Raw genomic sequence first — 55,340 nt, 5'->3', positions numbered from 1 at the left:
TCCGCCGCCAGCGTAGCCGCCGCGAACGTCAGCCCAGGCCGATCAGTCGTGGTCGGCTTCGACGCCGGTACGGCGCTGAATCCGTTGCCTGCAACAACTCTCGGAGCGAGACCACGGTCACCAGCATGCAGTCCGAACACCCGGAGTCCGCCGCCGTTCGAGGCCACGCGGACCGTGATCGTCGACTTCCCCTGGACCGCAGCAGCAGGCAGCGGGACCGCGACCGGATAGCCATAGTGGTTCCCCGTGCCAGCGCCGTACACCCCGAAGCTCCGCGAAGCGACGCCGAGCGAATCCGACGGATCGTCCGGCAAGACGACGCTGTACGGCGCCGCCCCCTCGACCGTGACCGTCATCGTGGTCGGGAGCTTGCGCGCATTCGTTGCCGTGTCCACCTCGGCCCACGGCGTGGACGACATCGGCCGCCGCGACTCCGCCGACGACGCCTCGAACTCCAGCGCGCCACCGTTCTGCGCCTCGGCCGGTACGGCGACCTGGTACTCGAAATAGCCTGCCCCGTAACCGATCAACTCCTGGGGCCCGCAGGCCAACTGCCCCTCGGTCCCGCCACTCCACTGACTCGCGCTCGGCGACATCGGGTCCAACGCACCGGCCCGGACCGTCGTGTCCACGAAGGTGACGTAGCTTTCGGCGACCGTCTTTCCACCCGCCTCCAGCCACACCCAGATCTGCCCGCTCCGCAGTGTCTCGGGCACCGTCACCTCGACCGGCGCAGCCTCGACGACGTCGTACCGCGTCGTGGTCGCCGGCCTGGTCCCGCCGACGTTCGGGTCGAGCGGACGCCCGTCCGCGCCGGTCCCGGCGACCTTCCACCGGAGCTGGGCATTGGACAGATCTTCGTCGCTGAAGTGACTGATGCTGATCGGCAACGAGACCTGGGCTCCGGGCTTGATCGCCACCGTGCTGTCCCGATTGATCGAGATCGCGTCGTCGCGATGAACGAGATCGACATCCCGCAACGCCCCGGTGTGATCGCGGAACAACGGTCCGCGGCGCTGCCGGTCGTACGTGAGCGGTGTTCCCTGCTCGAGCTCGATCGCGCTCAGCTCGACACCGATGTACCCGGCCAGCTTGGGATAGCGGCGCATCAGGCTCATCTGCTCGAGCTGCTGACCGAAGCTGAACGACATCTCACTCATCAACCAGGGCTGGCCGTTCTGCGCTCCCTCGTCGAAGTTGCGCGTCGAGCCGGGCCGCAGATCGTTGTTGAAGACATCCAGATGCGGCTTCCATTCGTCGTACCCGGCGTAGCCCTGGTGGAGGTCGTTGAGGTCCGTGCCACTGGTGTGTCCGTTCTCGCAGCAGGCCGAGTTGTCATCGACCAGCGCGTTACCGGCCTCTGTTCGCACATACGGGACCATGCGCTGCAGATAGGAGATCGTCAGCGGATGCAGCTTGCCGTTGGGGTTCGTGTAAACGGCTCCCCAGCCTTCGTTGAACAGACCCCAGATCGCTATCGACGGATGGTTGCGATGCAACCGCAACGACGCCTTCGTGAGCCGCTCGTGCAGAGCGAGCGACGCCGTACTGAGTGAGTTCCCGCGGCCGGAGCTCGGGATCTCGAGCCAGGTCAGCAGACCGAGCTTGTCGGCCCAGTGGTAGTACGCCGGTTCGAACACCTTGACGTGGGCCCGGACGAGGTTGAACCCGTTGTCCCGTGCGGCCTTGAGGTCGTAGGCAATGGAACCCCGCCCGGGATCGGCCGCCGTACCGGTGCTGAAGTCGGCGCCGGTGACCTCGCCGGTCGGGGTCTGATGACCCCACGGGTTGAAGCCTTGGTCGAGGGTGCCACGGACGTAGATCGGGCGATTGTTCAGCCAGATGTACTCGTAGTAGTTGGCTCCAGTGGTTGCCTGCGGCGCCTTCTTCCGCTCGACCTTGCGCAGACCGAACGTGGCCCGGACACCGTCCTGATCGCCGTCCAGGGTGACGTCCGCCGTGTACAGGTTCGGCTTGCCGATGTCCCAGAGCATCGGACCCGGAACCTGGATCCGGACCTGGCCTGCGCCGTTGCTCAAAGCAACATTGCCACTGGCAACCTCCACACCGGCCGGATTCCGGAGTGCGACCTTCGCGGTGCTCGCGGGGCCGATGGCACGAACGGCCACAGTCGCGTACGCCGAGGTCGGGGTGCGCCCGTTGAACGTGAGCTCGGAGGTGATCCGCGGCTGATCGAGCGTTGCCGCCTTGACCGGTTCCAACCAGACCGACTGCCAGATCCCGCCGGTCGGACCGAACACATCACGCCGGCCGATCGGGTACTTCGAATCCAGCACCGGCGCCGGCGCAACGCTCCGAATCGCCAACGTATGCGTCGATCCCGCCGGAAGTGCACCAAGATCCACCGTCAGCTCGGTATCGCCGTCATCGGGCGCGTCGAACACCTGGTTGCCATCCAGCCAGACTCTCGCGCCCCAGTTTGCCGCCCCGATCCGCAGCCGGGTCCGCTGACCGGCGAAACCCTGCGGCACGGTGAACGACCTGCGGTACCAGACAGCACCGGCGTACCCGTCGAACGGCCCACGATAAAGGTCGTCCGTCGCAAACTGCTGCTCGCCGAAGGCCGCCAGCGACTGATAGGGGAACGGCACCTGAATCGCCTTCCCATACTGCCGATCCGCCCGGAACCACCCCTGCCCGACCCCCTCGTCTTTCTGATCGAAGTCGAAGGACCAGGCCCCGTTCAACGACAGCCAGGCGTTGTTGGTGAACGGCCGCCGATCAGCATCCGGCCGCGGATACTCGTTCCGCGGTACGACGGGCTCGGCGGCGAGGCGGATATCAGCGGTCGGGCTGTCCGTGAGAGTCGTCGAGGCGAACCCCAACCCCTCCTTCCCCGCCACCACCGCAGCCACCCCGCTAGGCACACCCGTCAGCGTGTAACCCCCGTCCGCCGCCGTCACGACGTACCGATCCGTCCGCGCCGCGTGCACACTCACCCCACCAACACCCCGCCCCGCACTGTCAATCACCCGCCCACTGACAGTCCGTCCCACCCCAGCCGGCGGCGGCGCGGCCTGAGCCACCCCCTCCCCTGCCACCATCGCCACCACAACCGCCAGAACCCCAAGCTTGCGCACCGCGACCTCCGACCCCCAGTCGAATGAGACCCCAGCAGTACAACCGCAAGCCGTCCCCCCAACAACCTTTTCCACCCCTCGTTCAACCTTCCCGACGGTGGAATTCGCCCTCCGCCCCCCACACCTTCGGCACCCCCTTCCTCAACGCCGCCCTCTTCACCACCACCAGCCGGGGCTATACGTAGACACCTACCTCCTGTCGTTAACGTCGGTTCGACGCCGCGGTAGACCGTTGCCCGGTCGATTCCAACGTTGTACTGTCTTCTGGAACCCGCCTTCTCATGCTTTCGGGAGCCCTCTATGACACAGCCTCGTGCCGAGTACCCGCGTCCGCAGTTCGTGCGGGCGGAGTGGGTGAATCTGAACGGCGAGTGGCAGTTCGAGATCGATCGGTCGGACAGTGGGCTGGAGCGGGGGGTGCGGGAGCGGGAGCTGGAAGGCCGGATCACCGTGCCGTTCGCGCCGGAGTCGCAGTTGTCCGGGGTTGAGGATGTCGACTTCATGGAGGCGGTTTGGTACCGGACGACGGTGACCATCCCGCAGGAGTGGGCGGGTAAGGAGGCGGTGCTGCACTTCCAGGCCGTCGACCATGACGCGACCGTGTGGGTGAACGGGACCGAGGTCGTCCGGCATCGGGGTGGGTTCACGCCGTTCAGTGCGAACCTCAGCAAGGTCGCCAAGCCCGGCGAAGAGGCGACGATCGTTGTCCGCGCCCGGGACACCCACAAGGGCCCGCAGGCGCGCGGCAAGCAGAGCCAGTTGTACTTCAACCACGCCTGCCTCTACACGCGCACGACCGGCATCTGGCAGACCGTCTGGCTCGAGGCGGTGCCCACGGTGCACCTGAAGCGGCCGCGGATCACTCCGGATGTGGCCGGCTCCAGCTTCCACCTCGCCGTACCGGTGTCGGCCAACAAGCCGGGCCACAAGATTCGCGCCACCCTCAAGGACGCGGACGGTGTCGTGACGACGGCCGAGGTGCGCGCCGATCTCGACCTCGCACCTCGGTTGACCCTGCCTGTGCCAACGGACCGCGCAAGGCTGTGGGACACCACCGACCCCCACCTGTACGACGTCCTCCTCGAACTGATCGATGCCGATGGCAACGTGATCGACACGGCCGACAGCTACGCCGGACTGCGGTCGGTATCGGTCAACGGCCAGGCGATCCTGATCAACGGCAAGCATGTGTTCCAGCGGCTCGTGCTGGACCAGGGGTACTGGCCGGAGAGCCTGATGACGGCACCGACCGAGGAAGCCCTCGTCAAGGACATCGAGCTGAGTATCGCGGCCGGATTCAACGGCGCACGCCTGCACCAGAAGGTGTTCGAGGAGCGGTTCCTGTACCACGCGGACCGACTCGGCTACCTAGTCTGGGGCGAGTTCGGCGACTGGGGTTCGGGGGTCGGACACACCGGCGACGACAACCAGCAGCCGACAGCCTCGTACGTCGCGCAGTGGCTGGAGGCGGTCGAGCGCGACTACAGCCACCCCAGCATCATCGGTTGGTGCCCGCTGAACGAGACGCACCAGCTCCTGCACGACCGGATCACCCAGCTGGACGACGTCACCCGGGCGATGTTCCTGGCGACCAAGGCGGCCGACTCGACCCGCCCGGTCCTCGACTCCTCGGGATACTCGCACCGCGTCCCCGAGACCGACGTGTGGGACTCGCACAACTACGAGCAGGACCCAGCCGAGTTCGCCCAGCAGATGGCCGGTCTCAAGGAAAACCAGCCGTACGGGAACCTCGGCGGGCCTGAAGGCCGACCCATCTCCCAGCCCTACAACGGTCAGCCGTACTTCTGCAGTGAGTTCGGCGGCATCTGGTGGAACGCGGAGAAGGCGGCCGCGGGCAAGACCGGCAACTCGGAGGACTCGTGGGGCTACGGCCAGCGGGTCGCCGACGAGGAGGACTTCTACGTCCGCTTCACCGGTCTGGTCGACGCGCTGCTCGACGACCCGTTGATGTTCGGCTACTGCTACACGCAGCTCACCGATGTCTTCCAGGAAGAGAACGGGATCTACAACTTCGACCGCAGCAGCAAGCTCGACGTACCGCGGATCCAGGCGGCGCAGACCCGCCCGGCCGCCTACGAGAAGAAGGACTGAAGCACAAGCGAACCGACCGCGACCAGGATCCAGAGAATCGCTCCGAGCAGGAGCGGTCTGGGTCCTGCGTCGCGCAGCTCGCGCGGTCGCAGTGACAGGCCGATCGCGGTCAGTGCGGCGGTGATCAGGCAGGTCCCGATCAGGCTCAGCGCCGGCAGCGCTGCATCCGGCACGACACCCGCAGTCCGCAGCCCGGCCGCGGCGATGAAGCCGATCAGGAAGAGCGGAACCAGCTTCTTCCACGGCAGCGGACCGCGAGTCGATGCGGTAGCGCCGTCATACGAAGCGCCCTGTACGTCGGCCGCCCGGGCCGCGTCGAGCGCCCGGGCCGCGCGGTTCTCCCGGCGAACCTTCAAGGCGACCAGCGTCAGCACGATCGGGATCAACGTGAGTGAGCGCGTCAGCTTCACGACGATCGCCTGATCACCGGCGCTCTGGCTGTAGGCATACCCGGCCGCGACCACGGACGACGTGTCGTTGATCGCCGTCCCGGCCCACAACCCGAAGGCCTCCGGGCTCATCCCGAGCAGATGCCCGAGCGGCGGAAACGTCAGCACCGCAACGACATTGAAGGTGAAAATCGTCGCCATCGCATAAGCGACCGACGACCGCCGCGCCCCGATCGCCGCGGTCGCGGCCGCGATCGCCGATCCACCGCAGATCGCCGTACCGACACCGATCAGGATCTGCGTGTCGTCCCGAACATCGAGCAATCGCCCGAACAGCCAGGCACCACCCAGCGCGAGCGCGAGCGTGCCCAGCATCACGGGCAGCGAGGACAGGCCAACGTGAGCCACCTGCTGCAGGGACAACCCGGTCCCCAGCACGACGATGGACAGCTGCAGGAGGTTCTTCGACGCGAAGTCGATCCCCGGTCGCAGGCCGTCGGAGCGCAGCGCGGGGATGAACAAGCCCGCCAGCACGCCGAGCACGATGCCGAACACCGGGCCGCCGACGACGGGCACCAACCTGCCGAGGGGGACGGCGATCGCCACCAACCCCGCAACCACCACCAAGCCCCGCAACCGCCACAAGGCAGAGGCGAAGCGACCGAAGGCGGGGGGAGGCGATGCGGGTGCGGTAGAGCGGGCGTCAGGTGACCTAATCTCGACCTGCACCATCAGCCCCGGCCCCTCTCGCGAAAGATGTACGTACATTTAAGCTAAGAGATGACCGGACATTTGGCAAACCGGAGGACCCGAAGGATGACCGTGCTGGACCGCTCCGGCGGCGAGCCGTTGTGGAAGCAACTACAGGCTGACCTGATCAGGCGCCTGCAGTCCGGCGCGTTCGACGCCGCCTTCCCCGGTGAGCTGGCGCTGGTCGAGCAGTACGCGGTCAGCCGCCACACCGTCCGCCAGGCGCTCGGCCAGTTGCGGGCAGACGGCCTGATCGTGGCGGAACGCGGCCGTCAGCCCCGGGTCGCGACAGTCCCCGAGATCAGGCAGCCGATGGGAGCCCTCTACAGCCTGTTCTCCTCCGTTGAGGCCTCAGGCCTCGACCAGCACAGCGTGGTCCGCGCCCTCGACGTCCGCGCCGACGGCGTCATCGCCGCCCGCCTCGAGCTCGAGGCGTCCATCCCCCTGCTCTACCTGGAACGCCTCCGGTACGCCGGAGACGAGCCACTGGCGCTCGACCGAGTCTGGCTGCCCGCAGCGCTGGCGGAGCCGCTGTTGGACGCCGACTTCACTCACACCAGCCTGTACAACGAGCTCTCCGAGCGCACCGGCCTCCGCCTGGACCACGGTCGCGAGGACATCCGCGCAGTGATGCCGTCCGCAGCAGAGCGCGCACTGCTCCACTGCCCGGCCGAGGCCGCGGTCTTCTCGATCATCAGACAGGGCACCGCTCAGAACCGCCCAGTCGAGTGGCGTCACACCATCGTCCGCGGCGACCGCTTCGCCCTGTCAGCCGAGTTCTCCGAGAACACCGGCTACCGACTGACACCAGCCACCGCCCAGGCTCACGGCTGGTAGGTCAAAGCCCCCGGCCGGAACGGATCGTCGCCCGGCAGCCAGTACGGCGCGGGCCCGAGCTCGACCACGACGTCCCGCGTGAACGCCTCCACCGCCGCGAGTACGGCGGGATCCGTTTCGTCCGCGCGCGACACCAGCGCCCACGTCCACAGTGGAACCGGATCAACCACCGCCCGCCGGCTGAACCCACTGGGCAGCGGCGTCGCATCCCGCTTCGGCGAACTCAGCACCGGCCGCCCCAACCGCCGTACATGGTCGAAGAACGCTGACCCGGTGATCCCGTGGTCGTCGATCCGCTCAACCGATGCACCGACCGAGCGGGCGAACTCGATCGCGTAGATGTTCCACGAGGCCCAGGTCGCCGTATCGGCGTCGACGAGCACGACCGTGTCCCGAGCCGCCACCGGAGACTCGTCGCCGATCGAGACGGCGTACAGCCGATCGACACCAAGCAACTGACCGGTTAGTTGCTGCTCGGCGAGGTCCGTCGCCCGCACCCAGGTGATCGCCAGGTCCAGACTCCCGTCGGCGACCCGCGCCGCCTGCGTGTGCGACGGCATCACCCACGCGTCGACCCGCAGCCGCGCAACTCCGGAGACCCGCTCCTCGAGATCCGCCGGCCGCCAACTCACATACCCCACTCGCACCGGCTCACTCGCCGCGAACCCACGCGCCGTACGGCGGAGGTCGTCGGCCTGCTCGAGGAGCGCCCGCGTCCGCGGCAGCAAGGTCTCACCGTGCGCGGTCAGCGTGACCGTCCGCCGATCGCGCTCGAACAGCCGGACCCCGAGGTCCCGCTCGAGCGACTTGATCTGCTGCGACAGCGACGGCCCGGCGATGTGCAGCCGCGCCGCGGCCCGCCCGAAGTTCAGCTCCTCGGCGACCGCCACGAAGTACCGCAACTGCCGAAGCTCCACCCTCCGAAGAGTAGTAGGCGCAGCCTCCCAGCTGGGAGAAGACCGGTCGTGGAAAAGCCCACGTGGTTCGACAACGATCGAAGTACAACACCTCGAGAAAGCAGGAGAGATGAACACCCAGAAAGTCGCCGTGATCACCGGGGCCTCCCAGGGCATCGGGGCCGGCCTGGTCACGGCGTACCGCAAGCTCGGGTACGCCGTCGTCGCGAACTCGCGGTCGATCACCCGCTCGGACGACCCGCTCGTGCTGGCGGTCCCCGGCGACATCGGGCAGCGCGGCGTCGGCACCGACGTGATCGAGAAGGGCCTGGAGACGTTCGGTCGGATCGACACCCTGGTCAACAACGCAGGTGTCTTCATCGCCAAACCCTTCACCGAATACACCGACGACGAGTACGACCAGGTCGCCGGCCTCAACCTGCGCGGTTTCTTCGACACCACTCGCCGGGCCATCGCTGCGATGCTCGACCACGAGGACGGCGGGCACGTCGTCAACATCACCACCACCTTTGCCGAGCACGCACTGAGCTCGGTTCCGGCTGCGCTGGCCGCACTGACCAAGGGCGGCCTCAACTCGGTCACCCGCTCGCTCGCCATCGAGTACGCCGCGCGCAACGTCCGCTTCAACGCGGTCTCCCCCGGGGTGATCCGGACGCCGATGCACCCCGAGGAGACGCACGAGTTCCTCGCGGCCCTGCACCCGGTCGGCCGGCTCGGCGAGATCGAGGAGATCGTCGACGCGGTCACCTACCTGGAGAGCGCGAAGTTCGTCACCGGCGAGATCCTGCACGTCGACGGCGGCCAGCAGGCAGGTCACTGAGATGAACGAAACGCTTGACCGGTGGGCCGCCGGCATCGCCGCCCACGACCCGAAGGCAGTCGCCGCCCTCTTCACCGAGGATGCGATCTTCCAAGGCCTCCACCCGTACGGCGTCGGCCGGGACGCCGTCGCCGCGTACTACGACTCGCAACCACCAGGCCTGACCGCGAAGTACGACGTACTGGAGACCCGCCGACTGGCCGACGATTTGCTGCTCATGTATCTGAGCGTCGACTTCAGCTTCACCGATCGGCCGACGATCACCGTCAATCTCAGCGTGTTGCTGAACAAAGGACTGATCGCGCACTACCAGGTGTCCCGGCTGTAGATACTGACTGCATGGGAGTCAAAGAGCTGCGGTTGGTGGTCACGGCGGACGACTACGACGAGGCGGTGACGTTCTACCGCGATGTGCTCGGTCTGGCCGAGCGCGCGTCGTACTCGTCGGAGGACGGGCGGGTGACGATTCTCGAGGTCGAGCGCGCGACTCTCGAGATCGCCGATCCGGGTCAGGCCGACTTCATCGACGAGGTCGAGGTCGGCCGCCGGGTCGCCGGCAAGTACCGGGTCGCGTTCGAGGTGGACGACGCGACGGCGATGACGCGAACGCTTGCCGAGGCCGGCGCGACCGTGATCGCCGAGCCGACCCGGACCCCGTGGAACTCGTTGAACGCTCGCCTGGAGACCCCCGGCGGCATCCAGCTCACCTTGTTCACCGAGCTTGACTTCAAGTGACCTTTAAGTGCTGAGGTGATCCTCATGTGGAACATCGAGGCCCTCGATCTGCCCGCCTATCTCGAGCGGATCCGGCATCCGCACGTCGCCCCGTCCGCCGAGAGTCTGTCGAGCCTGCACCGCGCGCACGTGCTGGCGATCCCGTTCGAGAACATCGACGTGGTCCTCGGCACCCATCCCGGCATCGAGCTGGAAGCCATTCAGAACAAGCTGGTACGGCGGCAGCGCGGCGGCTACTGCTACGAGCACACAGTGCTGTTCGGCGCAGCGCTTGAGCGCCTCGGCTTCGAGGTCAGCCGACGAGTGGCCAGAGTCCAGCCACACAAGTCGGGACCACGAACCCATGCCCTGCTCAAGGTCGGGGTCGACGGCCAGGAGTTCCTTGCGGACGTGGGATTCGGCGCCGGCCAGCTGTATCCGACACCGCTCAAGGACGGCATCGTCATCGACCAGGCCGGTTGGGATCATCGACTGACTCGCGACGGCGACGTGTGGACGCTGGCGAAACAAACCACTGATGATTGGGTTCCACAGCACGCGTCGAACGACGAGCCGGTCCGGCCGATCGACTACGAGGTCTACCACCACTACGTTTCCACGCATCCCAACTCACCCTTCACCGGTCGCCCGGTGGTGATGCGGGTCGCGGACGGCGTCGTACGGCGGCTGGTCGGTTCCGAGCTCACCACCGAGTACGCCGATGGCCGGTCGACGACGCGCGCCGTACCGGCTGACGACCTGCCGGATGTCCTTGCTGGATTGGATGTTGTGCTCAGTGACGAAGAGGTCGACCGGCTGAAACTTGTCTGAGAAGGGTGTGAGAAGACACGCTTCGGGAGGCGGGACCGGCGAAAAGCGCTTATTCTACGGCCATGAGTGAGTTCGAACCCGGCGCCGACCTGGTATCCCGTCTCCCTCTGCCAGGTCATGTGGTCGTCCTTGCGGACGGCCAGTGGCGCCGCGGCTGGTTGATCGGCCGCGAGCATGAGGAGTCGGGATGGACCGGTCTGGTGCAGTACGAGGACGACGAGGGTCTGGAGCGGACGGAACGCCTGGCGGCGGACCGGATCGCGCTGACCGCGCCGCCCGCGCCGAACAAGCAGGCCTCGTAGAAAGTATTGCCTGGTTAGGCAGGCCGTAGAACATGAGAAGGCCCCCGGGATGCGAGTCAACCGGGGGCCTTCTGCTGTAACGCCGGGCCGGGGCGCCTCATCGACGGACGAGAACCCCGTCCCAGGCCCTTCGGGCGGTTGACCTGGGACGGGATCCTCAGTGGCGTTACACACCGTGTATCGCTGGTGACGGCCGAAGTGTTACAGGAATCAGGGAAATTTCTTCCGGGGCCCGATCGGATCAGGGCAGGGGGCGGCCCCGGTGCACTCATCCCTGAACACCGGGGCCTGGGTCGTCGGCCTCGCGCGCGACCGGCGGCTCGTGACCCTCAGGTGCCCCAGCGTTGCGGCGTTATGCACCGCCGCACTCAGAAAAACAACAGCGCGATCAAAAATGCACAGCGAGCAGGATGCGACCGCTCTCCGAACTGCGGATGTCCAGCGCGCTGATCTCGTTCCGCTTCAGCTTCGTGGTCGCGGCCGGCTTCACCGTCGTCCCGGGCGCGGCCGTCCAGGTCGCCAGCAACTGCGCCTTCCCCGACGCGTCGGTGAGGTACAGCTCATACCCGCGGGCGCGCTCACTCGGCGTCGCCAGCTCGTCGTACCGGCAGCTGATCTCGATGGTCGTCCCCCAGCGCTCCGGCACCAGCCGGGCGTCTGCGGACAGCTTGCTCTCCACGGTCTGCGCGAGTACGACGTAGTCGCCCTGCGGCTCGTCCTGAACCAGCGGAACTGCGAGCACCGCGCCGATCCCGATCGACACGGCCGAGACGGCGGCCACCAGCCCACCCACCCGGAACCGTCGGCGCCTGCGATCCTCGTCGACCTTGCGAGCCAGGCCCGGCAACAGGTTCGGCGTACTGATCGAGACCGACATCATCGCCTGGTCGCTCGGCAGCGCGGCCAAGGCAGCCGGTACGGCGGTCAGCGACGCCACCGCCGCCGAACACTCGGCGCAGGTCGTCAGATGCTCCTCGTACTCCCGGCGCTCGGACGCCGCCAGCGCACCCAGCAGGTACGCCGCGTCCCACTCCCGGTACTTGTCACTCACTGGCTTGTCACCCCCTTCTCCTGCAGCGCGAGCTTCATCGCCCGCAACCCGTAGTGCAGCCGCGACTTCACGGTGCCCGACGGGATGTCCAGCTCCTCGGCGATGTCGGTGACCGTCCGGCGCCCGTAGTAGGCCCGGACGATCACCTGCCGATGCTCCTCCGACAACTGGGCCAGCGACTCGGCCACGAGCCACGCGTCCAGTACGGCGTTCGCGTGGTCGGTGCTGGGTTTCTCCGGCAGGTCGCCGCTGGCCACCTCACGGTTGACCCGGGCACTGCGCCGGTCGTCGATGACGAGATTGCGCGCCACCGTGAACAGCCAGGCCCGGGCTCCCGCTTCGTCCTCGGTCAGGATCTGCGGCCTTCGCCATGCCCGGAGCAGGGTCTCCTGGACGACATCCTCGGCCAGTCGGTCGTCGCCGGTCAGCCGCACCACGAACCGCCACAGTGCGGGAGCGTGCACATCATGCAGCTCGCGCAGCATCGCGGCCCGGTCGTCGGCCATCGGGGCTCCTGCTCTGTCGGGCATGGGCTCACGTCACTTGGGCACGGATGCCGGCTGCCGCTGCGTGGCCGCCGTCCCCCGCTCCAGCGCCCAGGCGCCGTTGCCGAGAAATGCGATCAGCAGAAAGGCGAAGCAGAACAGCGCCGCTTTCTCGCCACCATTCTGCACGGGCAGCAAAGCATCCACCTGGTGAACGGTGAAATAGGCGTACGCCATCGACCCGGAGCAGAGCAGAGCGGCGTACCGGGTACCGAACCCGATCGCCACCAACGCTCCGCCGACCATCTGGATCAGCGCGGCCCACCACGACGGCCAGGCGAACGCCTCGGCCTGCTTGGACCCGAGAACACCGAACAACGACGCAGCACCATGACACGAGAACAGGAATCCGACCACGATCCGGAAAACAGCGACGACCTGTGACTGGTAGCGCTCCAGTACCTGCATGAGCCTCACTCCTCAAGGGGCGGTTTGGGGACTTGCCCATGCGAACGGATCCCTTGCCCCTTTGGTTCAACCGAAAGTGACCTTTAAGTCACACGCCGAATCGGTTGCACTGAACCGCTCTACTGCTGTAAAGCCCGCAACGACCGCAAAAAAGCGGTCCGATCGGCGGCCGGCAGCGCGCCGAGCAGCTCGTCCTCGTAGGCCCGGATGCTCTTGCGGACCGCACGCCGCACCCGGCGCCCCTTGGCCGTGATGGAGAGCAGCCGGACGCGGCGGTCATCGGGATCCGGCGTCCGCTCGATCAGCCCGGCCGACTGCAGTTCGTCGAGTGTCCCAATGATCCGCGACTTGTCCGCACCGATCGCCTCGGCCAGCGCCGCCTGGGTGCGGACCGGTGTCTCGTCGAGTGCGGTCAGCACCGAGTAGCCCCACATCGAGACGTCATGGGTGGCGAGGATCGGCGTCTCGGCGGCGATCAGCACCCGCACCAGCGGATACAGCAGCGCGGCCAGATCGGGGCGCTCTTCCATGCCCGGACGATAACACTGGCGCAATCATATGCAGGCGCTTATGATCTACACATGCCTACTATCGATTTCGTCCCACTCGACCGCCTGGCCGTCAACGCCAGCATCGAGGTGGCCGCCGGCGTCACCGACGCCGACCTCGCCCGACCGACACCCTGCCGAGCCTGGACCGTCTACGGCCTGCTCGCCCACATGGCCACGCAGCACTACGGCTTCGCGGCCGCCTCCCGCGGCGATGCCAACCCCGAGATCTGGAAGCTGCGCGAGCTCGGCGACGATCCCGTGCAGACCTACATCGAGTCCGCCGAGCACGTCCTGGAGGCGTTCGCCGAGGAGGGGGTGACGGAGCGGATCTTCCCGCTGCCGGAGTTCGGTCCGGATGTGAAGGCGCCCGGTCACCAGGCAGTCAGCTTCCACTTCGTCGACTACGTCGTCCACAGCTGGGATCTGGCCAAGGCGCTCGGGACCACCGTCGACTTCACCCAGGATGTCCTCGACGCGGCCTGGACGGTGGCACAGATCGTCCCGCTGGGCGAGGCCAGGCTTGCCCCCGGCGCCGCCTTCGGCCCGAACGTCGCCTGGTCCGGAGCCGGTCAGCTCGACCGCACCGTCGCACTACTCGGGCGCAACCCGTTATGGCCGGCGTCCTAGCCTCACTTCCCGATCGAAGTTAGGGTTACCTAACTTCGACTCAGGGGAGGACCATGAGCACCGCTGCGCCAGGATCCCAACTACGACAGCTGATTTTCGGCTTCATGCCCGCGTATGTCGTGCGGGCGACGGCCCAGCTCGGGGTTGTCGACGCGTTCGGCGGCGTACCGCGGCCGACCGAGGAGGTCGCGGCCGAGCTCGGGCTCCCGGTCGACAGCACCCGTCGACTGCTCCGCGCCCTGACCGCGCTCGGGCTGTTCGCCGAACACGAGGACGACCATTTCGAAGTCCTGCCGGAGGCCGACCTGCTGGGCCGTGATCATCCGGCCTCGGTCCAGGCGATCGTCGCGATGTTCACCGACCCGCTGATGACCCGCGGCTGGGAGGAGCTGGCGACCGCCGTACGGAACGGGCGGACGACGTTCGACGACATCTTCGGGCAGCCGTTCTTCGATCAGCTGGCCGAGGAGCCGGTGAAATCCGCGCTGTTCAACGCGTCGATGAGTGCGGCGACCCGGGGCGTCGCGGCAGCCGCGCCATCGGCGTACGACTTCGGCCGGTTCACCTCGGTGCTCGACATCGGCGGCGGCGACGGCACCCTGCTGACCGCGATCCTGCAGGCACACCCGGACCTGCGCGGAGCCGTCCTCGACTCGGCCGAGGGCGCCGCCCAGGCACCGGCCCGGTACGCCGACGCGGGACTGACCGACCGCGCCTCGGTCGTCGTCGGCGACTTCTTCAGCGCGATCCCGGACGGGTACGACCTGCACCTGGTGAAGAGCATCATCCACGACTGGTCCGACGACCGCTGCGAGGAGATTCTGCGGCACAGCCGCGCCAGCATCCCCGCAGACGGCCGTCTGCTGATCGTCGAACCGATCCTCCCCGACCGTGCCCAACCGGGACTCACTCCCGGCCTCTACCTCAGTGACCTCAACATGCTCGTCAATGTCGGCGGCCGCGAACGCACCCGCGCCGACTTCGAGTCCCTGCTCAAGCGCGCGGGTTACGAGCTGACCGCCGTACACGCTCTCCCGCCCGAAACCGGCTTCTGGCTGATCGAGGGCACCCCCGCCTGACGCGCCAGCCGGCCAGGGCCTCGACGGTCTTCTCTGCGGTCAGCTGAGCGGACTGCGGGTTCTGGCCGGTGACCAGGCGACCGTCGGCGACGGTCTGTACGGCGAAGTTGTCGGCCGGGTGGTGGATCGCACCGCGCTTGGTGAGCTCGTCCGCGAGGAGGAAGGGGACGACGTCGGTCAGACCCACGGCCGCCTCCTCGGCGTTGGTGAAGCCGGCCACGTTCTTGCCGTCGACGAGATACTTGCCGTCGGCAAGCTTGAGGTTCACCAGCGCCGACGGTCCATGGCAGACCGCCGCAACCACACCGCCACGGTCGTAGATCTGGGCGGCCAGCTTCAGCAGGTCGTCGGCCCCGGGGAAGTCCCACATCGTCCCGTGCCCACCCGCGAAGAAGATCGCGTCGTACGCCGTGGCATCCAGCTCGGCGGCCACCGGAGTGTGATCGAGATCGACGGCAGCGAGGAACTTCTGCTGCACCGGGTCGTTCTCGTCGAGACCGTCGATCGGCGGCCGGCCCCCGGCAACGGAGACCAGGCCGACCTCGTACCCGGCTTCGGTGAAGACGGCCCACGGCTCGGCCGCCTCGGAGACATAGAAGCCGGTCTTCCGCCCGGTGTCACCGAGCTCGGAGTGGCTGGTCAAAGCAATCAGTACGCGTGTCATGCCCCCATCATGCGTGCGTGACACCATAGAAAACCAATAGGGCACCCCTGGGTCGAGGCATAAGATTCCTGATATGTCCCTCGACCTGCTCCGGACCTTCCTCGCCGTCCACCGGGCCGGATCGATCACGGGCGGAGCCCAGGTCCTCGGCCTGTCCCAGCCGACCGTCACCGCGCAGCTGAAGACACTCGAGCGCAACCTCGGCCGACCGCTCTTCGACCGCCTCCCCCGCGGCGTCCGCCCGACCAGCGCGGGCAACGAGCTGGCCCGTCGCATCGCAGACCCGGTCGACACCCTTCAGGCCCTGCTGAGCACCGAACTCGACGACCCAACCCCGGCCACCCTGCACCTCGGCGGCCCGTCAGACTTCCTGTGCCACCAGGTCCTCCCGGCACTGGCCACGCGCATCGCCACCGGCCTCCAGGTCCGGACAACCTTCGGCCTCCCCGACGACCTCCTCGACCGCTTGCAGGACCGCAGCCTCGACCTCGTCATCAGTTCGACCCGCCCCCGCCGCGCCGGCCTGCGCGCAACCCCCTGCTACGACGAGACCTTCACCCTCGTCGCCGCTCCCCACTGGGCCCCCGCCGCTCCAGTCACCACCCCGGACCAACTCCGCGCGATCCCGCTGATCGCGTACGCCGAAGAGGCCCCGATCCTCCGCCGCTACTGGCGAACCGTCTTCAACACCCGCCTCTCCCGAACCCCCGACCTGGTCGTCCCCGACCTCCGCGGCGCCCTCGCCACCACCCTCGCCGGAGCAGGCCTGACAGTCCTCCCCACCTACCTCTGCCACCCCCACCTGACCAACGGCACGCTCATCCCGCTGGCCACCCCAGAGGTCCCACCGCTCAACACCCTCTACCTCACAACGCGCACCGACGGCGGTCCCACGACAACCGCCGTACAAGAGCACTTGCTCGCCGTACTGCAGAGCTAGGGGACGGTTTCGTGGATTACCGGGCTGGGGGCGCCGCGACGGAAGGGGCGGGGGATGTAGGTAGCCGGCTTGTCCGACGGGAGGAGGGGGAGGTTGAAGGACGTGCTGTTGGCGTCCAGGTAGGCGGCGACCTCGGCGGGTTGGGCGGTACGGCGTCGTTCGAGGAGGTAGCCGTCTTCGTCCGTACCCGTGTCGGTCCAGCTGAGCTGGAGCTCCTTGGGCTGGGGGCGCGCGGTGGCGGGCCGGCCCTCCGGCGCGGTGAGGGGCGTGACGCGGTAGTAGAAGGTTGTCGCCGGCATCAGATCGGGATGATGGAACTCATGCCGATCCGGTGGCAGGAAGCTGAGGATCGTGTATTCGCCGTTCTCCTCGGTTGCGTACTCGACCATCAGGTACGCCGCGTCGATGGGCGCGCCCGACCAGCGAAGCGTCACGTCATCCGTGACGAGGTCCGCGGTCAGCTGGAACCCCTGAGGCTGGTCGGCGGGGGCGCAGCCGACCAGCATCAGGAGAGCGCATAAGGCGGGGAGCTTCATTCACTTACGCCAGAACTGCACGCCGCTCCACTGGACCTGGATCGGGCCGCGCCCGCTGTCCGTCCGGTACGAACCGAACTTGTCGTAGAAGCTGCCACCCGGGCTGGACATGCTGTGCTTCAGCGAGCCGTTGATGTACGTCCGGTGCGCACTGCCGACCTGGTGCACGGTGTTGACCCGGACCGTGGTCCCGACGGTCGCACCACCGGCGAGGGTGTCGCCGCCGACCCGGTACAGGCGACCGCCGTTCTCGACCGCCAGCATGAAGAACGGCCCGGAGCCGCTCTCGTTGAAGGTCTGTTTGAGACTGATCCGGCTACCGGTCATCGACGTGATCCGGAACGACCCTTCGAACTGCCGGGTCCCACTCGAGTACGTCGCATACCGCCGTTCGGCACGCTGATCACCACTGGCGGTGGAACAGGTGAGCCGGAAGTTCAGCCCGTCGATCACGCCGCAACCGCGCTCCTGTTCGGAGAACGACGGCGAATAGGAGGTCCAGCCACCAGGCTCGACCTGGGCGTGTGCAGCGGCCGGAGCGAGCAGGCCGAACACCGCGGCGGTGCAGAGAGTGCGCAGGATTTTCATCGCATTACCTCATCGGAAAGTCGGGGCGGTAACTGTCCGCGTACGCGAGCTCACCGTAGGGCAAACGCTTACCCAACAGCTAGTGGCTGGCATGGGATTTTTCGGAACCAAGTTCCATACCAGCTGCCCGCTGGCCTTACCTTCGCGGCGCCGACCCGGGCCACGCCTAACCTCGCACCATGCCTGCCGAACTCTCCGAAGCCGCCCGCGCCCTGCTCGACGACACGAACGTCGGCGTCCTCACCACCCTCAGCTCGACCGGCGCCCCGCGGAACACCGTCGTCTGGATCGGCCGCGACGGCAACGACGTACTGATCTCGTCCGACGCCGCCTACTACAAGACCCGCAACCTCGTCGCCGACCCCCGCACCAGCCTCCTGGTCATCGACCGCACCAACCCGATGCGGTACGTCGAGATCGTTGCCAAGGCAGTCGTCACCCCCGACGAGAACCGCGCCCTCGCCCAGTCCCTGGCCATCAAGTACGCCGGCAGCGACGCAGCCGACGAGTACGCCGCCCTCCCGCCCGAGGTCCAGCGCGTAGTCATCCGCCTCAGCCCCGACCGGCTCAACGATCACACCTGAGGCAGCACGAGGGTGAGGCGCGCGCCGCCGCCGGGGGCTCCGGATGCGGTCAGTTTGCCGTGGTGGCGGAGCGCGATCTCCCGCGCGATCGCCAACCCGAGGCCCGCGCCACCGGCGTCGCGGCTCCGCGCTTCATCCAGCCGGGCGAACCGCTCGAACACCCGCTCCCGTTCCGGCTCCGGAATCCCGGCGCCGTCGTCATCGATCCGCAGTACGACGTCGCCGCTGCGCTGTTCGATGCCGACGGCAACTGTCGTCCGGGTGTGCCGGATCGCGTTGTCGACCAGGTTGCGGACCAGCCGCTGCAGTTGCGCCGCATCACCAGCGACCAGCACGGACTCCGGCGCATCGAACGTGAGCTCGGGCCCCTCATCCACCCGCCCGGCCAACTGCCGCCGTACCAACTCGGCCAGGTCGACGGGCTGATGCGCGGTACTCGGCTCGGCATCAAGCCTTGCCACCAGCAACAAATCGTCGGCCAACTGTTGCAAGCGCTTCGTCTCCTCGATCGCGGTACCACTCACCCGCGCCCAGTCCGCCCGCTCCGGATGCTCGTTGGCCACCTCGAGAATCGCCCGCAGACTGGCAATCGGACTCCGCAACTCATGCGCCGCATCAGCCACGAACCCCCGCTGCTGCGCGGCCGCCAGCTGCAACCGCCCCAACGTCTCGTTCAACGTCGTTGCCAGCCGCGCCACCACATCCCCGGTCCTCGGCACCGGCACCCGCTCATGCAGATTTCGCTGACTGATCGCCGCCGCCTGCGCCCGCATCCGCTCGACCGGCCGCAGCGCCGTCCGCGTCGCGACGTACGCACCCAGCATGATCAGCAGGACAGCCAACGGCAGCGCCGGTTTGAGCACCCGGCCCACATCCGCCACCGCATCCTCAGCCTCGAACGGCAGAACGAACACGGTCACAGCCAGGGCGCCCTGCTGCCGGCCAGGGCTGTCGTACTGCCAATTCGACGGGTAGTCCGCCGGCCGGACTGTGCGATAGGCCGCAAGCCGCCGTCCGGAGAGTCTGTTGAGGGTGGCGCAGACCGAGTACGGCGGGAGGATCTTCGGATCGCAGGCCTCCTCCTTCAGCCCTGGGTCGGGCACTCCGACAGCGATGTACTGATCGCCGTTCCACTCCGACTTCTCTTTCGGGTCCGGCCTGGGCTGCACCGGTCGCCCCTTGGCCTGCAAGGCCTCCAGCGCCGTGGAAGCCTCGGCGATCCGGCCCGCGCTGTCGACGATCTCGTACAACTCGTCCGTCCGGGGAAAGCTGAGATGTGGCCGGTCTCCGGGGTCACCCTCGAGTATCCGCAGGTTGTTGACGATCAGGTCCCGCGCCGTATGCGCGCGCTCGCGCTCGACGTCGTACCGAGAGGTATAGACCTCGTGGCGGATCCAGTAGGCGAACCCGCCCGCCAGCAGCGCGCTGAGCAGCCCGGCGACCACGGTCACCCGGGCGGCGGTTGAGAACCTAGGCACGGGCGCTGCCGGTCAGGCGGTAGCCCATGCCGCGGACGGTCTCCAGGGTCTTCCGGCCGAAGGGGTGGTCGATCTTGCGGCGGAGTGCACTCACGTGGACCTCGACCACGTTGACGTCACCTTCGTAGTGCGCATCCCACACCTGGTCGAGGATCTCGCGTTTCGTCACGACCACGTCGGGCCGCCGTACCAGGCACTCGAGGATCGCGAACTCGCGCGCGGTCAGCTCGATCGCTGCCGCGCCCCGCCGGCAGGTCCGTGCCGCCGGGTCGATCACCAGGTCGCCGACCTCCAGCGCCGCCCGGACCGAACCGCTGCGCCGCAACAGCGCGCGGATCCGCGCCACCAGAACGACGTACGAGAAGGGCTTTGTCAGGTAGTCGTCGGCGCCGGTGTCCAAACCTTCGGCCTGGTCGTACTCGCCGTCCTTGGCCGTCAGCATCATGATCGGAGTGGTGACACCGGTACGGCGGAGGCTCTCGCAGACCCGGTATCCGTTCAGTCCGGGCAGCATCACGTCGAGGACGATCGCGGCGTACTCGTTCTCCTCCGCGGCCCACAACGCCTCCGGACCGGTGTGAACGACGTCCACCGTGAATCCGTGGGACTCCAGGCCCCACTTCACCGCTGCCGCGAGTCGCTGCTCGTCCTCCACCACCAGTAGCCGCACGGATCCAGGTTCGCACGCCCTGCGGATCATCCTGAAGAACGCTTCAGCTTGCTTCAGGTTCTCTTGGGCAGGCCGTTTCCATACTTCCCGCCATGATCACGCTGTGGACAGACCGGTTCACCCGCGCCGCCGTACCGATCGCGGAACACCGCGCCCGGGCCTGGCCGTCCGCCGTACTGGCGGGGGTGTTCGCCGTCGTCACCACCTGGTTCGTGCTGATGCAGCATTGGTCCTTCCGCACCGGTGCCTTCGATCTCGGCATCTTCGACCAGGCGGTGCACAGCTACGCCCAGGGTCACCTTCCGGTGTCGACGATCCGCGACCCGAACCTGATTCTGCTCGGCGACCACTTCCACCCGATCCTGATCCTGCTGGCGCCGTTCCACCGCGTCTTCCCGATGGCCGAGACCCTGCTGGTCGCGCAGGCCTTGTTCTTCGCGGTCTCGGTCTTCCCGATCGCACGCCTGGCCTGTACGACGTTCGGCAGCCGGATCGGCCTCGTGATCGGGACCTGTTACGGCCTGTCCTGGGGACTGCTGAACGCGATCACCTTCGACTTCCACGAGATCGCGTTCGCCGTTCCCCTGCTGGCGTTCGGCCTGGCCGAGTACCTGCACGGACATCCCGGCCGCGCGGTCGCGATCGCAGCTCCCCTGGTTCTCGTCAAGGAGGATCTAGGAATGACGCTCGCCGTACTGGGTGTGCTGATCGCGCTCCGCCCCGGGACCCGCCGGCTGGGCATCCTCACCGCGGTCGGCGGGGCGTCCGCGTCACTACTCAGTGTCTTCGTGATCATCCCGGCATTCAGTGCCTACGGCAACTATCGCTATCTCGGCAAGGGCGGTCTCAAGGCTCCGGAAGCAGCCCTGTCCGGCGATCTGTTCACCTCGGACAAGCTCTGGCTGGTCGCGCTGATCCTGCTGCCAACGCTTTTCCTGGCCCTCAGATCACCGCTGGTTCTCCTGCTGCTGCCGACCCTCGGCTGGCGGCTGGGCAGCACGTACATCCTGTACTGGATCCCCACCTTCCACTACGACGCCGTACTGATGCCGATCGTCTTCTGCGCGTTGATCCACGGTCTCGCACTCCTCCGCCCGCACCTGGTCGGCCGCCGGCGACGGCTGTTCTTGCCGCTCATCGCCACCGGACTCTCGATCACCTGCCTCAGCTTCTTCCTCCAGTCCGCGGCCTCGGAAGGACCGGGGCGTCCCGCGGAGTTCGCTGCCGCCGCCAACCGGCTGATCGACCGCATCCCGGCCAACAGCACGGTCAGCACCACCAGCACGATCGCTCCGCACCTGACCTCCAAGGCCGACGTCTACCTGCTCAAGTCCAACCGCCCGACCGAATGGACACTCGCGCCGTACGACGATCCGCAGCTCACCTACCGCCACGCCGACCTCGTCATCCGGGACCACGATCTGCTGCTCATGCACCATCCCGCGCCGACCCTGCCCCCGCTGCGCGAGCGCTGACCGTTGCGGAGGTGGGCAACTACGTGCGGTCGGTCTAGGGTCGCGGTAGCTGCCTGCCGGACCGCCCCCTGGAGGATGCAATGCGTCGTCGTACCGTGCTGGGCTCGATCGTCGCTGCTCCGCTGAGCGCCGCCGTACTGGGACAGACCTCGCCCGCAGCCGCCGTCGCGTCGACCATCGATCCGCGGAGCGACTGGGGTGCTTGGGAGGGTTGGGGGACCTCGTTGTGCTGGTGGGGGAAGGCGCACGGCAACCGCGACGACCTGGCCGACATCTTCTTCACGCGGAACACGGTTGATTATCAAGGTACGGCGCTGCCCGGGCTCGGGCTGACGATCGCGCGCTACAACGCCGGCGCGTGCTCGACGAAACCGATCAACGGTGAGTCGATGGTCCGCTCGCCGAGGATCGGCGATCCCCGGCAGATGGACGGGTACTGGCTCGACTGGTTCAGTTCCGACCCCTCATCGGCCAGCTGGAACTGGTACGTCGACAGTGCGCAGCGCAACCTGATGTGGAAGGCGCGCGACCGTGGTGTGAACCAGATCGAGCTCTTCTCGAACTCGCCGATGTGGTGGATGTGCCAGAACCACAACCCGTCCGGTTCCGCGAGCGGTGGCGACAACCTGCAGACCTGGAACCACCGGCAGCATGCCGTCTACCTCGCCACGGTCGCCCGCTACGCCCACGACCACTGGGGTGTCGACTTCACCTCGGTCGAACCCTTCAACGAACCCGACGGCAGCTGGTGGAAGGCCGACGGCACCCAGGAGGGCTGCCACTTCGAACCGGCCACCCAGCGCCCGGTCATCAACGCCCTTCGCGCCGAACTCAACGCCCGCGACCTCGGCTGGATGCCGATCGCCGCCTCCGACTGCTGGGGCTACGACGCCGCCCTGTCCACCTGGAACAGCTTCGACTCCACCACCCGTGGCAACGTCGCCCGCATCAACGTCCACGGCTACCAGGGTGGTGGCGGCCGCCGGGACCTCCTGTACGCCGCCGCCAAGTCCGCCGGCCGCAAGGTCTGGAACTCCGAGTACGGCGAGGGTGACGCCAGCGGACTGTCGTTGGCCAGCAACCTCAACCTCGACCTGCGCTGGCTGCACCCCAGCGCCTGGGTCTACTGGCAGGTGGTCGACGGAGGTGGCTGGGGCCTCATCCAGGACCTCGGCAACAACACCACCGGCCCGATCAACCCCAAGTACTACGTCCTCGCCCAGTACACGCGCCACATCCGCCCCGGCATGCGCATCCTCGACGGCGGCAACGGCAACACCATCGCGGCGTACGACGCAGCGGCGCGGAAGCTCATCATCGTCGCCATCAACCACGGCGCCGCGGGCTACCTGGACTTCGACCTCTCCCGCTTCACCAAACCCTCCACCGAGGGTGCCCCCATCCCCCGCTGGTCGACCACCCCCGGCACCACGCAGTACCAGCACGCCCAGGACACCACCATGCACGGCACCCGCTTCTGGTCCTGGTTCGACACCAACACCATCCAAACCTTCGAAGTACCCGACGTCACCCTCTAGGTTTGGTGGATGCGACACCTGCAGAAGTTCCTCGACTCCCAGGTTGCTTCCGGTTCGGCTGGTGCTCTCATGCACTACCAGGACGCTGATGGGCCCTGGGTGGGCGCTAGCGGAGTCGCAGAAGTCGGTACGGCGGTTCCGGTCGACCCGGCCGGATCGTTTCGGATCGGCAGTGTCACCAAGACGTTCACCGCGACCGTCGTACTGCAACTGGTCGGTGAGGGCGTCCTGGCGCTCGACGACAGCGTCGGTCGTTGGCTGCCTGGTGTGATTCCGGCCGGCGACTCGATCAACCTTCGCCAGCTGCTCAACCACACGAGCGGTCTCTACAACTACACCAGCGATCTCCCTGATACGGCCGGAATCATCCGGGATCGCTTCGTGCACTGGGATCCTCGGGCCACGATCGACAGCATCGCCGTCCAGCCGCTGCTGTTCGAGCCCGGCGCGACCTGCTCGTACTCCAACACGAACTACCTCCTGCTGGGCCTGATCATCGAGGCCGCCACCGGCAAGTCGTTCGCCACCGAGATCGAGAGCCGGATCCTTGAACCGCTGGACCTGCAGGAAACGCTCATCCCGGGAGATGCTACGACGCTCCCGGAGCCGCACGCCCACGGGTACCTGACCCTCGACGATCAGCTGGTCGACATCAGCGACTTCAACGCATCACAGGCTTGGTCCGCCGGTGAGTTCGTATCCACAGCAAGCGATCTGAACCGCTTCTACGCGGCGCTCCTCACCGGCAAGCTCCTCCGTCCGGCCGAGCTCGAGGCCATGCAGACGACGATCCCCACCGATGAGGCCTTCCATCACTTCGGCCTGGGCCTCAGCCGCATCACCCTCCCGAACCTGACGCTGTGGGGCCACGCCGGCGGCATCTTCGGCTACCGGACCTGGAGTTACCACGCCGCGGATGCCATCCACCAGCTCACTCTCTCGCTCACGACCACCACCGACGACACCCCGCCGCCCCCGGCCTACGAGCTTCTCGCCAACGTGTTCCAGTGAGTGGCGGGCTGGTAGCGCTTGGCCAGTTGGAGAACCAGTACGGCGAAGAGCACGGTGATGGCCATGTCGACTACGGCGTACTGCCACGGCATGTCGGCGGCGGTCTCGTCGGTGCCCAGACCGCCGACGTATGTCGAGGACATGATGAACGAGATCAGGTTGTTCGTCACGTGCAGGGAGATAGCAGCCTCGAGGCCGCCGGTGCGGATGGTGACCAGAGCGAGGACCACGCCGAAGACGGCGAGATCGATGAAGCCCCAGACAGTGCCCCAGCCGTGGGCCGCGGCGAAGAGCAACGCCTGCGGGATCACGATCAGAATCGGGTGCCGAAGCAACGATCCGGTTGCCTGCAGCAACCAACCACGGAAGATGTACTCCTCGGCCGCGGCCTGCAAGGGGACGAGGCACAGCAGCATGACCAGCCCGACGGCGAAGGTTCCCCAACCCACCCAGACGTCGTCCGGCACCGGTGCATCCGGCTCGATGACGGCGCCGACGACGCCCATGGCGACCGCGCTGATACCGAAGACCAGTACGGCGATGCCGAAGCAGCGGCCCAACCAGGACAGCCGTAGCCGGCCGGTCACCGAGGTGATGGATCCCCAGGTCCGTCGCTGAATCCACCAGAGCGTCAACGCCAGCGCCGGAATCCCGAGTGCGATCCCGGTCAGAGTGAGCGCGGTGTCGCTCAGGTCGCTGAGGATCCGCAGACCGTCGGCGTCCTCCGGGAGGTCCAGGGCCACGGCCATCCCCTCGTACTGCCCGAACACCCAGATCTCCGCGAGGATGCTCAAGCCGACGAGGACGAGCGTGCCGACGATCGGCCGCCACCAGTCGTGCCGGCCGGTCACCCGCGCAAGCTGTTCGTAGGTCACCGGCTCGACGGTCTGTGGGGCCGCAACAGGCGGGGCGGGATACATGGTGGTCATAGCTCAAGGATGCTGACGGACGGCCGGAATCGCGTCGGCCGGAAGCACGATCACCGCCTCTATCGCTGGGTAGAGACGCCCGGTCGCCGGGTAGAGAACCCCTATGCTTTGGCCCTGATGGAACACGTCCGCAACTGGCTGCTGCCGATCATCCTGGGCATCGGATGGCTCGCGCTGCTGCCGTTCGTCCCGGACATCGCGGACGTGCCGACAAACAACGTGGAGCTTGTCGCAGCCGGCGTAGCTTCGGTCGTGGCCACGATCGCCTTGGGTTTCCGCCGCCGCGCGCCCCTCACGACGCTCGTTGTGACCACCGCTGTAGTAACAGTCGGCTATCTCGCGACACCGCCCAACGGACTGGCTGTGCTGCCGGTCGAGATGGTTGCCTTGTACTCCGTAGCGGTGCGCTGCCGGACGGTCGTCAGCTGGCGAGCGCTCGGCGTACTGATCGTCGTACAGACCCTGACGTCGATGATCATCTACGGCCCAGGCCTCGACACAGTCTTCGAAACCATCGCCAATCTGATCGTGTACGGCGTCATTCTGGGCGGCGGGCAGCGGCGTCGGCGCCGCCTGGCCGCTCGCGACCGGGCTGCCCAGCAGGTGCGCGACCTCGAGGCCCGCCACCTGCACGGCGCGGCGACCGAACGCCGCCGGCTCGCCCGCGAGTTGCACGACGTCAGCGCGCACCACCTGACGTCGATCGTCGTCACCGGTACGGCGGCCGAGCGGCTCGCCGCGACCCGGCCCGAACTGGTCACCGAGGCCCTGTCCTATGCCGCGAACACCGGCCGCGAGACGCTGCGATCCCTGCACCAGTTGGTGGCCATGCTGGAAACGGGCGAGCGTGAGCAGTCCGAACCACTCAACACGCGGATCACCGGCTTGGCCGATGCCTTCACGCGGTTGGGGCAGCAGGTCGTCGTCGACGTCACGCCCGACCTCACCGGTCAGGTCGCCGACGCCGTCTTCGGCATCGTGCGGGAGTCGCTCACCAATACGCTGCGGCATGCACCGGGCGCCGCCGTACGGGTGCTGGTCACGCATGCGGACGACCGCGTCGACGTACTGGTGGAAAACGGGCAGGCCACCGGTACGGCGACCTCCGGCCAAGGCGGTCAGCGCGGAGTCGCGGGCATGCGGGACCGCGCTGAGGCGGCCGGCGGGACCCTCACCGCCGGACCGGGACCGGACGGCGGTTGGCGGGTCCGGGCGAGTCTCCCGGTCGGGACTGCGCCTATCGTGCCGAAACCCGGCGTGCGGTGGCAGGAGCGGTGGTTCGCCGACTTCGGCGTACTGGTTGCGGTCATCATCCCCGCGATCGGTGGGACGGCCGGCTTCATCTCGGACGAGCCGGGGCTCGACACGGCGACGATCAGCCTGGCGGTCCTGCTGGCCCTGATCCCCTGCCTGATTCTGCTCGGTCGCCGGGACCGCCCCTGGACCGTGGTGACCGGTATCGCCGTCGCCGCCTGGCTCTGGCCGCTCGCGATCGGTCTCGACTGGATCCCCGACCCGCTCGCGCCGTCGATGGCGTTCGGCGTCTTCGTGCCGGCGGCTGCCGTCTACGCCGTCGCGGTGTACGGCCGGGATCTCGCCGTGGGCGCCCTGTCAGGGGTCGCCTTGGGGGCCAGTGCCGGTTTGGCGGCGGGAGTCATGCTGATGTACATCCCGTCCGAGGACGGCCCCGGGTTCGGGCTCTTCATCGGCGGGGTGATCGCGTTCTTCTTGATCCCTGCGCTGGTCGGCGTCTGGGCGGTCGGCGCGCTGGCCCGCCGGAAGAGGCAGCAGCGGCGGGACCATACCGGTGAGACTCTCGCCAGGCTCGTCTACGCGGCCGAGGTCGGAGTCCACACCGAACGCCAGCGGATCGCGGCCGGCCTGCACCACAGCGTTCTGACCCGCACGCACACGATGATCACTCTGGCCGAGGCCGGCCGGCTGGCCGACGTCACCGCCGAGGCACGATCCGCGCTGACCGCGATGCGCGAACTACTCGCAACACTGGACGAGGACGGCACTCCAGCCCCTCGCTCGCCCGCTGAGAAGGAGCTGTCCTGATGACTGTCCGGGTCCTGGTCGTCGACGACCAGACAGTGGTCCGCGCCGGTTTCGCCGCGATCGTGGACGCCGAGCACGACCTGACCGTCGTCGGCCAGGCCGGCGACGGCGCCGAGGCAGTCGCACTAGCAGCCGAGCTGGACCCAGACGTCGTACTGATGGACATCCGCATGCCCGGCCTGGACGGCCTCTCCGCCACCCGCCTCCTCACCGAGAAGGGCGACCGCCCGCGCGTCCTCGTCCTCACCACCTTCGACCTGGACGAGTACGTCTACGAGGCCCTACGCTCCGGTGCCTCCGGCTTCCTCCTCAAGGACGCCCAGGCCGACGACCTCCTCACCGCCATCCGCGTCGTTGCCGCCGGCGACGGCATGCTGGCCCCCGCCGTAACCCGCCGCCTCATCCAAGCCTTCGCCGCCGGCGCCCCCACAACCACCACAGCCGAAGCCCTAGCCAAGCTCACGCCCCGCGAACGCGAAGTCCTCACCCTCATCGCAGCCGGCCTGACCAACGCCGAAATCGCCGACCGCCTGGGCGTAGCCATCGGCACCACGAAGACCCACGTGAATGCGCTGCTGTCGAAGCTGGACGCCCGAGACCGAGTTCAGGCCACGATCATCGCCTACGACCTAGGCCTCGTCCGCCCACGAGAGCACTGACATACCCATCTAGCCGCTCCCCCACCACCCGCGCAGTCAACTCCCCCCGCCCCGCCTCTCGCCAAGGCTGCGAGATCGCGTCCAGCTCTTCGGACATGGCCAGCGCATCCCGAATCAGCCAGTAGAGCCAGTTCGAGGACAACACCCCACCAGCTCCCTCATAGGCCGCGGCAAACCGCAGTCCCCACTCCGCCCCATGCAGTAACGCCAAGTTGACTGAACAGTGCGCCGCATCAAGATCCACCGGCCCCCACGAGGGCCCCGCCCAGTCAACAACCCCAGTGATCCGCGCACCCTCGAACAACACGTTCCCAGGGTGAAAATCCCCATGCAGAAAGCACCCCTCGTACGCCGGCACCCCCTGCCGGATCACGTCAATCGCCGTACCCCAAGCCCCCGCGTCAGCACCCTCAGGAACCACCACGCTCTCAGCAGTCGACTGCCGCACAAACACCGGCGGCCGCACCACCGGCCGCACCCCATGGATCGCCACCAACTGCCGAGCCAACAACGAAACCCGCGCCTCCACACCCTCATCCGCAAGCACAGTCCGCCCAGGCAAACACGTCATCAAAAGCGACGGATACTCACACTCCGCCCCCGCCGCATCAACCCCCACCAGCTCAGGCGCAGTCACCCCCGTCCCCGCCAACATCACGAGAGCCCCCGCCTCCCGCCTCAGCCAATCCTCGGCATCCGGCACATCAACGACGGTCCGCAACACCAGCTCACGGGTGCTCCCATCCCGCCCCCCAACGGTCAGCCGGCGCATCTCAGCCGTAATCCCCCCAGGCAACGCCACCACCCCAACAACCCGCTCCCCCACCCCAAGCTGCCGCTCCACCCAAGCCAACGTCAACGCCCTGACCTCAGTCACCCCACTACCCCATCATCCGCACCCCGCCGTACGCGAATGTTTATCAACCCATGCCACCGGCAACTAACAGACTTCCCTGCAGTGCTGGGGACTTTCGCTCATCACACGTTTGATTCACCTGCGGACGTGTTCCACTGCGGCAGAACCGCCCGGTTATGGCCGTACCTGTGTGACAATCGCGCGATGCGGATCCTCATCGGCGCCTTGGCGCTCGCGCTGGCAAGTGGCTGCTCCTCGGCAGAGCTGAATTCAGCCCGCCCCGAGCCGACGCCAACCACAGCGCCGGCGTCCACTCCAGCGACTGCGTCGAATTCGAAGGCCACGCCCGACGCCTGCGACCTGCTGACAGCATCCGAGCTTGCTCAGCTCATGGAGGGCGCTGGAGACGCGAAGCCTGGTCTGACAGGTGCGGTACCCAACTGCCAATGGTCCAGGCCGGACGGTCGGTACGTACAGGTGATCGGTATCGACGCATCAGTGTGGGCACGATCCCTACCAGAGATCCTCCGGGCCCTACAGTCCTCCGGCATGCTGTCAGACACGGAGAACGCGCGAAAGCTACGTGCCGCGGTCAAACTCCTCGAGGCGGGCCAGAACCTCGACCCGGACGAGGCCTGTTCCCTGTTCTCACAGATGCTGGAGCTCCAGGGCCGCCCGCCGAAATCGTCCGTCATCGTCACGGTGATCCCCACCCGCGCCAACCCGAAGGGTGTCACAGGCCAGATGTGCAGCCTCGGAACCTTCACCTCGGTAATGGTCGCCAACGAAAAAGGCCTCACCGACCCTCTACCCATCGACAAGGTCTCAACAGCAATCAAACAAGCCCACCGCCGAGCCATCACATAACCCACCGCCACCACGGCTCGCCGGTCAGCTCAGCGATCGGCCGAGTCGTCCACGGCGAGGACCGTGGCCAACGGGATGCGCAGGCGCCATTGCGCAGTCAATTTGCTGTAGTGCTGGAGCACCAGATCGACAAGATCTTCGCCGCCCACCAGTCGAAGTCGCCGGTTGGCCCGTTCAATCCCGTGAGCTTCGCGACTGAACGCTCCGAGGGTTACGAACAGCCCCAACTCGTCTTGCGCAAGCGTTCCGAGGAGTTGCTGAACGTCTGGCGCACCAATCGCATTCGTCGTGTGCTTGCACTGAACCTTGATGAGTGGCGGCTCGATGCCGAGCGGGTCCTTGTGCGCGATCACGTCAACGCCGCCGTCCTGGGTATAGGCGGTCACGCGGGCCTGATATCCCATGGCCCGCAGCAGGTCGGCCGTGAACTCCTCGAACTCCCGATGACCCAGGTCGCTCTTGAGCCGATCCAGGACGAAGTCGCGAGTATGCCGTTCGATGCGCGAGACCCGGGGCTCGTCAACAGTCTCGTCCGGAATAGTCGGCAGGACTTCTTCGACGGCGGCGGTCGCGCTATCGACCGTGTTGCCGCTGGCAGCAAGTACGGCCCGGAACTCCGCCGCATGGCGCTTGATCGAGAAAACGGTGAGGAACGCACCGACTTCGTAGAGCGCCGGCTGCGTGAAGACAGTCCGCTGAACGCCAAGCTTCTGCCACCGCACCGGTCGCCGGTGCCGATGGGTCGGAGCGTCTGCGACGAACCCGTAAGGGCCGACGATGACGCCGAGGTTGATCGTGGAGTCGGGCTTGTACGGCGCGACGACGACGTCGCCTACCTGCATGTCGTAGACGAAACGGTGGATGATGCCGGCCCATCCGGCGATCGCGTTGGGCTTACGCTCGGGGAACACCGGGGCGAGCGCGGCCTTGATGTCGTCCCTCGACGACCCGATGCTCCGAAGATCGTAGTTGAGCTCATCCCAGCCGACACTCACGAAATGACCGTCGGTCAACTCCGAGGTCAGCGTGTCGTTGTGGATCCCCCACACGTTCGTCATACCGAGATCATCTCCATATCGTCAGGCGTGTTGCCGCGCAGAACAGCGGGTCAGCTCAAGCTTTCTATCCGCTCGAAGATGTCCGCGTCCGTCTCTCGCTGCCCGGCCGGCAGCTCGTCCCAGTCGGCTACGTAGCTGGGCATGGGGTCTGGGATGCGGCGGTAGATCTGCGCAATCCAGCACAGCGCGACGAAGCGGCCCTGCTCGTTCAACAACGGCGTTGCTCCTTTGGACCGGGAAGTTCCTGCGGCGGCGAGCGCTTGACGGACAGGCGTGCTGAATATCTTCGCTCAAGCGCAGCAGTTGGGCATCGTGACGGTGGCTGGCGAGTTGCAGGTTCAGGCCTGACAGCTTGCGAGCGATCACGCCCCAACCGGCCTGCTCCGTCGGATCCGTCCGGGGGTTTCTGCCGGGGCGACGGCGCGCGACCCCATTCCTTCGAATGGCGCGACCCGAAGCGTCAGCTGAGCGCGCCGAGTGAGGTCCCTCCGGCCGCCATATTGGCTCTGACCTGCGGTTTTGCCGCCTATCAGACGCCGGGGTCGGGTCAGGAGAGGCCGCGGTGGGCGTGCGCGCCGGAGGCGCCGAAGGAACAGGCGCCGCCGGAGGCGGTGTCCTTTTGGTAGGCCCCGTGGGACTCGAACCCACAACCCGCGGATTCCCCCCCGCCGCGCTCCCGACACTTCCCGTCAGCACCCAAGCTTCCCGCTGGCGAGCACCTACTTCGGATCGGATCAGCCCCAGGAGACCATGATGTTTCCCAACGTCTCCCGCCGAAAACCATGGGGTAAACCATGGCCTCATGTTCCAGCCTCTCTCGTAACAGGTGGGTGATGAAGGCTGGCCCGTGGCTCCCAAGGTCTCGTCGCTGCCCACATCCATGGGCTAGGTTGCGTGGATGGCCTCACGGGCACCCGAGAATTACGCAAAGATACGTGTTCCAAGCTGGCTGTTTGGCGGAAATCCGGAAGGCCTTCTACAGCACCTTGATGTCTACTCAAAGCGACTCCCCGGTTCACCTGATTCTTGGTCAGTCGAGACCACCGAGAACTACTTTCGACGCCAACCCAAATTGGTTGGATTCGAGCGCCTGGCAGGGCCGACAGTCAACGGCGATCAATTTCATCTGATCGATACCCACAGTCCGATGATCCAACACACGCCAAGCGACCAAGCGGTGGAGACGATTCGAAAACTCGGCGAGCGGGCCGAGATCAGTGAAGATCTCATTGACTTTATTACCTACATACGAATGTGTTTGGTGGCGGCCCCACCAGAGCAGCTCAGTTCCATAGCACGAGACGTACACCAGAGCCTAATAGAAATACCTGACCCAGGGGACTCGGACGCTCTCCCCTTGTCCGACGCATCAAGCTACTTTGTTTGGCGGAACGAAACCTTGTTCCATCGCCTGAAATTTGCGTCGATGTGGATGCGCTTCGAACATGACGAGGAGTTCAAGGCACAGGGCCCACAATACCTACAGCAGCAATTTTCCGCTGAAGGACAACTCTTCCAATCATCCAGCAGCCTGTACGCGGGAATCTACACCTTCGATGCGTACCTAGGGCCCCTGCTTGGCTCACTAAGCCCATGGGTGTGGGGTTTCTATTCCAGCAACAGCATGGGCTGCAACATCCAGACTTACGGCAGAACCCTGAATGGCATCGGCTCCGATGCCGCCGAGCTCATACAGACGATCGGGATTCAAGGCGGACTAGATCAGATCCCGCACCCCGACTTCGGCCCCTCATCCAGCTCAAACGCCGTCGAGTGGTACACGACCGCCTTGAACCAACTGTTCGCAACCCTCGCCGACTTCTCGTATTACGTCGATAGCGATGGATACTACGAACCGACGAAGCAGATGCACACTCTACTCAGCATTGAGCAGCTTTTTCGCAGAATCACGTCTCTTCAACTCGCACATCGCGACGTTCACGCGCGCAGGGTTCTCTTATTCACCATATTGGACACGCTACAAAGACTCACGGGGCGTCCGATCGAAACGCATTGCTCATTGAGATTCGCAACCAAAACCCTTGACTCACTCCGCGAAACTATGCCTAGCGATGCCGCACAGGTGTTACTTCCTCGCGCAGCAAGCTCCGTCGCTGCGCTGAAGGAAATGCAAGCGGGCTTTTTCATGAGCTCTAAAAGCGCAGGCATCCACATACCCGACATCAAGGGTTCGGAACACTTAGTCGACTTCGACGGAGCCACCGCTCAATACATCAAGGTCCTACGGGATGCCACACACGGACACGGAACGAACCGACCGGGCAGCATGGCGCGAACTAACGCACTCTTGGCACATCACAATGGGGATGTCCCGCACGACCTAGGCTGGCTGGGATTCCTATACCTGCTCGAATTCTTGGCAAATCCAAACCTCTTGCGCGATCGCCTGCGCCCCGGCCGTCGCTACAAGAATTAGAACGCGGCTATCCCTGGGACCGTGGGACACCTGGGACAGGGTGGAACTGGTGACCTAAGTTGCCGTCGATGAGGCGGAGTGGCGCCGACTGGGCTAGGCGCAGTTCGGCGGAGCGCTCGAAGAGGGCGCCGGACATGCGGATGGGGTGCGGCCGGGTGTCGATGTACTGGAAGCCGCGGCGGAGGTAGTAGTTGTGCAGGCCTGTGTTGTCTCGCCAGCAGTCGAGGCGGAGATACAGGTCTCCGGTCGACTCCGTGCGGTAGCTCGCCCAGTCCAGCAGGACGTCTCCGAGACCGTTGCCGCGATGGTCCGAGCGGAGGATGAACTTGTACAGATAGCGAGCCGGTTCACTCAGCTCCTCGGGCGTCCAGAAGTCGGCGTCACCGGCGTCTAGCGAGAGGCTTCCGATGATGTCGCCGTCGTCGGTTTGGACGACAAAGGTGCTCCCGGCACCTATCCATCCTTTCATGACGCCAGCGCCGTACTCGCTCTTCGTCCACTGCTCGATTCCGGCGTCTCGAAGCCATTGCTCCGCGTGACGGCGGAGCGCCAGGACGGATTCAACGTCGGCCTCTTCGGCGACCCGGAGGTGGTACGTCGGGACGTCTGTCACTGGTGGCTCCCCTTGGTCGACATGTGCCATGCCGGCCCCGGCCGGTCGTAGCTGATGCCGATGCGGGCAGCCTGGCCAGCCATGGTGTCCGGCGAGGAGCGATATCGGCTCGGCCCCTTCGGTCGTCACGATCTCGTCTATGAAGCGGGCCTGGCGGTGGCTTAGAGCACGGCCGGCGCAGACGTAGCAAGTGTCAACTCACGCCTTCGATCCGTTCGAAGATGTCCGCGTCAGTTTCTTGCTGCCAGGCTGGCAGGTCGTTCCAGTCGGCTACGTAGCTGGGCTTGGGATCTGGGATGTGGCGGTAGATCTGCGCGATCCAGCACAGTGCCACGAAGCGGCCCTTTTGCTCTCGGCTGAGCTTGCTTGTATTTCCTTCGGAGACCTCGACGAACGCCCGCACCTGATCGTGGACGGCCGCCGCGCTCTCGCGCTCCCAGTCAGGTGTCTCTTCCCAGGGGGTGATGTACCCGGGCTTTGGTTCGCCGGGGTAGTGCTTCGTGACGCCTGCGATCCATGCGTCACGGAAGATGCGGCCCTGTTCGTTCGACAACGCGTTGCTCCTTTGGACGGAAGGGTTCCTACAGCGGCGAGCGCTCGACGGACAGGCGTGCCGAGATGTCTTCGGTCAAGCGCAACAGTTGGGGATCGTGGCGGTGGCTGGCGAGCTGCTGGTTCAGGCCGGAGAGTTTGCGAGCGATCACGCCCGAACCAGACTGCTCCGTCAGGTCCATGGCGGCGGTTGCGTAGGTCACCGTCTGCTCGACATCTCGGCGCATCACTCCCACGGTTGCCAGGTCCACGAGCACACTACCGCGCCGTCGCAGCGAGACCGAGGTGCTCAGTGCCTGTTGCAAAGACCTCTCCGCCAGGTCCGGTTTGCCGAGGAGTGTGTAGCAGGTGCCACGTTGCTCGGGTAGCCGCGAACCATCGAAGCGCAGCCATCCTCCAGTCTGACTGTCGCGGCCCAGACCTCTGACTTGTTCGGCCTGTTCTAGTGCTCGCTCGCAGGCAGTCAGGTCACCCAGCCCGGCGGCGGCCTCGGACTGCACGGCACTCACCCAGTAGCGCGTGGAGAGGGCGCAGTCGCCTTTGGCAGCCAAGTCGGCTGCCGAAGCCAGCATCGGGACCGTGTCCGCGAACTGCTGTTCATACACGCTGATGAAAGCGTGCCGAGTCAAAGCACAGGCCCACATGTCGTGGGAACCTGCTTCGCGGGCAGCCTGTGCGGCCAGGGTGTAGCAGTGGGCCGCCGAGTTGTATTGGTCGTTGTCGAAGAAGACCTCGCCCGCCAGCTGAAACAGGTCACAAGTCAGCTCGCAGAGAGCTTGGCGCGTGGCTGCTCGATGGGTCCGTTTCAGCCGGTCGACCAGCTGAACGAGTTGTTGCGTCACCAGCGGATACACCGCCTGCTTGGCCGTTGCCATGGCGAAGATCTGCCAGAGCTGCTGGTTGAAGATCGCCAGCTCCGCAACCGAGCTGGCATCCAGAGGCCCGGTGGCGACGAACTCGCCCCGGTCACTGACCAGTTCGGCTCCCGCGATAACGGTGCCCGCCAGACTGAGGAGTCGCAACAAGTCTCGGCGCGGCAAGTCAGTCTCGGCCAGCCTTCCGAGAGCCAGCGAGTCGGCGGCCGGCTGCAAGCCTGATGGCACGCTGTCGCCTAAGACAGCATTGAGCTCCGAACTTGAGACGCCCAGCGCCGCGGCGAGACGGGGGCGGGCGAATGGCACCGGCACGGTACCGCCAGACTCCCAGCGAGCGACGGTCGAGCGGTCGACGCCGAGATGCTCGGCCAAGCGCTCCTGGCTGTACCCAGCGGCGCGTCGCCACTCAGACAATCGGGTTCGCTTGCCTGCCACCGTCTTCTCCACCTCCCCACCGGATTGCTTGGCAGAGTGCCGCGTCTGTGCGGCGTTGGTCAAGGATGCGCCAGAGATGCCACAAACGTGCGCTGTCGTGTACCCAGCGTAAGGGATGCAATTGGGTCTAGGCCGGACCAGTGGGTGTCGCTCGACATCCACCGCACCGCCTCTAATCGCCGCCCCTCATCTCGACGTAGGAGTTGAAAGCGCCATGACCGGTACGTGGGTCCTCACGCTCATCGCGGTTGTCTTGTACGGGTTCATGATCCGAGACATCTCGGAGGAGGTGCGTGGCGAGTGACTGCCCTCGTCGACGACCCACGCCAGGCCGACCGCCGTGTCCGCGTCTGGTTCGGCGAGCACGTCATCGCGGAGTACACCGCCGAACCGGCGACTGCCATCCAGTACCAAGCCGCAATGACTCGGCGCTTCGCGAGTCTTCGCGTCACCATCGAGCCAGTCACTGTGGCGGTGGACAAAGATGCTGCTAACTCGTGAACGGCCAGCAGCCATCCGGCTGGCGGTCCTTGCTTTGGGAGCGTTTGGTCGCGAAGTTCCGCCGGTGGATGGACGACGAGCGATGACCGACTACACCCGCCCACTGCTGCTTGGCTATGCCCGGCGTGACCTGTACTTGTCCGACCGACATGTCGATGACCTGAAGCGTGAACTCAAAGCCTTTGCCCAGCTCGAAGGCTTTGCCATGGGTTCGATCTACATCGAAAACCCCGGCACCGCTCCGGCAACGTTCGAGGCGCTGGTGGCCTCGGTCAACCGCTACCAGATCAGGGCAATAGTCCTGCCAGGTCTTCAGCACCTCGCACTGGTCGGAAATCCGGAAGAGGTACGAGTGCAGTTCGAGCGCGTCACGAGGGCTCGCATGATGCTGCACAAGGTAGCCCCATGAATCGGCGGGATCGGTGGGGAGTCGTCCTCAGCCCTTCACGTGCAGAAGATCGCTGCACACCCATCGATCCTGCCACTTGCGGTCCTTGTCCGAGTCCTCCCCTCCCCTATGCAGGACTCGGACAAGGACTCCCTTGACCGGCTGGCGCGGGACGCGGAGGCGAGTCCGTCCTGCGCCAGCCGCTCCACCCTCTCCTCAGCACCTCCTGGAAATGAGGCCCACATATGTCCCAGGTCGAACAGATGAAGATGCAGTTGCACGGTCTGGCTGACCAGTCACGACAGGGCGCTGCGAGCTTGGCCGGGTTCAAGCAGCGCTTCGAGCAGTCCAGCCGGCAGGTGCACGCCCTGATCCGCGGTACGGCGACGCGGGCCGACCAGGACATCGCGACGATGCTCGACGCTGCCGCGAAGTCTGTCGACCAAGCCGTGCAGTCGTTGCAGATCGCCGAGGCCGGCTGCCGCAGCTACGCCGACCAGATCTAGCCGGCCGCAGCGCGTTGCCCTCCGAGCTGCAGTGGGTCGCCGAGCAGTTGCTCGCCTGCATGAACGAGTCCACGCGGGCGGTCAACTATCTGCACGACCGAGCCAGAAAAAGCCGCGAGGTGGCAGCATGGATCGGCAGCACAAGCAACAACCCGAGCGCCCGGATGGCCGCCACGCAGCTCAATGAGGCCGCGCGGCGCTGCGAAGAAGCCGCCTATTACCTGTCCCTTGCTGAGACCCAAGCGAGGGCGTGGGTTGAGCAGATGGTCAGGGGTGGACGGACCATCGAGCCGAGCAGCGGATCCGCAGATGGCCGAAAACTGGACCCGAGCGCAAGCACATCATCAGCGGAAGGTCGGCGAAAGGAGGACCAGGGGGAGCCCGAAGTTGTCCAGCAGGACAGAGTCGCGGGAGACGGCGACGATACGGGTCCCGAAGAGCTGCCGCAGATTCAGCGGATCAGCGACGAGGAAGCCCGGCGTTTGTTCGGCACGCTGCCCATCCGCGAGGAGTCAGCCGTCAGCCGACCGAAGACTCGGGGACTCTGGAAGGATGCCGACGGCAAGGAACGCCCGCTCGCCAGCGGCCAGTGCAGCAGCGACGGACAGGACGCCGACCCGTACTACCAGCAAGTCAAAGACTTCATGCGCGAGCATCGGATCGGCCGCCAGGACGCCGACCCGATGGTCGCTTCACATGTGGAGGCCAAGTTCGCCTTGTTCATGCGCGAACGTGGTCTGATGCACGAGACGATCGTGGTCAACAAGAGCCCATGCCCGGGTCGATTCGGCTGTGACCAGTTGCTGAAACTGTTCCTGCCACCAGGCGGTACCTTGACCATCTTCGGTCCTGGCGGATTCAAGAAGACGTATGCCAACCCAGCACAGAGCGGATGAGTGACGATGCCGAACACCGTGGAAGGCTTCTTCAAGGGTGATGAACCGACGCTTCTCGAGTCTGCCGACGACGTCGACGCCCTCATCGATTCCGTCTTGGCCGAGTGCTTCGGCACCTCCGTCATCACCCTCTACAGCACGGCCCGCCCGCTGATGGACTCCGGCGTACCCGATCACGAACTGCGGGTCGCCCTCCACGCCGAAGCGAAAGTCGGCGGCATCCGCTACGCCGGCGACGACGGCACGCACGAAGGCAGCTGGTACGTCCCCGGGCAGGTCAGCCAGCGCGAAGAGGTCTTCTACTACTACACCGGTCATGAGCAGGGCTGGCCGCAGGACTCCGAAGTCAGCATCGATCAGGTGCGGCAGGCGGTCCGGGAGTTCCTGACGGGTGACGGCGTCCGACCGCAGTCCTTCGAGTGGCGCGCCTGGCCCGAAGGCGTCAGTTGAGCGCGCCGGGCCAAGGGTGCGTCCGTGGATCGGGAGGGCGAGCGTCTTGACTGCGGTAGAGACGCGCGTGCCGAGCCCAGGGCGGCAAAGGGCGGCCTGAACTCCGGTCCTCTGAGGGGAACAGACGAGCGGTCTTAGGCGTCCAATCTGCCGCAGGTGGATAGAGGATGGCTAGGCTTCTCGCCAACGTCATTGGGGGCAGCATGGACGACCTGACTCGGTTGGAAGAGCAACTGTTGCAGTGCGTCATGGAAGGCAGCCTGCTCGATCTGACGGACGGCCAGGACAACGTCTCCGAGGAGGAGATGAGCGCGTGGGGAGCTGAGCGCAGCCTCCGAGCCACTGTCATTCGCGACATCCTGCGCGGCAAACTTGCCATCGAGGCCGACCCGCGTGGCATCAGGCTCAGGGGCGCGCGAGTTGACGGTCACCTGGATTCACGTCACGTCACCGCCACTGTGCCGCTCAGTCTGGAGATGTGCTACCTCCCATCAGGAGCTGATCTCTCCAATGCTCAACTCAAGCCAGTTGAGCTCAGCGGCTGCCGCATTGAGGGGTTGCTTCTGCGGGACACTCATGTAGCCGGCCACCTGATCGTCGCAGGCGCCGCCATCTGCAACGCCATCGGTCCTGCCCTCTACGCCGACGGGCTGCGGGTCGAAGGCGATCTGTTCCTGAACGATGGGTTCACCGCAACAGGTGCTGGCAAAGAGGGCGCTGTCCGGCTCGTCGGTGCGTGTGTAGGCGGTCAGCTGAGCGCCGCGCGTGCTGCCATATACAACACCACCGGTCCTGCGTTCTACGCCGACGGACTGCAAGTCGAGGGCGATCTGTTCCTGAACGACGGGTTCACCGCAACAGGTGCTGGCAGACGAGGGACTGTCCGGCTGAATGGTGCACGCGTCGGCGGTCTGTTGAGCGGCACGAGCGGCATTGTCAGTAACGCGACGGGCCCAGCGCTGGCCGCCGACAGGCTTCGGGTCGACGGCAGTCTGTTTCTGGGCGTTGGGTTCACAGCAACTGGAGCTGGCGACAGCGGTGCCGTCCGACTGCTTGGCGCGCACATCGGCAATCAACTGAGCGCGACGGGCGCCGCCATTTGCAACGCGACCGGTCCCGCTCTGTATGCCCACAACCTGCAGGTCGACGGCAATCTGGTGATGACTGACGGATTCACCGCTTCCTCAGGGCCTGAGCATCCGGCGCTCGTGCTGACGATGGCCCGTGTCGGTGGACTTTCGCTCGACCTGGCGGGCATCAAGCGCCTGACCGGGGCGAATGGCACTCTGGATGTTGACGGCCTGGTTTACGCTGGCTCGCCGCAAGGCCCGAGCGTCGCCGATTGGCTGGCCGCATTCGCACATCGCACGCCTAGTTATAGCGCTCAGCCCTATCAGCAACTGGCGGCCGCGACCCGCGCTGCTGGCCACGACGGCGACACGCGGAAAGTCCTCATGGCTCAACGCCGCGATCAGATTCGCCGCAGAGCGGTCACTGGATTCTCCGAACGCACCTGGGCGAAGGCGACAGGAGTCCTGCTGGGCTTCGGCTATCAGCCCTGGCGCGCTCTGCTCTATCTCCTCGCCGTCCTGGCTGCGGCAGTCACCTTGGCGATCATTGCCGGCGGCCACCACGGCGGCCTTGCTCACACAACCCGCACCACCACACCCAATGCCGCTTGTACCACGGTGGAGCAGATCGGCGTCGGGATCGATCTCGGTCTGCCCCTGATCAAGGTCACCGCCAGAGACAGTTGCGCCACGACACCCACCAGCGCAGGCGAGGCCATTACCGCCGCAGGCTGGGCCCTCCAACTAATTGCCTGGGCACTAGCGACCTTGTTCCTCGCCGGGTTCACGGGTGCCGTCCGAAAGACCTAAGCCATTGAGGAGCCGGGCCTCCCAAGCGACGGGCAGTCCGATCAGCAGCAGCATCGAGCGCATCGACGGTCGCTCAGGTGATCGAGGTGCTCTAACGCGCGAAACGCTGGCGGCCAGTCGTCCAGCTGGCTCCCCAGGTCCCAGCCGCAACAGGCGTGCCAACCACCCGGCCACCTCTCCGCCGCCGGGCAGGGTTAGGGGAGACCACGGTGGGCGTACGCGCCGGAGGCGCCGAAAGAACTGTCACCGCCGGAGGCGGTGTCCTTTGACCCAGGTCAGGCCTCTGACCTGGGGTTTTGTAGGCCCCGTGGGACTCGAACCCACAACCCGCGGATTAAAAGTCCGCTGCTCTGCCAATTGAGCTAGAGGCCCCGGTGGTGAGGGGTTGGGGACAAGTGTTGCAGGTTTGGGGGTGGGGTGGGGGTGGTGGGGTGGTTGGAGGGGTGTTCGGGGGGTGGTCTGGGGCGTACTGTCGGGGTCAGGGGAGTACTACTCGCGCGCCGGGGGGCTGGGGCAAGGGGGCGGTATGGGGGTTGTTGAGCGGGCTTCGATCGTGGATGGGCACAACGAGGTGGTGTCCGCCTGGAAGGAGATCGTCGGGCAGGCCTCGTCGATGGGGCTGGCCGATCGGATCGTGATCGGGGTGAAGTTGCGGGCGCGCGCGGAGGCGCTGGCCAACTATGAGGGGCTGGCTCGGGATGCGGGGGATCTGGCGACGGATGCCCGGGCGTTCGCGGCGGCGGTGAAGGCACAGAATCCGTTGACGACGGTGATCGCTGTGGTGGGGTTCGCGGCGGCGGTGCTGGGGTTCTTCGGGTTGTGGTCGTTCCAGGCGTTGCGGGAGGCGGTGGCGCCGGCCGCGGAGGCGGCTGGGGCGGGGTTGGCGCAGACCGAGGCGGCGCTGATCGGGTTCGTGACGCTCGCTTCCGGTGGGGTGATCGTGGCGGTGATTCGGGCGGCGGTGGAGGCTGCGCGGGCGGCTATGGAGGCGATGGAGACCTTCAGTGCCCGGTCGCATCCTTCGGCGGTGCTGTTGCGGGAGGTCCGGCCGGCTGAGGAGCGGTTGTTCGCCGTGTTCCAGCAGCGGGTGCCGGAGCCGCCGATCAGTGCGGGGCCGTTGATCGTGCTCGGGAGTGTCGGGCTGCTGGCCGGGATCGTCTTCGCGGCGTTGGCGGGGGTCGGTGTGGCAACCGGCTGAGATGTACGGCGCTGAGGTCTGGTCGAGGGATCGATCGGGGTGCTATGCAGTTGTCGCCTGGGTGGTCCGGGCGCTGACAATTCCGCCGCGGGGGGAACCGACGGCGGGTTGGGGGGAAGTGCGTTGCGTATTCGTGCTGCGTTAATGACTGTTGCTGTGCTCGGGTTCGGGGCCGGGTGCGGTACGGCGGAATCCACAGAACCGGCTGCCGTCGCCGGCGGGCGGGTGATCACGCGGACGGCACCGACCAGCGAACCGCCGGCACCGAAGGCCGAGCCGACACCGAAAACCCCACCGACGCCGAAGTCCGTCGTACCGACGACGACGCGGACGGTGGTCGAGTATCAGGTGATTCCGTTCAAGAAGAAGACGGTCACGGACAGCGAACTGCCGAAGGGGACGAAGGAGATCCGGACGGCGGGAGCGAACGGGTCGCGGAAGCTGACGTACGCCGTCACCTACTTGGGCGGGAAGCAGACGGGGAGGAAGCTCGTTCGGCAGGAGGTCGCGAAGCAACCGCGGTCGCAGGTGACGGCGGTGGGGACCAAGGTCGAGGAGGAGGTGGAGTCCGGGTGCGATCCGAACTACAGCGGGTGCGTGCCGATCGCGAGTGACGTCGACTGCTCCGGTGGGAGCGGGAACGGACCCGAGTACGTCGATGGTCCGGTGACCGTGACTGGGTCCGACATCTACCGCCTCGACTCCGACGATGACGGCGTCGGCTGCGAGTAGCAGCGGACCGCCAGGCCATCACAACTGGGCGAGCGGCCACTCGCTGAGCGTGCAGACAGGGCGCGGTCTGCAGTTGTGATGGGCCTGGGGTCCGGACGGGCAGGGTGTGCGGGGTTCAGGGGCAGATGTCGGGTCCACCGATCTGAGAGAGGGGATGGTGAGAGCCTGAAAGGGGTGGGCTCGTGAAGGCTTGGCTGGGTTTGGTCGTGGTGGCGGTGTTGACGGCTACGGGCGGGGTCGCCCATGCCGGGGAGGCGACCTACGGCGTCGCGACGAGTGAGTACAACCTCGGCGACGAGGCGATCACTTTGCCTGGCGGCGTCAAGTCCGAGCTGCGCGCCAAGGTCTACGCGCCGAGAGACGCGCCCGGCAAGCGGCCGATGGTCGTGTTCCTGCATGGGTTCCACGAGGCTTGTTACGGCGGCGACGAGGTCCAGCGATGGCCTTGTGCCACCGACCAGCGCCCGGTCCCGAGCTTCCGTGGGTACGACGCCCCGGGCAACGAGCTCGCCAAACATGGGTACGTCGTCGTCTCCATCAGCTCGAATGCGGTCAACCGCAACGTCAGCAAGACCCTCGACGCCGCGACCAGATTGCGTGGCGAACTCGTCCTCGCCCACCTCGACCTGTGGAAACACTCCAGCCGGGTAGACCTCAACAACGTCGGCCTGATGGGCCACTCGCGTGGCGGCGAGGGAGTGGTCGCCGCAACGCTCGCGAATGCGGCCCGCCCCCACCCCTACGGCATCAAGGCCGTCCTCCCGCTCGCCTCGACCTCAGCCACCCGACAGGCCCTGCCCGGCGTCGCCCTCAACCTTTTGACGGGCTACTGCGACGGCGACGTCTACGACCTGCAGGGCCAGCACCTGTACGACGACTCCCGCCAAGCCCCGGATAGTGCACCCAAATCGACGGTCCTCCTGATGGGCGCCAACCACAACTTCTTCAACAGCGAGTGGACCCCCGGCCAGGCCGAAGCCCCCGCGACCGACGACTGGGCCTTCAACCCGAACGACGAACCCTGCGGTACGGCGACGCCCACACGCCTGACCGCGGTTCAGCAGCAGACCCTCGGGCGCACGTACATCTCGGGCTTCTTCCGCTGGATCCTCGGCGGCGAGGAAGCACAGGGAAAGCTGTTCGACGGCTCGAACCCCAACGTCACCGCACAATCCCCCGACCGCCTCGAGCTCGCACGGTTCGACGAACCTGTCACCACGACCGGCGCCCTGACCGCGACCGTCTGCACCGGCAGCCCGTCCTGGCTCCCCGATCCCAACCCCGAGCTCCCGTTCTGCACCGAGAACGAGCAGCCCGACCGCTTCCCCCACTGGGTCCCCAGCTTCTTCCTCCCCGGCGTCCCGAACCCAGCGATCACCGCACTCCACTGGACCGGCCCAGGTGCGATCCGCATCCCGGTCAACGCCCAGAAGCAGTACGGCGTACTGACGTTCCGCGCCGCCGCCGACCCGGACCAGCCGTCGCCCCAGGACCTCACCATCAGACTGATCGACAACCGAGGAGACCACCGCGATGTCGCCGTCTCCCTCACCCATCTCCCCGGCAAACCCGAAGACGGCCAACCGAAAACGCTACTGAGAACAGTGCGAATCCCCTTGAAAACAACGGATCTCAAGGCAGTAGAACTCCGCACCGACCGCACCACCGAGGGCCGGATCTTCATCTCCGACCTCGCCCTCAGCACGCCGTCCCGCGGCCGCACCACCATCAACCACCTTCCCCGGATCTCGGTCGCCGATGCCGCACCAATTGCCGAGGGCAACAACACGACCGAGGTCAACTTCACGGTCACCCTCAACAGGCCGAGCCATCAGCAGATCACTGTTCACGCCGAGACAGCCGGCTTCACAGCGGACCCCGAGATCGTCCTCCCGCTGAGGACCACGATCACCTTCGCACCCGGCGAGACCCGCAAGACCGTCGCGGTTCAGATCCGTGGCAACACGACTGCCCAGCCGGACCAGGACTTCAAGCTAGCCCTGGCGGTACCGCGCAACGCGATCACCGACGACGCCTGGGCCACCGGCAAGGTCCTCGACGACGACACCGGCCCGATCGCGCGACACGACAGGCCCGAGAACCACACAACCCAACGAGGCGGTCCGGGCTACCGCGGGATGTAATGAACGAGTGCTGACCTACGAACTGACGTCCCGGGATCTGGAGGAGGTCCGGTTCGCCCTGTCACCCGCGTGCGAGACAGTGCTCTCACTGCGGGCCCTGCGCGATCCCGGCCGGTTCCCGCTGCAGCTGCCGTGGATCCGTGCCGTCCAGCCCCTCCTCGCAGACCTGGACTGGACCGTCCTCAGCCACCTCGTCAACGACACCATGGGCAGCCCCGACTACCTCACACCGCGGCCGACCTCCCCGCTCACCCAGTTCGCCGACGAGCTCGCGCTGATAGCGGCAGTCGATCAAGAGACCTTCACCAGACAGCTCACAGCGGTCAACGGCGAGCTGCCCGAAGGTCTCACGCCGGCCCGAGTCACCACAGCACTCGACGACTACTGGCAGACGGTCATGGCGCCGTACTGGAATCGCATGCGGACGATCCTCTCCGCCGACATCACGTACCGCGGTCATGTGCTCACCCAGCAAGGCACCGGGGCGATGCTCAACGAACTCGGCCCGGCGATCTCTTATAGCCAAGGCCTCTTGAAGGTCGACAAGGTGAGCGAAATCAGTCGCGTGGAGAAGGTCGACGGCCGCGGTCTCGTCCTGCAGCCGACCCTGTTCGGCCCGCACGCCGTGATCCCGTACGACCCCGGCGCCGAACCGTTCCTCGGCTACCCACCCCGCGGCCAGGCCAACCTGTGGACCGTCGTCGCCCCACCCACGCCACAGGACCTGGCCCACCTCATCGGTACGGCGCGCGCCCGCATCCTGCAGCTCCTCACGCACCCGCGCACCACGACCGACGTGGCCGCCGAGCTCCAGGTCACCCCGTCAGCAGTCAGCCAGCACCTGCAACTGCTCCGCCGTACCGGCCTGGTCGAGCCCCAGCGAGCCGGTAAGCATGTGCTCTACAGGCCGACAGAATTGGCCCAATTGCTGACGGGGAACTAAAGTCGATAGCACCGCGGGAGCTCGCACCGGAGTGGGCTGAGAGGGCGACAGAGCAGGCGTCGCCGACCGCTGAACCTGAATCGGGTAATTCCGGCGTAGGGAGGACCTCATGACGTACGACGAGTCACCGCATGAGCACGCGGTGTGGGTGAACGGTACGGCGACCAGCAGCGGACCGGGGATGTCGGTCGCGGAGCTGGTCCGGGAGATGTCGGATCGGCAGACCGGGATCGCAGTCGCGGTGAACCAGAGCGTGCTGACCCGCGACGAGTGGGCCGCCACGATCCTGACGGCAGGTGACCGGGTCGAGATCGTCGGCGCGGTCCAGGGAGGCTGACATGGACGACCCCTTCGAGCTGGGCGGCCGCACGTACTCGTCGCGGCTCATCATGGGTACCGGCGGTTCGGCCAACCTGGAAGTGATGGAAGAGGCATTGATTGCCTCCGGCACCCAGTTGACCACGGTCGCGATGCGCCGGCTGGGGACCGGGCACGAGGGCTCGGTGCTCGACGTCCTGAAGCGGCACGGGATCGAGATCCTGCCGAACACTGCCGGCTGTCACACCGCGGCCGAGGCCGTGCTGACCGCCCGGCTGGCCCGCGAGGCACTGGGGACCGACCTGATCAAGGTCGAGGTGGTTGCCGACGACCACCTGCTGCTCCCCGATCCGGTCGAGCTCCTCGACGCCGTGGACATCCTGGTCGCCGACGGCTTCACCGTGCTCCCCTATACCAACGACGACCCGATCCTGGCTCGCCGTCTCGAGCAGGCGGGCTGCGCGGCCGTGATGCCATTGGCCGCGCCGATCGGCTCGGCCCTCGGCATCCGCAACCCGCACAACATCTCCCTGATCGTCGAGGGTGCGAACGTCCCGGTCATCGTCGACGCCGGCCTCGGTACAGCGAGCGACGCCGCGCTCGCGATGGAGCTCGGCTGCGCCGCGGTGATGCTGGCAACCCCGGTCACCCGCGCGGAGAAACCAGCGCTAATGGCAGCCGCCATGCGCGACGCCGTCACCGCCGGCCGCAACGCCCTGCTGGCCGGCCGAGTCCCGCGCCGCTGGCACTCCGCACAGGCATCCTCACCCACAACCGGACTGCCGACGTTCTAGCCGTTGTCGCGAGTAGTCCAGCCTGGTCTTCGGTCCCAGGCGAAATTGAGCGGACGTCGCCCTGCGCCCGGCCTATGCTCCCGGTCCGAGATCACCGTTCGATGGAGGATGGATGAGCAAGTTGGAGTATCCGCGTCCGGAGGGGGTTGCGCCGGGGAACGGTTACAGCCATGTGGTGACCGGTCCTGGGCAGTGGGTCGCGATCGCCGGTCAGGTCGCACTCGATGCTGAGGGCAACATTGTTGGCGAGGGTGATGCCGAAGCCCAGACACGGCAGGTGTTTGCCAATCTGGATGCAGCTCTCAAGGCTGCTGGGGCTACGTGGGCGAATGTTGTGAAGCTGAACTACTACCTGACCGATCTGGGCGGGCTGCCTGCTTTGCGGACGGTTCGGGATGAGTACGTCGACACGGCCAATCCGCCGGCCAGCACCGCCGTACAGGTGGTGGCGCTGTTCCGTCCCGATGCTCTGATCGAGATCGAGGCGTACGCCGTTATCTGAGCAGGTTGACGGCCAGTTGCGCGGCGAGGCCGATGGTGGCGTCGGCGCGCGGCTGGCGCCAGTCGGCGCGGGCGGTGAGGGTGAAGACGGCGACCGCGTAGGCGTCGCCGGCGGGGAGCGTGACGACGCCGACCTCGTGGCGGAGGGCGCCGAACGTGCCGGTCTTGCCGGCGACCCGGATGCTGTCGTGCGGGAAGCCGGAGGCCAGGCGGTGCTGGAAGATCTGCCGCTGCATCGTCGCCTTCGCGAAGTCGGTCTGGGCGGCGGAGAGCAGTTCACCGGTCCAGAGCCGACGGAGTAGCAGGGTCATGTCCGACGGGGTGGTCGCGGAGGCGTTGGCTGCTTCGTAGACCCCGGTCGGGGTGGCGCGGTTGTTGTCAGCCAGTACGGCGAGGGCCGCGTCCGGATCGTCCATTCCGGTACGCCGTTGCAGGTCGACCAGGTTGGCCGCGGTCCCCCGCCGTACCCAGGTCTGTTGCAGGCCGAAGGATTGCAGCAGCTCGGCAAGTCGATCGAGGCCGACCACGTCGAGCAGCGCGTCCGCCGCGGCGTTGTCGGAGACGGCCATCATCGACACGGCGAGATCGCGGAGCGACATGGTGACGGGGTCGGCCATCAGGGACAACCCCGTGGGGCCGGGGGTTCGGGTCGACGGGTCGAGGGTGAGTCGCGCGCGGGGATCGAGCTCGCCTTCGTCGACCAGACGGCAGAACCCAACGAGCAAAGGAAGTTTGTAGACCGACGCCATCGGTACGACGTCGTCCGCATCGACGGCGACTGTTGATTCCGGCGCATCGAGCGCAACCGCATGCAGCCAGCCGCGCACCCCGGCGTCGGCGAAGGTCGCGCGGATTCGGGCGTTCATCCGATCACCAACGCGTCGGTCAACTGTGCGATCACGTCAAGCTCGAACGGAGCCCGCGACCGCGACCACACGAAGCGCAACCGCGTGGGCAGCGGATCGCCGGCCAACTCGTACCGCTCGACACCGGGCGCGCCCAGCGACGGGTCCGCAGTCACCACGATCGCCTGCCCAGCCGCCGCCATAGCGAGCGCGGCCCGCTCATCCGTCACCACGACCGTCCCACCATCCGGCCGATGCATCGCCAACGTATCCAGGAACAGATCCCGAGCCGCCGGCGCCTCACCCCGAGGCCGAACCGCCACCGGCACCCCACCCAACCGCCCCAACTCCACAACCCCGCTCCCATCCCCCACCTGAGCTGTGCGGGCGCGGGACACGGGCTTCGTGAGTAGGCCGGCCGGTGTTAGGGCCCATGTTGGTAGGAGTTGCACCGGGCCTGCGTCGAGTCCGTCCAGGACGGTGGGGTGCAGTACGACGGCGAGGGTCAGGCGGCCGGACGATACCTGGCTGGTGAGTGAGCTGGTTGGCGCCGATACGACTGTGACCCGGCTGCCCGGAACCGCCGCGCCGCAGGCGGCTGCGACTGCGGCACCCGCGGCCGGTGGGACCTCGGGTGCGAGGCCGAGGCGGATCTCCGGGCCCTCCGGATCGCGGGCTACCGCGGCCTGGTGGAGTTCCTCGATCGAGGTCAGCGCCCGCCGCGCGAACGGCAGCAACGCGGCACCGGCGGCCGTCAGCTCGACGCCGGTCGAACCCCGCTCGAACAGCTTCGCCCCGACCAGCGCCTCCAGCCGGCGGAGCCCTTGGGACAGCGGCGGCTGGGTGATTCCGACGACCCGCGCGGCGTCCCCGAAGTGCTGTTCCTCGGCGAGCGCGACGAAGATCTGCAAGTGCCGCTCAGTCAGCATGACCCGGCTGACCTGCGGTGATATCCCCAGCCACTCGCCTCATGCCGGAAAGCATATTCGACACACCTCATTGCCTTCACCTTGACTGAAAGCTCCGGAACGGCGAGAGGAGAACGCAGTGAAGGTGACGCGACGAGGCATGCTCGCAGGGGCGGCGGCGGTCGGAGCCGCCGGGATGATCGGCGCCCCAGCCACCGCGCAGACAGGCAGCAAGCCACAACCCCGACGTACGCCGGTGGAGTTCACCTGGCTCGGCACCCACGCCTGGCAGATCCGTTGCGGTGAGCACATCGTCCTCACCGACCCGTGGGTGACCCGCTTCCACACCGGCACCTTCACCCCCGAAGGCGCCGACCCGAAGACCAAGCTGGTGATCGACAAGGCAGCCGTCGACAAGCACATCGGCAAGGCGGACGCGATCCTGGTCCACCACGGCCACTACGACCACATGGCCGATGTCCCGTACGTCGCCGCCAAGACCCAGGCGACCGTCCTCGGCACCCAGTCGCACGTCAACCTGCTGAAGGCGATGCGCACCCAGGCCGACCTGCTGTCGGCGGTCCGCGGTGGCGAGTACCTGGTCTTCGACGGCTTCACCATCGAGGTCTACCCGTCCCTGCACTCCTGCGGCGGCAAGCGCCACACCTACGCCTACCCCGGCTACCGCCAGGAAGCAGTACCGCCACGCCCCCGCGTGATCGAGGACCTGGTCGAAGGCGGCACGCTCGCCTACGTCATCACGATCGGCGGTCTCCGCATCCTCAGCCTCAGTACGGCGAACTTCGACCCGAACGCCCTCCGCGACCTCCAGGTCGACGTACTCCTGGCCGCCCCCGGCGGCGAACCCGGCATCACCGACCGCCTCCTCCAAACCATCAACCCGGTCACCACCGTCATCGCCACCCACTGGGACGACTTCGACAAACCCCTCACCGAGCCCGGCATCCCCTGGACCGACCTAACCCCCCTCCGCACCTCCGCCCAAAATGCCGGCGCCAACTTCGTAGTACTCGACCACCTGGAGAAGCTAACCCTCTAACCCGTACAGAAGGACTGTTAGTAGGTCACCGGCTCAGCTCCCGCGCACGCTCAGGACGGCTGGCTACAAGGCGCGGGAGGCCACTACTACCAGTTCTTCTGTACGCCGTGCGGCCGGAAGTCAGGCGAGGGTGCGGTAGTGGTAGCGGGAGACGGTGGTGAAGCCGAAGCGGTTGTAGAGGGTCAGGGCTGGGGTGTTGTTGGCCAGGACCGAGAGGAAGACGTGCCCAATGCCTTGGGTTGTTGCCTTCTGCAGCAAGGCCCGGATGACAGCTTGGGCTAAGCCTTGGCGGCGGAAGGTGGGGTCGGTGGCGATGCAGTAGAGGCCGGACCAGTCGTCGACGAGGGCCAGCCGGCCGATGGCGGCGATCTGATCGCCGGAGCGGATCGTGGCGTAGAGGGCGGGGCCGCGGTCGAGGATCTGGCGGGCGACGGCTTGCTCCGCGGGGCCGCCGCGGCCGTCGTTCTGCCACCAGAACTGCATCCAGGCGTCGTCGGCAACCGAGGAAATATTCACCTCGACCGCCGATGAAGGGAGTGCGGCGAGGACGTCGCCGACCTCGGCGCACTGCACGAGGGTGGGATTCTTCAGCTGGTATCCCCGAGCGGCCAGGTGGTCGTCGAGGTCGGTCGGCTGGGCGGCGGGGCTGATCTGGAAGGACGGCGTGATGCCGTGTGCCTGGTACAGCGTTTCCACGTAGTCCAAGGCTTTTCCGAGATCGTACGGCGCTCCGGCCGGGAGCACGGAGTTCGCCCGCAGGGTGACACCGGCCGCTCGTCGGACCAGCCAGCCGTCGAGTTCGGTGCTGTGCGCGGCAGGCCAGCCCCGGTTCATCAGGTGGTCGATTCCAGCTGCGGTGATCACCTATCCGAGAGTAGAACCACCAGGATCAAATTGCAACGAAATGAATACTTATTCACGAGCGACGCGCGGCCGCGACCGCCTCCGCCAGCAGATCGACACCCTCGATCACGGAATTCACGGTCAGCCCGCCGTACCCGAAGACGAGTCCGGCAGGCCCCGGCGGCGTCACCCAATACGGCGCCAGCCCATACACACCCAGTCCTCGCTCGAGCGCAGCCGCCTGGACCGCAGACTCGGTCAGACCGTCCGGCAGCAGCGCCATCACGTGCAGCCCGGCCGAGATCCCGGTCGGCACGAGCTCGGGCAACCGCACGGCCAGCCGCTCCACCAACGTGTCCCGCAGCAATCGGTACCGCGGCCGCATCCGGCGCAGGTGCCGATCGAATTCACCCCGCGCCACGAAGTCCGCGAACGCCAACTGATCGAGCACCGGCGACCCGCGGTCGTCCATCAGCTTGGCCTCCGCCATCGGTTCGACCAACCGTGGCGGCAGGATCATCCACCCCAACCGCAGCCCCGGGGCCAACGTCTTGCTCGCGGTCCCGGCATACGCGACCCGATCCGGCATCAGCCCCTGCATCGCACCGATCGGCTCCCGGTCGTACCGGAACTCCGCGTCGTAGTCATCCTCGATCACCAGCCCGTCCCGCCACGCGGCCCACGCCACCAGCGCCGCCCGCGTCTCCGCCGACGTCACCACACCGGTCGGGAACTGATGCGCCGCAGTCACGAGTACGACGTCCGCCTCGGACCGCTCGAGTGCCTCGACATCAACCCCGCCCTCAAGAACCGGTACGCCGACCGTCGCCAACCCGGCCGCGTGAGCCACCCGGCGCAGGTCGTTGTCGGACGGATCCTCGACCGCGATACACCGATATCCCTGGGCAGCAAGGACTTGCAGCAGCAACCGCGATCCCTGCGCGAACCCGTTGCAGATCACCATGTGCTCCGGCCGCGCCGCCGTACCGCGGACTCGATTGAGGTAGTCCGCCAACGCGGTCCGCAGCTCGATCGTGCCGCGCCCGTCCAGGTACGCAAGACTCCGGTACGGCGTTTCGTTCAGCACCCGGCGGATCGACCGCAGCCACGCCACCCGGGGGAACTGTGAGACATCCGGCCGGCTGTAGCGGAAGTCGATCCGTGATTCCACGCCCGTCAGCATCGTCACACCCGGCGGCTCGATCGCGGCCACCTCTGCGACCTCGGTGTACCCGCCGGCCCGGCTGACCAGATACCCCTCGGCCACGAGCTGCTGATAGGCCTCGACCACCACACCGCGCGACAACCCGAGATCGTCGGCGAACGAGCGCGTCGACGGCATCACCGCACCGGCCCGCAGCCGCCCCTCCCGGATCCGGTCACGAATGCCACTCTCCAGCTGCTGATGCAGCGGAGCGCCACCTGAGCGCTGCAGCTCGATCAACAGCTCTCCGGAACTGGTCCTGATTCGGCTCACGAAACTGGACCTTATCGGAGTACCGCCGGACTGTCAGGGTGGATCCATGACGACCTTTCTGCACCCCGGAGACCGCGACTACGACGAAGCCCGCTCGGTCTGGAACGCGATGATCGACCGCCGGCCGGCTGTGATCGCACGCTGCCGGACGACCGCCGACGTGGTGGAGGCGGTCCAGCTGGCCCGGACCGAGAACCTCGAGCTCGCCGTCCGCTGCGGCGGCCACAACATCGCCGGCCTGGCCGTCCCGGAGGGTGGCCTGATGATCGACCTGACCCCGATGGGCGCGGTCGAGATCGACCTCGAACGCCAGACCGCGATCGTCCAGGGCGGCGCGCTGCTCGGCGAACTCGACCGGGCCGCCCAGCGTTACGGTCTGGCGACGACCGCCGGCAACGTCTCGCACACCGGGGTCGGCGGGCTGACCCTCGGCGGCGGGATGGGCTGGCTGGCCCGGCGATTCGGGCTCGCCTGCGACAACGTCACGGCGTACGAGGTGGTGACTGCGAACGGCGACGTCCTCCGCGCGACCGCGGACGAGAACGCCGACCTGTTCTGGGGACTGCGCGGTGGCGGCGGCAACTTCGGTGTCGTCACCTCGTTCGAGTTCCGGCTGCACGAGGTCGGCACCCGCGCGTTGGTTGCCGAGTTCACCTATCCGATCGAGGCGGCGTACGACGCCTTGCGTGGCTGGCGCGAGCTCAACCGCACCGCCCCGCGGGAGGCGACCTTCACCGCCTCGATCACCCCGGACGGCGTCACCCTTGGGTACGTCTGGGTCGGCCCGGGCGGGGAAGAACTGCTGCCCGAGTTCCGCGCGCTCGGCCCCGTGATCCACGAGAGTGTCGAGGCGATGCCTTACCTGACATTGCAGACCCGGGACGACAACGTGCAGGGGCACCGCTACCGCCGCTACTGGAAGGGCCACTACTTCAAGTCCCTGCCCGACGAGGCGATCAAGGCGCTGATCAGTACGCCGGGCGTCTCCGCGAGCCTGCAGGCGTACGGCGGCGCGATCTGCGACACCCCGGACGACGCGGCCGCCTTCAGCCACCGGGACACGCTGTTCGAGTTCGTCACGTCCACCCGCTGGGAAGACGCCGCCGAGGACGAGGACCGGATCAGCCAGATCCGCGAGTACGCGGCGACGCTGGCGCCGTACGCGCAAGGCGCCTACGTCAACACCCTCAACGGCGAGGCGATCCACCGCGCGTTCCCACCGGAGAAGCTCGCCCGGCTGGCCGAGCTCAAGGCGAAATACGACCCGGCCAACCTCTTCCACCTGAACCAGAACATCGCGCCCGCGGTGGTCACTGTCTAACAGGCACAGGCGATTCCGCGCGGAGCGGTCAGCGGGTCGGACTGCCGGCGTTCGATTCCGGCGGCGGTCTCGACCGGAAGGCCCTCGCGCGCCCAGTACTCGAAACCGCCGATCATCTCCTTGACCGGATAACCGAGCTTCGCGAACTCCAACGCCGCCCGGGTCGCGCCGTTGCACCCCGGCCCCCAGCAGTACGTCACCACGCGCACACCATCCGGTACGACGGCGGCCGCGCGCTCGGCGATCTCGCGAGTCGGCAGGTGGATCGAGCCTGGGACGTGCCCCTGGTCCCAGCTTTCCTGGCTGCGGCTGTCGATCAGCACCCAGCCCGTCGCACTGGCGCCGATCTCGGCGGCCACGTCGGAAACATCGGTCTCGAAGGCCAGCCGCCCGGCGAAGTGGGCGATGGCTGCGGTCTGTTCGGTCATGTGTTCAGCGTCAAGCATCCCGATCACCGAGAACAGTGGCAGAAATGACCTAGTACAACAAGATTCAGCCAGCGTTGATCCGTGCTCGCGCCCGGGCGACCTTGATCGCGGTCTTCAGCGTCTCCACGTCGTACGCGCCGTAGTGCCGCTGACCATTGATGAAGAACGTCGGCGTCCCGGACACCCCGCTGAGGTCGGCCGACTCCACGTCCCGCGCGACCCGGGCCGCGGCGACGTGCCGCTTCACCTCGTCGTGGATCCGGTGGTTGTCGAGGCCGAGCTGCTCGGCATACGACATCAGGTCCTTGGGCTGCAGGTTCTCCTGGTTGGCGAGCAGCAGGTCGTGCATCTCCCAGAACGCGCCCTGCGCATGCGCAGCCTCGGCCACCTCGGCCGCGATCTGCGCCCGCGGGTGTACGTCGGACAACGGCAGATGCCGCCATACGTACCGCAGGTCGTCGTCCTGCAGGAGATCCCGTACGACGGACTCCGCGATCCCGCAGTACGGGCACTCGAAATCGCCGTACTCGACGAGCGTCACCGAGGCGGTCTCGGGACCACGGACGTGATCGAGCTCGGGGTCGACCGGATCGACGAGATCGACCAGCTCCTCGGCTCGACCGAGCAGCGCGAGCGCCTTCTTCGGCGGACTGAGCAACTTCACCGACCGGAACACCAGCCAGGTCACCACGGACGACACGACCACGGCGGACAGCAGACCGATCTTGGCCTCCGCGAGGACCGGCCCCTCGAACGCGATCGTTGCTATCAGCAAGGAGACCGTGAAACCGATACCCGCGATCGTGCCGCTGCCGGCCACCGCCGCCCAGCCGACCTGCGGTCCGTACCTACCGCCGGAGAAACGGTCCAGCAGCCACGAGACCAGCGTGACCGCGACCGGTTTGCCGACCACGTACCCGATCAGGATGCCGAGCGTGACCGGTGAGGTGAACGCCCGGCCGAGGAAGGCCGCGTCGATCGTCACACCGGCGTTGGCCAGGCCGAACAACGGGACGATCAGGTAGCTGGTCCACGGGTGATAGAGGAACTGGAGCCGCTCGTTCGGTGAGATGGCCGCAGTCAGCCCGACGGTCGCCGACCGGGCCAGCTCCGGCGTCGGCTGCTCACGGAAGACCCGGAACAATCCGCTCGCCTGCTCGAGCTCCTCACGACCTGGCGAGTACGCCGGTGCGGTCAGACCGATCGCCAGCCCGGCCACGACCGGGTCGACGCCACTCGTGAGCAGTGCGGCCCACGTGATCACGCCCAGAACGACGTACACCCAGGGTTTGCGGACCCGGAGCAGCGCGAGGGCCAGTACGACGGCGAAGGCGAGCACCGCGATCA

At 66.8% G+C, this 55,340-nt stretch carries 58 protein-coding genes, 1 tRNA gene and 1 riboswitch (2 of these 60 running past the window's edge); of the genes, 33 read left to right on the top strand and 26 right to left on the bottom strand.

Annotated elements, in window-relative coordinates; genetic code table 11:
- Positions 1-3,065, bottom strand: the 5' portion of a protein-coding gene (locus tag ACFCV3_RS08645; RefSeq protein ID WP_376028716.1) for an FG-GAP-like repeat-containing protein. The gene continues 1,096 nt to the left of window position 1, outside the view; the window shows 3,065 of its 4,161 coding nt (coding positions 1-3,065); its start codon is at positions 3,063-3,065; its stop codon lies beyond the left edge, outside the window.
- Between the two features lie 336 nt (positions 3,066-3,401).
- On the opposite strand from ACFCV3_RS08645, the gene ACFCV3_RS08640 reads away from it, so the two are divergent.
- On the top strand, positions 3,402-5,213 hold the full coding sequence (locus ACFCV3_RS08640) for a glycoside hydrolase family 2 protein (RefSeq protein WP_376027648.1): 1,812 nt from the start codon (positions 3,402-3,404) through the stop codon (positions 5,211-5,213).
- Here ACFCV3_RS08640 and ACFCV3_RS08635 read toward each other — a convergent pair.
- The gene (locus tag ACFCV3_RS08635; RefSeq protein WP_376028714.1) at positions 5,195-6,226 is read right to left on the bottom strand and encodes a YeiH family protein; all 1,032 of its coding nucleotides are present in this window, start codon (positions 6,224-6,226) and stop codon (positions 5,195-5,197) included. The two genes, ACFCV3_RS08640 and ACFCV3_RS08635, sit on opposite strands and share 19 nt — an antisense overlap.
- Before the next feature lie 192 nt (positions 6,227-6,418).
- Between ACFCV3_RS08635 and ACFCV3_RS08630 the strand changes: the two genes are divergently transcribed.
- Complete coding sequence (locus ACFCV3_RS08630; protein ID WP_376027645.1) at positions 6,419-7,189, top strand: GntR family transcriptional regulator; 771 nt, start codon at positions 6,419-6,421, stop codon at positions 7,187-7,189.
- Here the strand turns inward: ACFCV3_RS08630 and ACFCV3_RS08625 are convergent.
- Positions 7,177-8,106, bottom strand: a complete 930-nt coding sequence (locus ACFCV3_RS08625) for a LysR family transcriptional regulator (RefSeq protein ID WP_376027644.1) — start codon at positions 8,104-8,106, stop codon at positions 7,177-7,179. The two genes, ACFCV3_RS08630 and ACFCV3_RS08625, sit on opposite strands and share 13 nt — an antisense overlap.
- A 109-nt stretch (positions 8,107-8,215) precedes the next feature.
- Between ACFCV3_RS08625 and ACFCV3_RS08620 the strand changes: the two genes are divergently transcribed.
- From ACFCV3_RS08620 to ACFCV3_RS08600, 5 genes are all read left to right on the top strand, one after another.
- Positions 8,216-8,926, top strand: coding sequence for an SDR family NAD(P)-dependent oxidoreductase (locus tag ACFCV3_RS08620; RefSeq protein ID WP_376027642.1), 711 nt, complete (start codon positions 8,216-8,218; stop codon positions 8,924-8,926).
- A gap of 1 nt (position 8,927) precedes the next feature.
- The gene (locus ACFCV3_RS08615; RefSeq protein WP_376027640.1) at positions 8,928-9,254 is read left to right on the top strand and encodes an SgcJ/EcaC family oxidoreductase; all 327 of its coding nucleotides are present in this window, start codon (positions 8,928-8,930) and stop codon (positions 9,252-9,254) included.
- Positions 9,255-9,265: 11 nt separating this feature from the next.
- Positions 9,266-9,661, top strand: coding sequence for a VOC family protein (locus ACFCV3_RS08610; RefSeq protein ID WP_376027639.1), 396 nt, complete (start codon positions 9,266-9,268; stop codon positions 9,659-9,661).
- Between the two features lie 24 nt (positions 9,662-9,685).
- A complete protein-coding gene (locus ACFCV3_RS08605) occupies positions 9,686-10,471 on the top strand; it encodes an arylamine N-acetyltransferase (protein WP_376027636.1) in 786 nt (261 codons plus the stop codon).
- Between the two features lie 62 nt (positions 10,472-10,533).
- Entirely contained in the window at positions 10,534-10,773 is a 240-nt protein-coding gene (locus ACFCV3_RS08600) for a hypothetical protein (protein ID WP_376027634.1), read from the top strand.
- Between the two features lie 388 nt (positions 10,774-11,161).
- On the opposite strand, the gene ACFCV3_RS08595 is transcribed toward ACFCV3_RS08600, so the two are convergent.
- From ACFCV3_RS08595 to ACFCV3_RS08580, 4 genes are all read right to left on the bottom strand, one after another.
- Entirely contained in the window at positions 11,162-11,824 is a 663-nt protein-coding gene (locus ACFCV3_RS08595) for a zf-HC2 domain-containing protein (RefSeq protein ID WP_376027631.1), read from the bottom strand.
- Positions 11,821-12,330 carry a sigma-70 family RNA polymerase sigma factor gene (locus ACFCV3_RS08590; RefSeq protein ID WP_344159191.1) on the bottom strand — a complete coding sequence of 170 codons (510 nt, stop codon included), beginning with the start codon at positions 12,328-12,330 and terminating at the stop codon, positions 11,821-11,823. Before ACFCV3_RS08590 ends, ACFCV3_RS08595 begins: the two co-directional genes overlap by 4 nt.
- A 33-nt stretch (positions 12,331-12,363) precedes the next feature.
- On the bottom strand, positions 12,364-12,777 hold the full coding sequence (locus ACFCV3_RS08585; protein WP_376027628.1) for a DoxX family protein: 414 nt from the start codon (positions 12,775-12,777) through the stop codon (positions 12,364-12,366).
- Positions 12,778-12,896: 119 nt separating this feature from the next.
- Complete coding sequence (locus tag ACFCV3_RS08580) at positions 12,897-13,307, bottom strand: MarR family winged helix-turn-helix transcriptional regulator (RefSeq protein ID WP_376027625.1); 411 nt, start codon at positions 13,305-13,307, stop codon at positions 12,897-12,899.
- A 51-nt stretch (positions 13,308-13,358) separates the two neighbouring features.
- Between ACFCV3_RS08580 and ACFCV3_RS08575 the strand changes: the two genes are divergently transcribed.
- Together ACFCV3_RS08575 and ACFCV3_RS08570 are read left to right on the top strand one after the other, a co-directional pair.
- Positions 13,359-13,955 (top strand): TIGR03086 family metal-binding protein, encoded by a 597-nt coding sequence (locus ACFCV3_RS08575; protein WP_376027623.1) that lies wholly within the window; start codon positions 13,359-13,361, stop codon positions 13,953-13,955.
- A 53-nt stretch (positions 13,956-14,008) separates the two neighbouring features.
- Positions 14,009-15,034, top strand: coding sequence for a methyltransferase (locus ACFCV3_RS08570; RefSeq protein WP_376027621.1), 1,026 nt, complete (start codon positions 14,009-14,011; stop codon positions 15,032-15,034).
- Here the strand turns inward: ACFCV3_RS08570 and ACFCV3_RS08565 are convergent.
- A complete protein-coding gene (locus ACFCV3_RS08565; RefSeq protein ID WP_376027618.1) occupies positions 14,949-15,698 on the bottom strand; it encodes a type 1 glutamine amidotransferase domain-containing protein in 750 nt (249 codons plus the stop codon). The genes ACFCV3_RS08570 and ACFCV3_RS08565 overlap by 86 nt on opposite strands.
- Positions 15,699-15,771: 73 nt before the next feature.
- Between ACFCV3_RS08565 and ACFCV3_RS08560 the strand changes: the two genes are divergently transcribed.
- A complete protein-coding gene (locus ACFCV3_RS08560; protein ID WP_376027617.1) occupies positions 15,772-16,638 on the top strand; it encodes a LysR family transcriptional regulator in 867 nt (288 codons plus the stop codon).
- Here the strand turns inward: ACFCV3_RS08560 and ACFCV3_RS08555 are convergent.
- Positions 16,635-17,174 (bottom strand): hypothetical protein, encoded by a 540-nt coding sequence (locus ACFCV3_RS08555; protein ID WP_376027615.1) that lies wholly within the window; start codon positions 17,172-17,174, stop codon positions 16,635-16,637. The genes ACFCV3_RS08560 and ACFCV3_RS08555 overlap by 4 nt on opposite strands.
- Complete coding sequence (locus ACFCV3_RS08550; protein ID WP_132415009.1) at positions 17,175-17,762, bottom strand: hypothetical protein; 588 nt, start codon at positions 17,760-17,762, stop codon at positions 17,175-17,177.
- A 179-nt stretch (positions 17,763-17,941) separates the two neighbouring features.
- Between ACFCV3_RS08550 and ACFCV3_RS08545 the strand changes: the two genes are divergently transcribed.
- Entirely contained in the window at positions 17,942-18,346 is a 405-nt protein-coding gene (locus ACFCV3_RS08545) for a PPOX class F420-dependent oxidoreductase (protein ID WP_376027613.1), read from the top strand.
- Here ACFCV3_RS08545 and ACFCV3_RS08540 read toward each other — a convergent pair.
- Together ACFCV3_RS08540 and ACFCV3_RS08535 are read right to left on the bottom strand one after the other, a co-directional pair.
- Complete coding sequence (locus tag ACFCV3_RS08540; protein WP_376027611.1) at positions 18,337-19,824, bottom strand: sensor histidine kinase; 1,488 nt, start codon at positions 19,822-19,824, stop codon at positions 18,337-18,339. The two genes, ACFCV3_RS08545 and ACFCV3_RS08540, sit on opposite strands and share 10 nt — an antisense overlap.
- Positions 19,817-20,494, bottom strand: a complete 678-nt coding sequence (locus tag ACFCV3_RS08535) for a response regulator transcription factor (RefSeq protein WP_376027609.1) — start codon at positions 20,492-20,494, stop codon at positions 19,817-19,819. Before ACFCV3_RS08535 ends, ACFCV3_RS08540 begins: the two co-directional genes overlap by 8 nt.
- A 92-nt stretch (positions 20,495-20,586) precedes the next feature.
- Between ACFCV3_RS08535 and ACFCV3_RS08530 the strand changes: the two genes are divergently transcribed.
- The 3 genes from ACFCV3_RS08530 (at position 20,587) to ACFCV3_RS08520 (ending at position 24,518) form a co-directional block, all read left to right on the top strand.
- Positions 20,587-21,969: a DUF2079 domain-containing protein gene (locus ACFCV3_RS08530; protein WP_376027606.1), complete on the top strand. Its 1,383-nt coding sequence runs from the start codon at positions 20,587-20,589 to the stop codon at positions 21,967-21,969.
- Between the two features lie 80 nt (positions 21,970-22,049).
- Positions 22,050-23,507, top strand: coding sequence for a glycoside hydrolase (locus tag ACFCV3_RS08525; protein ID WP_376027603.1), 1,458 nt, complete (start codon positions 22,050-22,052; stop codon positions 23,505-23,507).
- Positions 23,508-23,516: 9 nt separating this feature from the next.
- Positions 23,517-24,518, top strand: coding sequence for a serine hydrolase domain-containing protein (locus tag ACFCV3_RS08520; RefSeq protein WP_376027601.1), 1,002 nt, complete (start codon positions 23,517-23,519; stop codon positions 24,516-24,518).
- Here the strand turns inward: ACFCV3_RS08520 and ACFCV3_RS08515 are convergent.
- On the bottom strand, positions 24,488-25,447 hold the full coding sequence (locus ACFCV3_RS08515; RefSeq protein WP_376027599.1) for a lysostaphin resistance A-like protein: 960 nt from the start codon (positions 25,445-25,447) through the stop codon (positions 24,488-24,490). The genes ACFCV3_RS08520 and ACFCV3_RS08515 overlap by 31 nt on opposite strands.
- Before the next feature lie 117 nt (positions 25,448-25,564).
- On the opposite strand from ACFCV3_RS08515, the gene ACFCV3_RS08510 reads away from it, so the two are divergent.
- Both ACFCV3_RS08510 and ACFCV3_RS08505 read left to right on the top strand, forming a co-directional pair.
- Complete coding sequence (locus ACFCV3_RS08510) at positions 25,565-27,508, top strand: histidine kinase (RefSeq protein ID WP_376027596.1); 1,944 nt, start codon at positions 25,565-25,567, stop codon at positions 27,506-27,508.
- On the top strand, positions 27,508-28,167 hold the full coding sequence (locus ACFCV3_RS08505) for a response regulator (protein WP_376027594.1): 660 nt from the start codon (positions 27,508-27,510) through the stop codon (positions 28,165-28,167). The genes ACFCV3_RS08510 and ACFCV3_RS08505 overlap by 1 nt, the downstream gene beginning before the upstream one ends.
- On the opposite strand, the gene ACFCV3_RS08500 is transcribed toward ACFCV3_RS08505, so the two are convergent.
- A complete protein-coding gene (locus tag ACFCV3_RS08500) occupies positions 28,124-28,969 on the bottom strand; it encodes a phosphotransferase family protein (RefSeq protein ID WP_376028712.1) in 846 nt (281 codons plus the stop codon). The genes ACFCV3_RS08505 and ACFCV3_RS08500 overlap by 44 nt on opposite strands.
- A 258-nt stretch (positions 28,970-29,227) precedes the next feature.
- Between ACFCV3_RS08500 and ACFCV3_RS08495 the strand changes: the two genes are divergently transcribed.
- Complete coding sequence (locus ACFCV3_RS08495) at positions 29,228-29,890, top strand: hypothetical protein (RefSeq protein WP_376027591.1); 663 nt, start codon at positions 29,228-29,230, stop codon at positions 29,888-29,890.
- A gap of 29 nt (positions 29,891-29,919) precedes the next feature.
- Here the strand turns inward: ACFCV3_RS08495 and ACFCV3_RS08490 are convergent, their stop codons facing one another.
- Positions 29,920-30,885, bottom strand: a complete 966-nt coding sequence (locus ACFCV3_RS08490; RefSeq protein WP_376027589.1) for a restriction endonuclease — start codon at positions 30,883-30,885, stop codon at positions 29,920-29,922.
- Positions 30,886-30,998: 113 nt separating this feature from the next.
- Positions 30,999-31,163, bottom strand: coding sequence for a hypothetical protein (locus tag ACFCV3_RS08485; protein WP_376027586.1), 165 nt, complete (start codon positions 31,161-31,163; stop codon positions 30,999-31,001).
- Between the two features lie 683 nt (positions 31,164-31,846).
- Here ACFCV3_RS08485 and ACFCV3_RS08480 point away from each other — a divergent pair.
- Positions 31,847-33,385: a hypothetical protein gene (locus ACFCV3_RS08480; protein ID WP_376027583.1), complete on the top strand. Its 1,539-nt coding sequence runs from the start codon at positions 31,847-31,849 to the stop codon at positions 33,383-33,385.
- Positions 33,386-33,392: 7 nt separating this feature from the next.
- On the opposite strand, the gene ACFCV3_RS08475 is transcribed toward ACFCV3_RS08480, so the two are convergent.
- The 3 genes from ACFCV3_RS08475 to ACFCV3_RS08465 form a co-directional block, all read right to left on the bottom strand.
- Positions 33,393-33,998, bottom strand: coding sequence for a GNAT family N-acetyltransferase (locus tag ACFCV3_RS08475; RefSeq protein ID WP_376027581.1), 606 nt, complete (start codon positions 33,996-33,998; stop codon positions 33,393-33,395).
- A 193-nt stretch (positions 33,999-34,191) separates the two neighbouring features.
- Positions 34,192-34,551: a hypothetical protein gene (locus ACFCV3_RS08470; RefSeq protein WP_376027579.1), complete on the bottom strand. Its 360-nt coding sequence runs from the start codon at positions 34,549-34,551 to the stop codon at positions 34,192-34,194.
- Between the two features lie 28 nt (positions 34,552-34,579).
- On the bottom strand, positions 34,580-35,872 hold the full coding sequence (locus ACFCV3_RS08465; protein WP_376027576.1) for a helix-turn-helix domain-containing protein: 1,293 nt from the start codon (positions 35,870-35,872) through the stop codon (positions 34,580-34,582).
- 288 nt (positions 35,873-36,160) lie between these two features.
- Between ACFCV3_RS08465 and ACFCV3_RS08460 the strand changes: the two genes are divergently transcribed.
- The 6 genes from ACFCV3_RS08460 (at position 36,161) to ACFCV3_RS08435 (ending at position 40,481) form a co-directional block, all read left to right on the top strand.
- Positions 36,161-36,361, top strand: coding sequence for a hypothetical protein (locus tag ACFCV3_RS08460; RefSeq protein ID WP_376027573.1), 201 nt, complete (start codon positions 36,161-36,163; stop codon positions 36,359-36,361).
- Positions 36,362-36,443: 82 nt separating this feature from the next.
- Positions 36,444-36,770: a hypothetical protein gene (locus ACFCV3_RS08455; protein WP_376027571.1), complete on the top strand. Its 327-nt coding sequence runs from the start codon at positions 36,444-36,446 to the stop codon at positions 36,768-36,770.
- Positions 36,771-36,994: 224 nt separating this feature from the next.
- Positions 36,995-37,255, top strand: coding sequence for a hypothetical protein (locus ACFCV3_RS08450; protein WP_376027570.1), 261 nt, complete (start codon positions 36,995-36,997; stop codon positions 37,253-37,255).
- Positions 37,256-37,314: 59 nt separating this feature from the next.
- Entirely contained in the window at positions 37,315-38,151 is an 837-nt protein-coding gene (locus ACFCV3_RS08445; protein ID WP_376027567.1) for a DddA-like double-stranded DNA deaminase toxin, read from the top strand.
- A gap of 6 nt (positions 38,152-38,157) precedes the next feature.
- The gene (locus ACFCV3_RS08440; RefSeq protein WP_376027564.1) at positions 38,158-38,601 is read left to right on the top strand and encodes an Imm1 family immunity protein; all 444 of its coding nucleotides are present in this window, start codon (positions 38,158-38,160) and stop codon (positions 38,599-38,601) included.
- A gap of 203 nt (positions 38,602-38,804) precedes the next feature.
- Positions 38,805-40,481: a hypothetical protein gene (locus ACFCV3_RS08435; RefSeq protein WP_376027562.1), complete on the top strand. Its 1,677-nt coding sequence runs from the start codon at positions 38,805-38,807 to the stop codon at positions 40,479-40,481.
- A 299-nt stretch (positions 40,482-40,780) separates the two neighbouring features.
- Here the strand turns inward: ACFCV3_RS08435 and ACFCV3_RS08430 are convergent.
- Positions 40,781-40,853, bottom strand: a tRNA-Lys gene (locus ACFCV3_RS08430).
- 154 nt (positions 40,854-41,007) lie between these two features.
- On the opposite strand from ACFCV3_RS08430, the gene ACFCV3_RS08425 reads away from it, so the two are divergent.
- The 7 genes from ACFCV3_RS08425 to ACFCV3_RS08395 all read left to right on the top strand — a co-directional run bounded on the left by ACFCV3_RS08425 (position 41,008) and on the right by ACFCV3_RS08395 (position 47,112).
- Complete coding sequence (locus tag ACFCV3_RS08425) at positions 41,008-41,679, top strand: hypothetical protein (RefSeq protein ID WP_376027559.1); 672 nt, start codon at positions 41,008-41,010, stop codon at positions 41,677-41,679.
- 144 nt (positions 41,680-41,823) lie between these two features.
- Positions 41,824-42,411 carry a G5 domain-containing protein gene (locus tag ACFCV3_RS08420; protein WP_376027557.1) on the top strand — a complete coding sequence of 196 codons (588 nt, stop codon included), beginning with the start codon at positions 41,824-41,826 and terminating at the stop codon, positions 42,409-42,411.
- Positions 42,412-42,593: 182 nt separating this feature from the next.
- Positions 42,594-44,555, top strand: coding sequence for a hypothetical protein (locus ACFCV3_RS08415; protein WP_376027555.1), 1,962 nt, complete (start codon positions 42,594-42,596; stop codon positions 44,553-44,555).
- A 7-nt stretch (positions 44,556-44,562) separates the two neighbouring features.
- Positions 44,563-45,498, top strand: a complete 936-nt coding sequence (locus ACFCV3_RS08410) for a DUF5937 family protein (protein ID WP_376027553.1) — start codon at positions 44,563-44,565, stop codon at positions 45,496-45,498.
- Positions 45,499-45,501: 3 nt separating this feature from the next.
- Positions 45,502-45,617, top strand: a riboswitch (TPP riboswitch).
- Positions 45,608-45,835 (top strand): sulfur carrier protein ThiS, encoded by a 228-nt coding sequence (gene thiS / locus ACFCV3_RS08405; protein ID WP_376027550.1) that lies wholly within the window; start codon positions 45,608-45,610, stop codon positions 45,833-45,835. It overlaps the preceding riboswitch by 10 nt.
- 1 nt (position 45,836) lies before the next feature.
- A complete protein-coding gene (locus tag ACFCV3_RS08400; protein ID WP_376027548.1) occupies positions 45,837-46,610 on the top strand; it encodes a thiazole synthase in 774 nt (257 codons plus the stop codon).
- A gap of 112 nt (positions 46,611-46,722) precedes the next feature.
- The gene (locus tag ACFCV3_RS08395) at positions 46,723-47,112 is read left to right on the top strand and encodes a RidA family protein (protein ID WP_376027547.1); all 390 of its coding nucleotides are present in this window, start codon (positions 46,723-46,725) and stop codon (positions 47,110-47,112) included.
- On the opposite strand, the gene ACFCV3_RS08390 is transcribed toward ACFCV3_RS08395, so the two are convergent.
- Positions 47,105-47,977 carry a serine hydrolase gene (locus ACFCV3_RS08390; RefSeq protein WP_376027546.1) on the bottom strand — a complete coding sequence of 291 codons (873 nt, stop codon included), beginning with the start codon at positions 47,975-47,977 and terminating at the stop codon, positions 47,105-47,107. The two genes, ACFCV3_RS08395 and ACFCV3_RS08390, sit on opposite strands and share 8 nt — an antisense overlap.
- Positions 47,974-48,885, bottom strand: coding sequence for a LysR family transcriptional regulator (locus ACFCV3_RS08385; RefSeq protein ID WP_376027544.1), 912 nt, complete (start codon positions 48,883-48,885; stop codon positions 47,974-47,976). The genes ACFCV3_RS08390 and ACFCV3_RS08385 overlap by 4 nt, the downstream gene beginning before the upstream one ends.
- Positions 48,886-49,003: 118 nt before the next feature.
- On the opposite strand from ACFCV3_RS08385, the gene ACFCV3_RS08380 reads away from it, so the two are divergent.
- Positions 49,004-49,924 carry an MBL fold metallo-hydrolase gene (locus ACFCV3_RS08380; RefSeq protein ID WP_376027542.1) on the top strand — a complete coding sequence of 307 codons (921 nt, stop codon included), beginning with the start codon at positions 49,004-49,006 and terminating at the stop codon, positions 49,922-49,924.
- 120 nt (positions 49,925-50,044) lie between these two features.
- Here ACFCV3_RS08380 and ACFCV3_RS08375 read toward each other — a convergent pair whose 3' ends face one another.
- Positions 50,045-50,788: a GNAT family N-acetyltransferase gene (locus ACFCV3_RS08375; protein ID WP_376027540.1), complete on the bottom strand. Its 744-nt coding sequence runs from the start codon at positions 50,786-50,788 to the stop codon at positions 50,045-50,047.
- Positions 50,789-50,840: 52 nt separating this feature from the next.
- Complete coding sequence (locus tag ACFCV3_RS08370; protein ID WP_376027538.1) at positions 50,841-52,244, bottom strand: PLP-dependent aminotransferase family protein; 1,404 nt, start codon at positions 52,242-52,244, stop codon at positions 50,841-50,843.
- 46 nt (positions 52,245-52,290) lie between these two features.
- Here ACFCV3_RS08370 and ACFCV3_RS08365 point away from each other — a divergent pair, with 46 nt between their 5' ends.
- Positions 52,291-53,565: an FAD-binding oxidoreductase gene (locus ACFCV3_RS08365; RefSeq protein ID WP_376027536.1), complete on the top strand. Its 1,275-nt coding sequence runs from the start codon at positions 52,291-52,293 to the stop codon at positions 53,563-53,565.
- Here the strand turns inward: ACFCV3_RS08365 and ACFCV3_RS08360 are convergent.
- A complete protein-coding gene (locus tag ACFCV3_RS08360; RefSeq protein ID WP_376027535.1) occupies positions 53,562-53,993 on the bottom strand; it encodes a rhodanese-like domain-containing protein in 432 nt (143 codons plus the stop codon). The genes ACFCV3_RS08365 and ACFCV3_RS08360 overlap by 4 nt on opposite strands.
- A 64-nt stretch (positions 53,994-54,057) precedes the next feature.
- Positions 54,058-55,340 carry the 3' portion of a Na+/H+ antiporter NhaA gene (nhaA, locus tag ACFCV3_RS08355; RefSeq protein WP_376027533.1) on the bottom strand. It continues 598 nt past the right edge of the window, so 1,283 of the gene's 1,881 nt are visible here — the last part of the coding sequence; its start codon lies beyond the right edge, outside the window; it ends in the stop codon at positions 54,058-54,060.

This window comes from Kribbella sp. NPDC056345 (assembly GCF_042262745.1).
In the GTDB taxonomy this organism is placed as follows: domain Bacteria; phylum Actinomycetota; class Actinomycetes; order Propionibacteriales; family Kribbellaceae; genus Kribbella.
Note: the sequence above shows the minus strand (reverse complement) of the source record. Positions and strands in the feature narration are given on the sequence as shown.

Bases quoted from the DNA above. Each gene is read 5' to 3' on its own strand.
- ACFCV3_RS08640 (WP_376027648.1), top strand. From the start codon at position 3,402: ATGACACAGCCTCGTGCCGAGTACCCGCGTCCGCAGTTCGTGCGGGCG.
- ACFCV3_RS08630 (WP_376027645.1), top strand. From the start codon at position 6,419: ATGACCGTGCTGGACCGCTCCGGCGGCGAGCCGTTGTGGAAGCAACTA.
- ACFCV3_RS08620 (WP_376027642.1), top strand. From the start codon at position 8,216: ATGAACACCCAGAAAGTCGCCGTGATCACCGGGGCCTCCCAGGGCATC.
- ACFCV3_RS08615 (WP_376027640.1), top strand. From the start codon at position 8,928: ATGAACGAAACGCTTGACCGGTGGGCCGCCGGCATCGCCGCCCACGAC.
- ACFCV3_RS08610 (WP_376027639.1), top strand. From the start codon at position 9,266: ATGGGAGTCAAAGAGCTGCGGTTGGTGGTCACGGCGGACGACTACGAC.
- ACFCV3_RS08605 (WP_376027636.1), top strand. From the start codon at position 9,686: ATGTGGAACATCGAGGCCCTCGATCTGCCCGCCTATCTCGAGCGGATC.
- ACFCV3_RS08600 (WP_376027634.1), top strand. From the start codon at position 10,534: ATGAGTGAGTTCGAACCCGGCGCCGACCTGGTATCCCGTCTCCCTCTG.
- ACFCV3_RS08590 (WP_344159191.1), bottom strand. From the start codon at position 12,330: ATGGCCGACGACCGGGCCGCGATGCTGCGCGAGCTGCATGATGTGCAC.
- ACFCV3_RS08585 (WP_376027628.1), bottom strand. From the start codon at position 12,777: ATGCAGGTACTGGAGCGCTACCAGTCACAGGTCGTCGCTGTTTTCCGG.
- ACFCV3_RS08580 (WP_376027625.1), bottom strand. From the start codon at position 13,307: ATGGAAGAGCGCCCCGATCTGGCCGCGCTGCTGTATCCGCTGGTGCGG.
- ACFCV3_RS08575 (WP_376027623.1), top strand. From the start codon at position 13,359: ATGCCTACTATCGATTTCGTCCCACTCGACCGCCTGGCCGTCAACGCC.
- ACFCV3_RS08570 (WP_376027621.1), top strand. From the start codon at position 14,009: ATGAGCACCGCTGCGCCAGGATCCCAACTACGACAGCTGATTTTCGGC.
- ACFCV3_RS08565 (WP_376027618.1), bottom strand. From the start codon at position 15,698: ATGACACGCGTACTGATTGCTTTGACCAGCCACTCCGAGCTCGGTGAC.
- ACFCV3_RS08560 (WP_376027617.1), top strand. From the start codon at position 15,772: ATGTCCCTCGACCTGCTCCGGACCTTCCTCGCCGTCCACCGGGCCGGA.
- ACFCV3_RS08555 (WP_376027615.1), bottom strand. From the start codon at position 17,174: ATGAAGCTCCCCGCCTTATGCGCTCTCCTGATGCTGGTCGGCTGCGCC.
- ACFCV3_RS08550 (WP_132415009.1), bottom strand. From the start codon at position 17,762: ATGAAAATCCTGCGCACTCTCTGCACCGCCGCGGTGTTCGGCCTGCTC.
- ACFCV3_RS08545 (WP_376027613.1), top strand. From the start codon at position 17,942: ATGCCTGCCGAACTCTCCGAAGCCGCCCGCGCCCTGCTCGACGACACG.
- ACFCV3_RS08530 (WP_376027606.1), top strand. From the start codon at position 20,587: ATGATCACGCTGTGGACAGACCGGTTCACCCGCGCCGCCGTACCGATC.
- ACFCV3_RS08525 (WP_376027603.1), top strand. From the start codon at position 22,050: ATGCGTCGTCGTACCGTGCTGGGCTCGATCGTCGCTGCTCCGCTGAGC.
- ACFCV3_RS08520 (WP_376027601.1), top strand. From the start codon at position 23,517: ATGCGACACCTGCAGAAGTTCCTCGACTCCCAGGTTGCTTCCGGTTCG.
- ACFCV3_RS08515 (WP_376027599.1), bottom strand. From the start codon at position 25,447: ATGACCACCATGTATCCCGCCCCGCCTGTTGCGGCCCCACAGACCGTC.
- ACFCV3_RS08510 (WP_376027596.1), top strand. From the start codon at position 25,565: ATGGAACACGTCCGCAACTGGCTGCTGCCGATCATCCTGGGCATCGGA.
- ACFCV3_RS08505 (WP_376027594.1), top strand. From the start codon at position 27,508: ATGACTGTCCGGGTCCTGGTCGTCGACGACCAGACAGTGGTCCGCGCC.
- ACFCV3_RS08495 (WP_376027591.1), top strand. From the start codon at position 29,228: ATGCGGATCCTCATCGGCGCCTTGGCGCTCGCGCTGGCAAGTGGCTGC.
- ACFCV3_RS08480 (WP_376027583.1), top strand. From the start codon at position 31,847: ATGGCCTCACGGGCACCCGAGAATTACGCAAAGATACGTGTTCCAAGC.
- ACFCV3_RS08455 (WP_376027571.1), top strand. From the start codon at position 36,444: ATGACCGACTACACCCGCCCACTGCTGCTTGGCTATGCCCGGCGTGAC.
- ACFCV3_RS08450 (WP_376027570.1), top strand. From the start codon at position 36,995: ATGTCCCAGGTCGAACAGATGAAGATGCAGTTGCACGGTCTGGCTGAC.
- ACFCV3_RS08445 (WP_376027567.1), top strand. From the start codon at position 37,315: ATGAACGAGTCCACGCGGGCGGTCAACTATCTGCACGACCGAGCCAGA.
- ACFCV3_RS08440 (WP_376027564.1), top strand. From the start codon at position 38,158: ATGCCGAACACCGTGGAAGGCTTCTTCAAGGGTGATGAACCGACGCTT.
- ACFCV3_RS08435 (WP_376027562.1), top strand. From the start codon at position 38,805: ATGGACGACCTGACTCGGTTGGAAGAGCAACTGTTGCAGTGCGTCATG.
- ACFCV3_RS08425 (WP_376027559.1), top strand. From the start codon at position 41,008: ATGGGGGTTGTTGAGCGGGCTTCGATCGTGGATGGGCACAACGAGGTG.
- ACFCV3_RS08420 (WP_376027557.1), top strand. From the start codon at position 41,824: ATGACTGTTGCTGTGCTCGGGTTCGGGGCCGGGTGCGGTACGGCGGAA.
- thiS (WP_376027550.1), top strand. From the start codon at position 45,608: ATGACGTACGACGAGTCACCGCATGAGCACGCGGTGTGGGTGAACGGT.
- ACFCV3_RS08400 (WP_376027548.1), top strand. From the start codon at position 45,837: ATGGACGACCCCTTCGAGCTGGGCGGCCGCACGTACTCGTCGCGGCTC.
- ACFCV3_RS08395 (WP_376027547.1), top strand. From the start codon at position 46,723: ATGAGCAAGTTGGAGTATCCGCGTCCGGAGGGGGTTGCGCCGGGGAAC.
- ACFCV3_RS08390 (WP_376027546.1), bottom strand. From the start codon at position 47,977: ATGAACGCCCGAATCCGCGCGACCTTCGCCGACGCCGGGGTGCGCGGC.
- ACFCV3_RS08385 (WP_376027544.1), bottom strand. From the start codon at position 48,885: ATGCTGACTGAGCGGCACTTGCAGATCTTCGTCGCGCTCGCCGAGGAA.
- ACFCV3_RS08365 (WP_376027536.1), top strand. From the start codon at position 52,291: ATGACGACCTTTCTGCACCCCGGAGACCGCGACTACGACGAAGCCCGC.
- ACFCV3_RS08360 (WP_376027535.1), bottom strand. From the start codon at position 53,993: ATGACCGAACAGACCGCAGCCATCGCCCACTTCGCCGGGCGGCTGGCC.